The organism is Falsiroseomonas sp., from assembly GCF_041690465.1.
Lineage (GTDB): Bacteria > Pseudomonadota > Alphaproteobacteria > Acetobacterales > Acetobacteraceae > Falsiroseomonas.
Window position 1 is genome coordinate 56725 of record NZ_JAWLHG010000014.1, and the last position, 53343, is coordinate 110067.

Genomic DNA, 53343 nt, shown 5'->3' on the forward strand with positions numbered 1-53343 from the left:
CGGAGGAGGCGCCGTCCGCGCCCCTGCTTGCTCCCCTGCCGCCCTTCGGCAGCGCGGCCGAGGCGCTGGGCGGCCTCTATGTGGCGGAGGGCTCGACACTCGGCGGCCGGCACCTGGCGCGCGCGCTGGACGCGATCCTGCCGCCTGGGCCGGAGGGCCGCCGTTTCCTGCTCGGCCATGGCGCCCGCCATGGCGAGATGTGGCGCGCCTGCTGTGCCGCGATCGAGCGCTGCGGCACCGCGCCCGAGGGCCGCGCCGGCATGATCCGCGGCGCCACCGCGACCTTCGCCGCCTTCGAGGAATGGTTCACCTTCCCTGCCTCCCCCGCGGTTGCGGGGGCGCGCGGCGCTGCCGCGACGCCGGAGGCCGGCCGGGGCGGTGGCAGCCTGTCGACGGCCCGCTACGCCGCAGCGTCCAGCGCTGTCCCGCCGTAGAGCCAGGCCAGCGTCTCCCGCCACTGCTCCTGCGTCTTCGCCCGCATGATGGCGTCCCGCAGCGCGGCATGTGCGCCGGCCGGGTGGTACACATGCTCGCCGACCGCCCGCGACATCAGCTGCACCCGCGCCGTGCGCAGCACCCGCCGCGCATTGTAGGCGGCCAGCGCCGCCTCCACCGCGCCCGGCCGCGCCGCCAGCTCATGCGCCAGGCAGACCGCGTCCTCCATCGCCATGCAGGCGCCCTGCGCCATGTATTGCAGCATCGGATGCGCGGCATCGCCGAGCAGCGCGACGCGGCCATCCACCCAGGTCTCCACCGGCTCGCGGTCGCACAACACCCAGAGCCGCCACTCCGTGCCGTGGCGGATGATCTGCTGCGCCTTGGGGTGCACGTGCCCGAAGCCGCGCATCACCTCCTCGACGGCGGCGGGCTGGCCGGCCACCGGCTCCGGCGCGTCATTGTGGTAGGTGACGACCAGGTTGAAGGTCTTCCAGCCCTGCAACGGGTAATGGACGATGTGGCATTTCGGCCCGGCCCACAGCGTTGCCGCGTTCCAGCGAAGATCCTCCGGCATCCGCTCGGTCGGGATCACGCTGCGATAGGTGGTGTGGCCGGAGACACGCGGGCGCCCGTCGCCGACCAGCTGCCTTCGCACGTTCGACCATAGCCCGTCCGCGCCGATGAGCGCCGCGCCGCGCACCGCCTGGCCATCCGCCAGGATCGCGGTGACGCCTGGACCGTCCTGTTCGTAGCGCGCCACCTCCGCGCTGGTGCGCAGCGCGACGAGCGGATGCTCGCGGCAGGCCCGGAGGAAGACGCCGTGCAGGTCGCCGCGATGGATCACCGCATAGGGATTGCGGAAGCGCGCGCGGAACTCCGCGCCGAGGTCGATGTGGCAGATCTCCTCGGCGCTCAGCGCATCCATCAGCCTGAGCCGGTCTACCTGGATCGCCATGGCGCGCGCGGTGTCGCCGACGCCGAGCCAGTCGAAGGCGTGGAATGCATTCGGCCCGAGCTGGATCCCCGCGCCGACCTCGCCGAGTTGCGCCGCCTTTTCCAGCACCTGCACGCGGAAGCCCTGGCGGGCCAGTCCGAGCGCAGTCGCCAGGCCGCCGATGCCGCCGCCGGCGACCAGGATGGGAAGGGTGCTGCTCACTCGCCCGAGGATCGCCAACCGCCCCCTCCTGTCAATCGCCGCCGCCGTGCTAGAGCGCGGCCATGGATCAGCAGACCGAGCTTGCGAAGGTGAAGGCGCGCATCCGGGCGCTGGCCGCGCGCACCGTGGAGCGCGGCTGCTCCGAGGCCGAGGCGATGGCCGCCGCCGCCAAGGTGGGCGAACTGCTGGAGATCTATGGCCTCTCCATGTCCGAGGTGGAGCTGCGCGAGGAAGCCTGCATCCAGCGCACCCTGGTCTTCGACGATCCGCGCCGCCAGGCGATGGGCTGGCTGTTCCCGGCGCTGCTGCGCTTCACCGAGTGCCGCGGCTGGACGGTGGGGCGGGCGGACTACGTGATCTTCGGCCTGGAGCCGGATGTGCAGATGGCCGAGTATCTGATGCAGGTCATCGCCACCGCGCTGAGCTACGAGGAGGTGCGCTTCCGCAACAGCGCCGACTACCTGCGCAGCCGCGCCGCGCCGCAATCGGTGCTGCGCAGCTTCCGGATCGGCTTCGCCGATCGCATCGCCGCGCGGCTGGAGGAACTCGGCACCCATCGCCGCGCCACCGAACAGGCGGCGCAGGAGGAGGCGGTGCGCAACGGCTCCGCGGGCACCGCGCTGGTGCTGATCAAGCAGCGCAAGATCGAGGATGGCTTCAAGGCCCTCGGCGTGCGGCTGCGCACCGTCACCCGCAGCGCGGTGGTGCGCGACAAGGGCGCCTATGGCCGGGGGCGAGAGGCCGGCGGGCGCGTCGGGCTGGATCGCCCGGTCGGCGCCGGCCCCGCCGCGGGGCGCCTGCCAAGGAAATGAGCCGCCGGGATCCGCATGCAAGCAGGCTCTACGCCTGGGAGGATGCGGTGGTCGCCCCGTGCGACCGGTCGCTGGTGCCCTTCGCCCGGCTGCAGCCGCTGGTGGATCATGTCTGGGCCGAGGAGGGCTTGCGCTGGCCGCCGCGGGTGCGCCCGCTGCCGAGGCAGGCCCGCCGGACCGTCGCCCGCGCCACCCGCCTGGCAATCGAGGCGCCGGCCGAACTGCCGAGCTGGGTGCTGCTGCACGAGATCGCTCATGCGCTGACCGCCGATGTGGAGGGAAACCACGCCGGTCACGGCCCGGATTTCGTCGCCGCCTACCTGCGCCTCCTGGTCCGCCACGCCCGGCTGGACCGGGCGATGCTGGAGGCGACACTCACGGCGGCGGGGATCGGCTGGACCCGGAGCGGCGGGGCCGCTCCGCCACGAGCCTGACAGGCAGGGCGCCTCAGCCGCCCTTGTTGCCCGCCTGCACGGCTTCCAGCTGCCGCTTCAGCCGTTCCACCTCGGCCTGCAACGCGGCGATGCGGGCGGCGTCGCCGCCGTGCTCGGGCGGCTCCTGTCCGGCGCGGAACGGCGCGAACAGGGTCATGGCACGCTCCATCATCGCCATGTTCTGCTTGCCCACCTCCTCCAGCCCGCCGAACGGCATGAAGCCGCCCATGGTCTGTTCCACCGCGCGCCGCATCTGGTCCTGCTGGCGGGAGAAGGCGCCCATCACGGTCTCCAGGTAGCGCGGCACCAGCGACTGCATGCTGTCGCCATAGAAACCGATGATCTGCCGCAGGAACGAGGTCGGCAGCAGGTTCCGCCCCTTCGCCTCCTCCTCGACGATGATCTGGGTGAGCACGGAACGGGTGATGTCCTCGCCCGACTTCGCGTCATAGACCACGAACATCCGGCCCTGCCGGACCATCTGGGCGAGATCATCGAGCGTCACGTAGGAGGAAGATTCGGTGTTGTAGAGACGCCGGTTCGCGTATTTCTTCACCACGACGGGCGGGCTGGCCGGCGTCTCGGTCGCGACGTCCGGTGGATGGCCCGGTGGATGTATAGTGTCCTGTGACATGCTGTCGCCTTCCTTGCGGCCGACCCGCCGCCTGCAATGATGTTAACATGCTCCATGATGCGGTGCGAAACACCAGTTATCGGACGGCGTATCGGATCGCCCGGCCGCCGTGGATCCGACGTGGCGGTTTCCGCCCCGCCGCTCGCGGGGTAGTGGTGAGCCATGGACGGCCCCCGCCCCACGCCGGACGAAACCGAGATCGAGCGCCTGGCCGAGGACTGGATCACGCTGTGGCAGAGCGAGATCGCCGCGCTGGCAGCCGACCGCGAGGCTGCCGAAACCTGGGCGGCCGGGACCGCGGCCTGGGCGGCGCTCGGCGCGGCCTGGCTGCGCGCCGCTGCCGCACATCCCTTCGGCCGGGCGGCGCCGCCCCGGCCTGCCGGCCCCGCGCCACATGACGGCGCCGCTCCGCCGCCGCGGCCCGCGCCCGCTGCCGCTCCACCTGATGCTGGGGGCGGGGCGGGGGTGGCTGGCGCTGGCGGCGACCCTGCCCTCGGCGCCCGGCTGGCCGAGTTGGAGCGACGCCTGGCCGATCTCGAAGCCGGGCCAGGCCGAGCTGCGCCGGATCCGCGCCCGCCTCGCCGAAGGAAGCCACGCGCCTGAGGCGTTCCGCGCCGCGGTGCTGAAGCGCCTCCTGCGGGAGGACCGGGCGCTGCTCGCCGGCCTCGCCGCCTATCGCCGCCACCCCTATGAGCGCCGTCTGCCCGACCCGCCGGCGGTCTGGGTCGAGGGCAGCTCCCGCCTGCTGGACTATGCGCTGCCGGGCGCCGAGGGGCCGCCGGTCGTCTTCGTCCCGTCGCTGGTCAACCGCGCCCAGGTGCTCGACCTGGCCGAGGGCAATTCGCTGCTGCGTTTCCTGGCCGGGCAGGGGGTGCGGCCGCTGCTGCTGGACTGGGGCTGGCCGGGCGAAGCGGAGCGGCAATTCACCCTGACGGACTATGTCGCCGGGCGCCTCGAACGTGCGCTGATGGCGCTGCCCGGCCCGGCGGTGCTGGTCGGCTACTGCATGGGCGGGCTGCTGGCGCTCGCTGCCGCGCTTCGCCGTTCCGACCGCGTGGCGGCGCTCGGCCTGCTGGCCACGCCCTGGGATTTCCACGCCACCGCCGAGGAGGCCGAGCGCGCCCGCGCCGCCGCCGCCCTGTTGCCGGGGCTGGAGCCGCTGATGCAGGCCACCGGCACGCTGCCGGTGGATGTGATCCAGACCCTCTTCGCCGGGCTCGACCCCTGGGGCATCCCGCGGAAGTTCCGCGCCTTCGCCCGGCTGGACCAGGCCTCGCCGCGCGCCGCGCTGTTCGTGGCGCTGGAGGATTGGCTGAACGACGGCGTGCCGCTGGCCGCCCCGGTGGCGCGGGAGACGCTGGGCGGCTGGTACGGCGCCAACACCCCGGCACGCCTGGCCTGGCGGATCGCCGGCGCGGTGGTGGACCCGGCGGCGGCGCGGCTGCCGACCTTCCTCGCGATCCCGCACCGCGACCGGATCGTGCCGCCCGCCTCCGCCCGCACGCTGGCTGCCCGCCTGCCGCCTGGGGCGGTGGTGCACGAGGCCGCGGCGGGCCATATCGGCATGGCGGCCGGCAGCGGCGCCGAGGCCGCGCTGTGGCGACCCCTGCTGTCCTGGATTCGCGGGTTGTAGCCGCCGCTGCGCCGCAGCAGACTGCCGGGAACGCCAGTTTTCCTCGTGGAAGGGAAGAACCCATGACCGAGATCGTCATCGCCTCCGCCGCGCGCACCCCGGTCGGGTCGTTCAACGGCGCCTTCGCCTCTCTGCCGGCGCATGCGCTCGGCACCATCGCCATCAGGGCGGCGATGGAGCGCGCGGGGGTGAAGGCGGAGGAGGTGGACGAGGTGATCCTCGGCCAGATCCTCACCGCCAATGCCGGCCAGAACCCGGCCCGCCAAGCCGCAGTGGCCGCCGGCATCCCGGTGGAGCGCACGGCCTTCGGTATCAACCAGCTCTGCGGCTCCGGCCTGCGCGCGGTTGCCTTGGCGGCCCAGCAGATCGCCACCGGCGACGCCGCCATCGTGGTCGCCGGCGGGCAGGAGAGCATGACCCAGGCGCCGCACGCCGCGAACCTGCGCGCCGGCCAGAAGATGGGCGACTTGGCCATGGTGGACACCATGATCAAGGACGGGCTGTGGGATGCCTTCCACGGCTACCACATGGGCAACACCGCCGAGAACGTGGCGCAGAAGTACCAGCTGACCCGCGACGAGCAGGACCGCTTCGCCGCCGAGAGCCAGCGCAAGGCCGGCGAGGCGATGAATGCCGGCCGTTTCAAGGACGAGATCGCGCCCGTCACCGTCAAGGGCCGCAAGGGCGACACCGTGGTGGAGAACGACGAATACCCGAAGCCCGAGACCAGCTACGAGGTCCTGGCCAAGCTGCGCCCGGCCTTCGCCAAGGACGGCACGGTGACCGCCGGCAATGCCTCCGGCATCAATGACGGCGCCGCCGCGGCGGTGGTGATGAGCGCGGCCGAGGCCGCGAAGCGCGGCATCACGCCGCTGGCGCGCATCGTCAGCTGGGCGACCGCCGGCGTGGATCCCTCGATCATGGGCACGGGTCCGATCCCGGCCAGCCGCAAGGCACTGCAGAAGGCGGGCTGGAGCCTCGACACGCTCGACCTGATCGAGGCGAACGAGGCCTTCGCGGCGCAGGCCTGCGCGGTGAACAAGGACCTGGGCTGGGATCCCTCGAAGGTGAACGTCAATGGCGGCGCCATCGCGCTCGGTCATCCGATCGGCGCCTCCGGCGCGCGCGTGCTGACGACGCTGCTGTATGAGATGCAGCGCCGCAACGCGAAGCGCGGCCTCGCCACGCTGTGCATCGGCGGCGGCATGGGCGTCGCGATGTGCGTCGAGCGGACCTAGCCTGAGGTCTCCCTCCCCCGCTTTCGCGAGGGGCGGCGCCGAGGGCGCCCGGCGCTGAAGGCGCTGGTCGGGGTGGAAGCATCCGCCTCAAACACTCAAGCTTGACTACCAGTCACAACCGCCGCGTGTGCCATCCTCCCTCCCAGAGCCCCAGCAACCCGGGCTCAGGGAGGGAACCCGTCATGACCGAAGCCCGCCTCGCGCGGCGCGGCCTGTTCGCCGCCGCCGCCGCGCTCGCCGCCACGCCCGCCATCGCGCAGCGCCAGTACGGCCCCGGCGCACCGCCCCAGCGCTACCCCGATTCCGACATCGTCGCGCTCGATCCGCAGCGCTTCACCGCACGCCTCGGCAACAGCGCCATCCGCCGGCTGCACACCGGCATGCTCTGGGCCGAGGGCCCCGCCTGGCATGCCAATGGCCGCTTCCTCGTCTGGTCCGACATCCCGAACGACGAGGCGCTGCGCCTGACCGAGGAGGACATGAAGGTCAGCCGCCGCTTCCGCAGCCCCTCCGGCTTCTCCAACGGCAACACCTTCGACCGCGAGGGCCGCCATATCGCCTTCCGGCATTTCCACCGCGACGTGGTCCGCTACGAGCCCGAAGGCGGCATGACGGTGCTCGCCGCGCGCGGCCCGGACGGCCCGTTCAACGCGCCCAATGATGGCGTGGTCCACCCCGAGGATGGCAGCCTCTGGTTCACCGATCCCGGCTACGGCGCGCTGATGAACTATGAAGGCCAGCGCGTGCCGGAAGCCGCCAACTCGCCGCGCCCCTTCATCAAGGAAGCCGTCTACCGGATCGACGCGCAGAGCGGGCAGGTGACCAAGGTGACGGACGAGCCCTTCAAGCCGAACGGCCTGTGTTTCTCGCCGGACTACCGCACCCTCTACGTCGCCGACACCGGCGCCAGCCACTACCCGCAGGCGCAGCGGATCATCTGGGCCTTCGACGTGGACGGCCCGCGCCTGCGCAACCCGCGCACCTTCGCCAGCATGGAGTTCGAGGGCCGCAGCGGCATGGCCGATGGCATCCGCGCCGACGCGCAGGGCAACATCTGGTCTTCCGCCGGGTGGGTCGGGGACGGGTACGATGGCGTGCACGTCTTCGCGCCGAACGGCGACCGCATTGGCCAGATCAAGCTGCCGGAGATCTGCTCGAATGTCTGCTTCGGTGGGGCGCGGCGGAACATCCTGTTCATGACCGCCAGCCAGTCGCTCTACGCCGTCCCGGTCGAGACGACGGGGGCGCATTTCTGTTAGGCCCTCAGGCCGGGCGCGCGAGCCTTCGCTTCGCTACGGCCGTGCGGCAGTGCCGCCAGCCGCGCGCTTGGCTTGCGCGGCGTCACGCCGGAGGCGTGCCTTCGGCACGACGCGCTGTTGCGCAGGCGGCCAGGGTGTGTTGCGTGCCGGGCCGCGTACGCGGCCCCGGGCGCAGGAGCTTCCGCGCGCCGCTACCAGTTCAACAGCGCGTCGATGTCGGATTGCCGGAGGTCCGCCGAGGCCTTCGGCGCCTGCACCGTGACCCTTGGCGTGCGCACCTCCACTGGAACCGGGCGCGGCGCGGCAGGGACGGGCCGCACCGTCTGGAGCGCACCTTCCAGCTCCTGCAGGTGCTGGATGGCGCGGCGGATGCGCTGGCCGGTGAGGTCCTGGAAGGCGCAGGCCTCGAAGATCGCATTCACCCGATCGGCGATCGCCGGCAGCGCTTCCGGGTCGCGGCCGCGCGAAATCCAGTCCTGGATCGCCTCGGCAGCCTCCAGGATGGTGTTGGCGGCGGCCTCGGTCGCCTCCACGACCGCTTCCAGCTCCACGCCGCTGTTGCGCGTGGCGGCGGAGGGTGCCGCGACCAGCTCGGCGATCTGCGCCTGAATCCGGGCGATCTCCCCGGCGAGCCGCGATTCCCCCATGTCCTGCAGCTGCGTGGCCGCGTGCAACTCGGCGCTCAGCTCCGCGATGCGGCGGTCGAGGAAGCCGCGCAACCCCTCCAGGCGCGGGTCCAGCTCGGCCCGCAGCGCCTCGTGCAGGCCGGAGGAGGGAAGCGGCAAGGCGGCAGGCAGGGCATCCATGCCGAAGCTTTCGCACGCCCTGGTGAATCGGGGATTGACGCGCTTGTATCATACCGAATCCCGCGGATCGTGACCGATCCGCCCTCGATCGCCGGCGCGCGCGTCCGCGCGCTTGGCTTCGCGGCACGTGCCGCGGCGGCCATTCGGCCGCGCGCCCGCCTCCCGGCGGGCGCAGGTTGCGGCCAGCGGGATCAGATGTCAGCCGCTGGCGGCGGCCACCACGCGGCGCCGCATCGCCACCGCCCCGGCCGGCACCGCCGCGAACAGGTCCTTCTGCGCCTCCACGATGATCACGCCGGCCAGGCGGGGGCAGAGCGCCCGGCCGCAACGCTCCAGCACCGGCGCCGCCGAGCCCAGGAACCGCAGGCCGTAGGGCGGCACGAACAGCGCCGCCTCCCGCCGTTCCGCGCGGAACAGGTGGCGGGAGAGCAGCAGCTCGATCTGGCCGCGGGAGTAGGGCTGGCCATGGCCGAAGGGCGTGCGGTCCAGATGCGCCCACATGCCCACCCGGTTCGGCACCACCAGCATCAGCCGCCCGTCGTCGCGCAGCACCCGCCAGACCTCGCGCAGCAGGCGCCGTGCGTTCTCTGCCGCTTCCAGCCCATGCACCAGCAGCACGCGGTCGAAGCTGTCATCGGGGAAGGGCAGGTACTCCTCCTCGGCCACCAGGGCGCCGCCGCCGGCCTCGGTCGGCCGCAGCCTGTGCGCGCCCGGCAGGTGGCCGGGCACCAGCGCCACGCAGCGCCGTGCCTCGCGCCACTGGCCGAGATATGGCGCCGCCCAGCCGAGGCCGAGCACCGACTGCCCGGGCAGCGAAGGCCAGAGCGCCGCCAGCCGCGCGCCGACCAGGCGCGCCGCCGTGTCGCCACCGCGTGAGCGATAGAAGGCGGCCAGGGCGTGGACCTCGGTCGTCATGGGCGTGATATAGGGAATTCCAGTGCCGGATGGCACGGCGGGTTGCAGGGCGCGGTCGAGGGAGATGCAAGATGTCGCTGCGGGTTGAGGCGGTTCCCTGCCTTGAGGATAACTACCTCTGGTTGCTGAAGGATAGTCCGACCGGAGCGGTTGCGATCTGCGACCCCGGCGAGGCCGCCCCGGCGATCGCGGCGGTCGAGGCCGCGGGCGGGGAGCTCGACTCGATCCTGCTCACCCACCACCATGGCGACCATGTGAACGGCGTGGCCGAGCTGAAGGCCCGCTTCCCGGCCGCGAAGGTGGTCGGCGCCGCGCTCGATGCGCATCGCCTGCCGCCGCTCGACGTGGTGGTGAAGGAGGGCGACATCGTCCCGCTCGGCGCCGCGCGGGCCGAGGTGCTGCACTATCCCGGGCACACCACCGGGCACATCGCCTTCCACTTCGTGGCCAACCATGTGCTGCTCTGCGGCGACGTGATCTTTGCGCTGGGCTGCGGCCGGCCGCTGGAGCCGGGGGGCATGGAGGCGCTGTGGCATTCGCTGCGCCGCCTCGCCCGCCTGCCGGGCAACACCCGGCTCTGCTGCGGCCATGAATACACCCAGTCCAACGCCCGCTTCGCCCTGCATGTGGACCCCGACAACGCCGCCCTGAAGGCCGAGGTCGAGGCCGCCGGCGCGCTGCTCGCCGCCGGCCGCCCGACCGTGCCGACCACGCTGGCGCAGGAGCTTGCCGCCAACCCCTTCCTGCGCGCCCGCGACCTGGCGGAGTTCACCGCCCGGCGCGAGGCCAAGAACCACTTCAGATGACAGGCGACCCGATTCAGACCTCCGGTGCTCGCCGCCCGTCGGGCCGAAGGCACGCCTTCGTCATGACGGCGGCTGCACCTTCCGGTCATCGGATCGCATAACCGGTGAGGACCGCCCCAGCATGATGAAGCTTCACTACAGCGCCAACAGCCCCTTCGCCCGCAAGGTGATGGCCTGTGCCGTCGCCCGCGGCATCGACGACCGGATCGAGACGGTGGGCAGCAACCCGCATGTCTCGCCCGAGCCGCTGCTGAAGGCCAACCCGCTGTCCAAGATCCCCTGCCTGGTGCTGGAGGACGGCACCGCCATCTTCGACAGCCCGGTGATCTGCGAATACCTGGACAGTGTCGGCGAGGCGAACGGGCTGTTCCCGAGTTCCGGCACGCCGCGCTGGGTGCGCATCTCGGTGATGCATGCGCTGGCCGACGGCATCGCCGATGCGCTGGTCGCGCGCCGCATGCACGGCGCGGCGCCGCAGGACGAGGCACGCGCGGCCTTCCTGGCGCGGCAGAAGGCCTCGGTGGAGCGCGGCCTGGCGATGCTGGAGGCCGACCCGCCGAGGGGACTGACGGACATCGGCGCGGTCGCGGTCGCCTGCGCGCTCGGCTACCTCGACCTGCGCTTCGCGGACGAGCCCTGGCGGGACACTCACCCGCGCCTTGCCGCCTGGCTCGCCGAGGTTTCCAAGCTGCCGCCGCTGGCGCGCACCCAGCCGCCGGGCTGAGCGAATCCGATGACCGGGGCGCGCAGCTGCCGTCAGGCCGGAGGCGTGCCTTCGGCCCGACCGGCGGCGGGCACAGGAGGTCTGAATCGGATGTTGGACCTGCGCGACCCTGCCCTGGACGCAGCGGCGGTGGTCGCCGCGCTCGGCCTCGCGCCGCATCCCGAGGGCGGCCACTACCGCGAGGTCTGGCGCGACGCGCCGCCGGAGGGCGGCCGCGGCGCCGGCACCGCGATCCACTTCCTGCTCGACGCCGCCGAGCGCAGCCACTGGCATCGCGTGGACGCCGCCGAGCTGTGGCTCTGGCAGGCGGGCGGACCAGTGCTGCTGTCTCTCTCCTCGGACGGGTCGGGGGTGGAGCGCGACATCCGGCTCGGCCCCGATCTCGGCGCCGGGGAGGCGCTGATCGGCGTGGTGCCGAAGGGCTGGTGGCAGGCGGCGCGGCCGGCGGGCGGCCGCTGGTGCCTGGTCTCCTGCACCGTCAGCCCCGCCTTCGACTTCGCCGGCTTCCAGCTGGCGCCACCGGGATGGGAGCCGGGTAAGTGAGCACGAGCCTCGCATGGGACGAACGCTTCTCCGGCGGCGGTTTCCAGTTCGGCGAGGCGCCGAACCGCTACCTCGAGGAGTTGCGCCCCTGGCTCGCGCCGGGGATGCGCGTGCTTGCGCTCGGCGATGGCGAGGGCCGCAACGGTGCCTGGCTGGCCGCGCAGGGGTTGCAGGTGACCTCGCTCGACTGGTCGCGGGTGGGCATGGCGAAGGCGGCGGGACTCGCCGCGCGGCGCGGCGTGGCAATGCGCACCGTCGTCGCCGATGCCGCCGCCTGGGAGTATCCGGAGGCCGGCTTCGACCTCGTCGCCTGGATCTACCTGCATTTGCCGCCCGCCGACCGGGCCGCCGCCGCGCGCGGCGTGCTGCGCAGCCTGGCGCCAGGCGGGATGCTGGCGCTGGAATGCTTCACCCCCGCCCAGCAGGGCCGCCGCAGCGGCGGGCCGAAGATGCCCGAGCTGCTCTGGTCCCGCGCCATCGTGGAGGAGCTGTTCGGCAGCCTGGACGTGCTGGAGTTGCTCGAAGGCACCGTGCATCTCGACGAAGGCCCGCGCCACCAGGGCTGCGCCGAGGTGGTGCGGGCGCTGCTACGGAAGCCCGGGTGAAGATTCCTGGCTCCAGCGTCCCGTCCTTGCGAAGAGCTGCAGCCATCCCTGCGCGGCTCGGCGGCATGGGGTGCGCCTATGTCGAGCGTGATTGGCGCTATGCCGGCCGGGATTTGCCTCTCGGCGCGCCGGTGGCGCCCGGGCGGCTCCAAGCCGACCTTGCCGACTGCGTTGCGAGCCGTGACCCGGCGCGCCTGCACGAATTGGCAGGTGACGGCCAGTATCGCACCGCCGGCATCGTTCTGGATGACGGCCCCCCGCTGGCGGTGTTCGCCTGCATGCGGGAGAAGCGCTGGGTTGCGATGCAGCGGACGGTTCTATTTCCGTGAGGCGAGTGGCTACCGCGCCCGCGCCGCGATGAAGCCGCCGCCGGCCACCATCAGCGTCGCCGCCGCCGCCCGCAGCGTCATCGCGCCCTCGCCGGCCGCGATCAGCAGCAGCGTGGAGGCCACCGGCACCGCATAGGCCAGCGTCCCGAGCAGCCGCGGATCACCGCGCTTCATGCCGACATCCCACAGGAAGAACGCCGCCCCCACCGGACCAAGGCCGAGGAGCGCCACCGCCAGCCACTCGCCCGGCGCCGGCGCGACGCTGCGCTCGAACACCAGGTGCAGAACGGCAGCCAGCGCCGCGGTCGCCAGGCAGAAGCCGGCCACCGCCTCGGTCGGCACGCGTCGGAGGCGGGGCAGGCCGGAGGCCACGGAATAGACCGCCCACACCACCGCACCGGCCGCCGCCGCGACGAAGCCCGGGATTGCCTCAGGCGGGAAGGAAGCGCCCGGCCCCACCAGCAGCGCGCAGCCGGCGAAGCCGAGCGCCACGCCCGCCAGCCGCGCCGGTCCGAGCCGCAGGCCGAGCACGGGCGCCGAGAGCAGCACGATCAGCAGCGGCCAGAGGTAGTTGATGAGGTTCACCTCCACCGCCGGCGCCAGCGCGAAGGCGAGGAAGTAGAGCGCGTGGTAACCGAACAGCCCGCCGACGCCATGCGCCCAGGCGACCGGCGGCTGCCGCAGCGCCGCCCCGCCGCCGCGCGCCAGCACGACGGCCAGCCCCACCGCCCCGCCGACCGCGAAGCCCATGGCGGTGAGTTGCAGTGGCGGAATGCCGGAGGCCAGCCGCGAGAGCAGCGCCAGGAAGGCCCAGAGGATCAGCGCGCCGCAGCCGGCGAGGGTGGCGGGAGTCATGCCGCGGCGTCATAGCGCGCACGCGCTCTGGCCGCGAACCCGGTCCGGTCGTTGCCCGCTGCGAAGATCGGCTGCTACGGTTGCTCGATGTTCCGACGCCGATATGTGTCGGCTGGCCTGCTAGCCCTGGCGGTGGCATCCCGACTCGCGCCAGCGCACGGACAAGGCGCAGGTGAAACGCCGGAGGCCATCGCATCCGGGTTCGTGCGGCGCCTCGGGCTGGGGCGCAATCTCGGCTCACTCGCCGTGCAGGTCGCGCTCCGCACGCAAACCTTCGCAATGGTGGCGGCAGAACTCGGCCCTGCGGAAGCGCATTCCAGGCTGCTGCGTCAGGTGGCCGAAACCGCGCCGCGCCACCAGGACGCCTGGGATCGCAATCTGGCGGCCGCGCATCTCGAGCACCTGCAGCCCGAACAGCTCGCCTCGATTGCCGAGCTTGGTCCGCGATCCCCGCACTTCCAGACGCTGCTCACCAGCCAGGATGCCATCGGCCGGAGCATGCAGGCGCGGTCGGGACAACTGCTCCAGGACATCGTCGCCGAGATCATCGGAGCCCTGTTCCGCCAGATCGTGCCGCGCTGAATGGTCCAGCGCGGGCGGCAGCGCCCGAAGCTGCGAACCGGCCCTGCGGGAAGCGCAGGACGCTGCAGGCCGGACTCGCGCCCCCGGTTGCGCCTTCAGCGGTTCGTCCGCCCCTTCTCCTTGCGCGGCAGCGCGTTGCCCTTGCCCGCATCGTTCATCACATCGCCCTCGAAGGTGTTCTCGCCCTCGATCGTGGCCGGATCGGTGCCGCGGCCGAAGGTGCCCTTGCTGGCACCGATGCCCGGATTGCGCTCGAGGTCGGAGGGCGGGCGCGGCACGTCCGCGCCGGGACCTTCGCGGCGGTCCTGTTCGTTCTTCGGATGCTTGCTGCCGGTCATCTGCCGCTCCTCCATCTGAAGAGGAGCCAACGGCCTGGCGACCCCGCGCGTTCCGTCAGCGCGGCAGCGGCTTGTAGTCCAGCGGGCGCAGCAGCGTCCCGTAGAGCGCGACCTGCCGCCAGACATCGCCGGTGACATAGGGATCCTCGGCCCAGAAGCGCTTCGCCTGCTCGTGGCTGGTGTGCCGGGTGATCGCGACCGAGCCGACCATGCGCCCCTCCGGCGCATCGAGGATCGCGCCGCCGAACAGCAGCGTGCCGTCCTCAGCCAGCGGCCGCACCCGCGCCATATGCGCCGGCCGCGCAGCCGCCCGGCGCGCCTCGGCGCCCTCGTCCAGCCCGTCCATGGCGATGGCGATGGTGTGGCTGCGGGGGCCTGGCATGGCGCTGCCGGGGCTCGGCCAGGGGGCGTAGGGCAGTGGCGCGATCCGGAAGGGATGCGTCTCGATCCGCTGCCACACGTCGTCGCACGCGAATGGCTCGGCGGCGAGGTAGGCGTCCACCCCTGCCTGGTCCGCCACGTCCAGCACCATCAGCGAGCCGAGGCTCTGGGCCTGCTCGTCATGCAGCGGCAGGCCGAGCACCAGCCGCCCGGCTTTCGCTTCGGCCGCGATGAAGGCGACATGCGCATCCCGCGCGCCAAGCCGCCGCGCTGGTGCCTCCGCATCGTCGCCATCGAAGGCGAGGATCAACCAGGCCATGTTGGCCGCCCTTCCCAGAACTTCCGCCCTCTGGTGCCCTGCCGCGGTCTTGCCGCGGCAGGATGAGCCGGAGCGCGCAGGATCAGCACCAATCCGGGCTCCCCATGAGGCCGCGCACCGGCGTCATGGGGAGATCAGTACATGTGCTGCCCGCCATTGATGGACAGCGTGGAACCGGTGATGAACTCGGCGTCGTCGGCGGTGAGGAACACCACCCCGCGGGCGATGTCCTCGGCATGGCCGAGGCGGCCGATCGGGATGCGCGCGACGATCTTCTCCAGCACCTCGGGCGGCACGGCGCGCACCATCTCGGTGTCTACATAGCCGGGCGCCACCGCGTTCACGGTGATCTTGTTGCGCGCGCCTTCCTGCGCCAGCGCCTTGGTGAAGCCGTGGATGCCGGACTTCGCGGCGGCGTAGTTCACCTGGCCGAGCTGCCCGGCTTGGCCGTTGACGCTGCCGATGTTGACGATGCGCCCGAACTTGCGGGCGTTCATGCCATCCCACACCGCCTTGCACATGTTGTAGCAGCTGCCGAGGTTGGTATCGATCACCTCGTCCCACATCTGGCGCGTCAGCTTGCGCATCATCGCATCGCGCGTGATGCCGGCATTGTTCACCAGGATCTCCACCGGGCCAGCCTCGGCCTCGATCCGCTGCACCGCGGCGATGCAGGCCTCGAAACTGCCGACGTCGAACTTGTAGCAGGGAATGCCGGTGCGCTCGGTGAAGGCCTGGGCGGCGGCGTCGTTGCCGGCATAGGAGGCGACGACCTTGCGCCCCGCAGCCTGCAGCGCCTCGCTGATCGCCGCGCCGATGCCGCGCTGTCCGCCGGTGACGAGTGCCACGCGTGCCATGCTGGTCTTCCCTCCGTGAGCCTTCTGCGGCCCGGCGCGCTCTTCGCGCCGTCCCTGCCGTTATCCTTGCAATACTGGCGGGCAAGGGCAAACACGCATCACACGCAGATCGCGAAAACGCCTCGAGGCGGATCAAGGAAAGGTGACACGGAGCCGCCTGCCCCTCTGGCCGAGCCGGGGCCGCGCAGGAAATTTCCCGGCCCCTCGACTCCGATCTGGCGCGGGCTCCGTGCCGGAGCTTCCCGTGCTTTCACGGCGAAGCACCGGCGCCGGGGCGGGCCAATCTCACCGCGGCTGCATCATTTTGCGGGACTTAACTCGTGCCGCAAGCGTCACAACCTGTGGTGGAACATCGCTGCGAGTGATTGCGCCTTCACGCCGACGTGACCAGTGTGCCACACGGATAGCGTGTTGCGCCGCTGGTGGTGCGTTTGGCTGCTCATCAAGGTTGGATTCACATGCACACCAAGACAGACCGGGACAAGGCGGCGTTGCCCTCGCGGGATCATTCGGCACTCCTGATGATGCTGGCCTATGTCGAGGCTGAATGCCGCCGGCTCGGCGCCGAGGCTGCGGCAGAGCATGCCGCCATGGCTGCCGCCCTCGTCACCCGCCCGGCCGCGGTGCTGTCGGAGGCAGCGCGGGCGATGCACTGACGCGGCGCTATCCCCGCCGCAACAGGAACAGCCCCTGCTCGCCGAACAGGTTGGCGAGCCAGGGGGAGCGCTTCCAGGGGCTGCGAAGCCCCTTGTCGTCCACCGCCAGCCAGCGCTCCACCACATAGCCGTCCATCGCGCAGAGCGCGAAGAAGTCGCGGATGGTGCAGGGGTGGATGTTCGGCGTCTCGTACCAGGGGCGGTCCCAGGTCTCGTTGTCCGGCATCCGGCCCGCGGTGAGCAGCGTCCAGCGCAGCTGCCAGTGCCCGAAATTCGGGAAGGAGACGATGGCGTAGCGTCCGATGCGCAGCATCTGGCGCAGCACCTCGCGCGGCTTCTCCACCGCCTGCAGCGTGCGGCTGAGCACCACGTAGTCGAAGGCGCCATCGGGGTAGAAGGCCAGGTCGGTGTCGGCGTCGCCATGGATCACCGGCAGGCCGGCGGCCACGGCTTCCGTCGCCTCCGCCATGTCGATCTCGATCCCGCGCGCATCGGCGCCCTTCTCGCGGGTCAGATGCTCGATCAGCGCGCCGTCGCCGCAGCCGATGTCCAGCACGCGCGCGCCGGGCGCCACCATCTCCGCGATCAGGCGAAGGTCGAGCCGCATGTTCTTGGCGACGAAGCGGATCTCCTGCGGCGCGTCGGGCATCAGACGATCCCCGCCTTCACCGCGGCCCCGCGCAGGAAGCCGCCGAGCGCGCGGTGGAACACCGGCTCGTCCAGCAGGAAGGCGTCGTGCCCCTTGTCGGAGGCGATTTCCACGAAGGAGACATTGGCCGCCGCCGCATTCAGCGCGCGCACCAGCGCGCGGCTCTCGCTGGTCGGGAACAGCCAGTCGGAGCTGAAGGACGCCACGAGGAAGCGCGTCGGGATGCCCCGGAAGGCGGCCGCCACGTCGCCGCCATGCGCCGCCGCCAGGTCGAAGAAATCCATCGCGCGCGTGATCGTCAGGTAGCTGTTGGCGTCGAAGCGGCGGACGAAGGTGCTGCCCTGGTGGCGCAGGTAGCTCTCCACCTCGAACACGTCCTCCAGGAAGGTCAGCGCCGAGGCGCCGCGCAGCCGCCGGCCGAACTTCCGACCCAGCGCGGCTTCGGAGAGATAGGTGATGTGCGCCACCATCCGCGCGACCGAGAGGCCCTTGGCCGGTATCCGCCCATCCTCCCAGTAGCGGCCGCCATTCCAGTCCGGGTCGCCATGGATGGCGGCGCGGCCGACCTCGTGGAAGGCGATGTTCTGCGCGCTGTGGTAGGTGGCCGTCGCGATCGGCGCCGCGGCGACCACCATCTCCGGATAGGTCGCCGCCCATTCCAGCACCTGCATCCCGCCCATGCTGCCGCCGACCACCGCCAGCAGCCGCGCGATGCCGAGGTGATCCACCAGGCGCTTCTGCGCGCGCACCATGTCGCGGATGGTCACCTGCGGGAAATCGGTGCCCCAGGGCCGGCCGAGACCGCGGCCCTCCGCATCGCTCATCTCCTCCGGCGGCCCGGAGGAGCCCATGCAGCCGCCGAGCACATTGGCGCAGATCACGAAATAGCGCCCGGTGTCGATCGGCAGGCCCGGGCCGACCACCGCCTCCCACCAGCCGGGCTTGCCGGTGAGGGGGTGCGGCTCCGCCACGTACTGGTCGCCGGTCAGCGCGTGGCAGACCAGCACGGCATTGCTCTTCGCTGCGTTGAGCGTGCCATAGGTGCGATAGGCCACCGCCAGCGGCGCCACCACCGCCCCGCAATCCAGCGCAAGCCCGTCCTCGAACAGGAGGCGCTGGTGCTGGAGTGGCTGGAAGGGGGCGAGGGCCTCGGTCATGCCTGCTGCGCGGGGCGCGTATCGCCCCTGATGGGCGGGTTGGCGCGCAGCAATAGGGCCCCGGCGCCCGCCCGGCAACCGCCACCCACCGCCCGGCAAGGCACCGCGCCCGCCTTGGCGCGCCGGGCGCACGGTTCTATGCATCGCGGGGGATCAGGAATCGCATGCCCGACACTGCCAAACTCGCCGCCGCAGAGGCCGGGGACGCCGCCACGCCTGGCGCCGACCTGGTGGCGTTGCGCACCGAGATCGACCGGCTGGACGATGCCCTGCACGACCTGTTGATGCGCCGCGCCGAGGTGGTCGCCCGCCTCGCCGCCAGCCGCACCAAGGGCAACGGCCCCGCGCTCCGCCCGGGGCGGGAGGCGCTGATCCTGCGCCGCCTGCTCGCCCGCCACGCCGGCCCGCTGCCGCGCGCCGCGCTGGTGCGGCTGTGGCGCGAACTGCTGGCCGCCACCACGGCGATGCAGAGCCCGCTGACCGTCGCCGCCTGCCTGCCGGAAGCCGGGATGGAGGTGCTGCGCAGCCATCTCGGCCTGGCGGCACCGGTGAAGCGCCTGGGCAGGGAGGCCGCGGCGCTGGCGGAGAGCGAGGCCGGCCGCGCCGCGCTGGTCGCCCTGCCTGCCAGCGGCCGATGGTGGCGCACGCATTACCCCTCGCGCCTGTTCGCCACCGCACGCCTGCCCTTCTTCGGCACTGCCGACTGCACCGTCTTCCTGCTCTCCCCAGCCCCGCCCGATGCCTCCGGCGACGACCGCACCCTGGTCCGCGTGCCGGTGCGCGGCGAGGCCGGCTTGGCCGCCGCCGGCCTGCCCCCCGCCGTGCTGACGCGCGAGGACGATCTCGCGCTGGTCGAACTGCCTGGGATGATCGCCCTGGGCGATCCCCGCCTCGCTTCGCTCGGCGCCACCGTGCTCGGCGCCTACGCCACCCCCGTCGCCGCCTGACGCCCCACACCTGCCCTCAGGGTTGAACGCCGCCATGACCGTGATGCCGCGCCCCTCCATCCTCTCGGTCGAGCCCTATGTCGGCGGCGAATCGAAGGTCCCGGGGGTGAACCGGGTGATCAAGCTCTCCTCCAACGAGGGCGCCTTCGGCCCGCCGCCCTCCGCCATTGCCGCCATCGCCGAGGCGGCGAAGGAGGCACACCGCTACCCCGATGGCGGTGCGACCGCGCTGCGCGAGGCGATCGGCGCGCGCCACGGCCTCGACCCCGCGCGGATCGTCTGCGGCAATGGCTCGGACGAACTGCTGACCATGCTGATCCTCGCCTATGGCGGGGAGGGGACCGAGCTGATCATGTCCGCCCATGGCTTCATGATGTACGACTTGGCCGGCCGCTGGGCCGGCTGCCGCGTCATCAAGGTGCCGGAGAAGAACCTGACGGCCGATGTGGACGGCATGCTCGCCGCGGTCGGGCCGCGCACGCGGCTGATGTTCCTCGCCAACCCCAACAACCCCACCGGCAGCATCCTGCCGCAGGCCGAGGTGGACCGCCTGCGCCGCGAGCTGCGCGAGGACGTGCTGCTGGTTCTGGACAGCGCCTATGCCGAATACGTCTCGCGCCCGGACTACGATCCCGGCGTGAAGCTGGTGGACGCCACCTCCAACACCGTGATGTGCCGCACCTTCTCCAAGATCTACGGGCTGGGCGGCATGCGCGTGGGGTGGTGCTACGCGCCGCCGGCGATCGTGGACGTGCTGGGGTGCGTGCGCGGACCGTTCAACGTCAACGCCGCCGCCATGTCGGCGGCCATCGCCGCGCTGGCCGAGCCCGGCTGGGTGGAGAAGTCGGTCGCGCACAACGCCGAATGGCGCGCGAAGGTGACGCAGGCGCTGACTTCCGCAGGCCTCAAGGTCTGGCCGAGCGAGGGCAATTTCGTGCTGGTGGATTTCGGCGACGCCGCGCGCGCGAAGACGGCCGACGCGCATCTGCGCGGCCGCGGACTGATCGTGCGCGCCATGGGCGGCTACGGCCTGCCCGCCTGCCTGCGCATCACCATCGGCACCGCCGAGGAGAACGGCATGGTCATCGAGGCGCTGACGGAATTCGCCCGTGGTCGGTGAGCCCCTCTTCGACCGGCTCTGCCTGCTCGGCATCGGCCTGATCGGCTCCTCCATCGCGCGCGTCGCGAAGCAGCGCGGCGACCTTGCGCGCACGATCGTCGCGCATGCGCGCAGCGCCGCCACGCTGGATCGCGTGCGGGAACTCGGCATCGCCGATGTGGTGGAGCCGGATGCGGCCAAGGCGGTCGAGGGCGCCGACTGCGTGATCTTCTGCGTGCCGGTCGGCGCCTATGCCGGGCTGATGAAGGTGGTGGCGCCGCACCTGGCGCCGGGCTGCATCGTCAGCGATGTCGGCTCCACCAAGGGCAGCGTGGTGCGCGACCTGCTGCCGCTGATGCCACCAGGCACGCATCTGGTGCCCGCGCACCCGATGGCCGGCACCGAGCATTCCGGCCCCGATGCCGGCTTCGCCGAGCTGTTCGACGGCCGCTACACCATGATCACGCCGATCCCCGGCGGCGACCCGGCGGCGGTGGAGAAGATCGCCGAGTTCTGGCGCCGCTGCGGCAGCATGGTGGAGACCATGGACCCGGTGACGCACGACAAGGTCGTCGCCATCGTCAGCCACCTGCCGCATCTGATCGCCTTCACCATCTGCTCCACCGCCGACGACCTGGCGGAGGAGACGAAGGAGGCGGTGCTGAAATTCGCCGCCGGCGGCTTCCGCGACTTCACCCGCATCGCCGCGAGCGATCCGACCATGTGGCGCGACGTCTTCCTCAACAACCGCGAGGCGCTGCTGGAGATGCTCGGCCGCTTCGTGGAGGACGCGCATGCGCTGGGCCGTGCGGTGCGCTGGGGCCAGGCCGAATACATCGAGGACCGCATCCAGCGGGGGCGGAAGATCAGGCGTGGGTTGATCGAGCGGCACCAGGCCTGACGCCCGCGGTTTTCGCTTGCCCCGGCCCCGTCACGCGGCGCCAACTTCGCCGGTGGTCGCAGGAGACGGCGCATGGTCGAGGCGGGCAATGCCGGCGCGGCCGATACCGCGCGCCTCTGGGCAGCCGGTGAGGCTTATGAGCCCTATGTCGGCCGCTGGAGCCGGATGATGGCGCCCAGCTTCCTGGCCGGTCTCGGCGTGGCCGCGGGCGGCCGCTGGCTCGATGTCGGCTGCGGCACCGGCGCGCTGACCGGCGCCATCCTCGCCGGCCACGGTCCCGCCGCTGTCACAGGCGTGGACCCGTCGGAGGCCTTCCTGACCTTTGCGCGGTCCCGCGTCATTGATCCGCGTGCCGAGTTCCGCCAGGGCGACGCCCGCGCCTTGCCGGTGGAGGATGGCGGCTTCGATGCCGTGGTCAGCGGCCTGGTGCTGAACTTCGTCCCCGACCCGGCGCAGGCTGCGCGCGAGATGCGCCGCGCCGCACGCCCCGGGGCGCGGGTCGCGGCCTATGTCTGGGACTATGCCGAGGGCATGCAGATGATGCGCCGCTTCTGGGATGCGGCGGCCGCGCTCGATCCGGAGGGCGCCGGCGGCCGCGACGAGGCGCTGCGCTTCCCGCTCTGCCGGCCCGAGGCGCTGCGCGCCCTGTTTGCGGAGGCAGGCCTGGCGGAGGTGGAGGTGGCGGCGATCGACATGCCGACCGTCTTCCGCGACTTCGACGACTTCTGGCGCCCCTTCCTCGCCGGCGGCGCGCCGGCGCCGGCCTATTGCATGGCGCTCGACGAGGAGCGCCGGGCGGCCCTGCGGGAGCATCTGCGCGCCAGCCTGCCGACCGGGCCGGATGGTTCCATCGCCCTCTCGGCCCGCGCCTGGGCGGTGCGCGGCACGGCCTGAAGCAGCGGGGGACGGCGCGGCCCTACTGGGACGCCAGCCGCGCCACGCACCACAGCGCCAGCGCGCCGCATCCTGCCGCACCGAGCGCCAGCGCACCGACTCCGGTCCAATAGGCCGCCGGGTTCCTCGCCCGCGTATCCACGCCGGTCCTGTGTGGCAGCTCGCCCGTCCGCAGCGCCTCCGCCACCTGCCAACCGGCCAGCGCCGCGAGCGGTGCTGCCAGCACCAGGCCGAACAGGACCTGCGCCCCCGGCGTCTCCGCCACCCAGGCCGTCACCGCCAGCAGCAGCGCCGCCAGCACGGCGACCAGCGCCGCCGTGCGCGCCAGTTGCCGCAGCGCCTCGCCGAGCGGCATGCGCTCAGGCGGTGGCGGGGTCGATCGGCGTCGCCGGCACGCCCGCCGCCTCGATCACGGCGCCGGCTTCAAGCAGCAGGTCCTCGCGATACCGCCCCGCGAGCAACTGCACCCCGACCGGCACGCGGCCGACCAGGCCCGTCGTCACCACCAGCCCCGGCAGCCCCATCAGCGGCAGGCCGACCTGGGTCAGCTGCGCATCGATGATGCGGCTGAAGCTCTCCGGGCTCTCGACGTCGCTCTGGTCGCGGAAAGGCAGCTCCGCCGAGACCGGCGAGATCGCCACCGGATAGCGCTCGAAGAACAGCATCCATTCGCGCAGGAAGGTCGCACGCTTCTGCAGCCCGTCCATGAAGCCGAACAGGTCCGGCTCCGGGCAAAGCGCCTCCATCTGCGCATAGACGAAATTCGCGTCCGGATCGTCCTCCTGCGCGAAGGCCTTGTTGAGCCCGCGCCGGCTTTCGGCGAGCCACAGCATCGCCTGGATCTTCGCTGGCCCGCGCAGCGGCGGCAGCGGCACTTCCTCCACCGTCCAGCCAGCTGCTTCCAGCCGCTTCGCCGCGTCGCGCAGCGCCGCTTCCACCGCCGGCGCGGTAGGCATGCCTTCCGGCTTCACGCAGAGTGCCGCGCGCTTCGGCGCGGGCGGCCCCTGCATCGGCGCATCCACCCACCAGGGCTCGCGCACGTCGCGTGCGCACATCGCCTCGAAGGATAGCTTCACGTCGCCGATGGTGCGCGCGATCGGCCCGCTGACGGCCATCAGCTGCCCGCCGATGTGTCGGTCTGCGAAGGAAAGGTTGATCGCCGGGATGCGCCCCAGCGTCGGCCGCAGCCCGTGCACGCCGCAGGCGTAAGCCGGATAGCGGATGGAGCCGCCGATATCCGTGCCATGCCCCATCGCGCCGATCCCCGCCGCCGTCGCTGCCGCGGCGCCCCCGGAGGAGCCGCCCGGCGTGATGCGCGGATCCCACGGGTTCTTCGTATGCCCATGCAGCCCGTTGCGGCAGAACCAGCGCAGCGAGAAGGCCGGCGTGTTGGTCCGCCCGAGGATCACCGCGCCGGCCCTGCGCAGATTGGCGACGACAGGATTGTCCGCCGTCGCGACATGATCCTTCTGGATGCGCAGCCCGTTGGTCGTGGCCCAGCCCTTCTGGTCCACGTTGACCTTGATGGTGATCGGCACGCCGGCCATCGGCCCGGCATCCTCGCCGCGCGCGATGGCGGCATCCACGCGCGCGGCCTCGGCCAGCGTCTCCTCAGGCCGATGGTCCACCACTGCGTTGATCGCCGGGTTCGCCGCGTCAAGCCGCGCCAGCGCGTCCTTCGCCACCTCCGTCGCGCTGGTCCGCTTCTCGCGGATCAGGGCGGCGATCTCGGTTGCGGGAAGGCGCCAGAACTCGGTCATCGCGTCACGCTCCACTCTGCACGGGACGGATGCTCCGCCGCATGCGCCGGCGCGTCAACGCTGGCCGAACTGGGGCTCCCGCTTCGCCAGGAAGGCTGCCTTGCCCTCGGTGTGGTCGGTGCTGACGAAGCAGGCCGCCTGGAACTGCCGCTCATCCTCCAGCGCGCGCTCCAGCCCTTCGGCCAGGATGCGCTTGGTCAGCGCGATCGGCAGCGAGGCCTGCGCGGCGAGGAAGCGGCCCATCTCCGCCGCCACCTCCAGCGCGCTGCCCTTCGGCACCACGCGGTCCACCAGCCCCATCTCCTCGGCGTGCCGCGCATTGATCTGCGTGCCGTAGAGCAGGATCTGCCGCGCCCGCCCAACGCCCACCCGCGCCGGCAGGGTGAAGGGCAGGCCGAGATCGGCCATCAGCCCGACCTTGCCGAAGCCGGCCATGAACCGCGCATCCTCGGCCGCCACGATGGTGTCGCAGGCGCAAGCCAGCGAGAGGCCCGCGCCGACGCACCACCCCTCCACCGCGGCCACGATCGGCAGGCGCCCGGCCACCATCAGCCGGATGATGCGGTGCGTCCGCCGCATCCGCTCCAGCCCCGCTTCCAGCTCCGTCACGTTCATGCCGGAGATGTCGCCGCCGGAGCAGAAGGTGCCGCCCGCGCCGGTCAGCACGATGGCGCGCACCGCCTCGTCGCCGCTGGCGGCATCGAGGATGTCGTGCAGCTGCTCCCGCAGGCCGAGCGCGAGCGCGTTGCGCCGTTCCGGATAGTCGAGCGTCAGCGTCAGCACGCCGCCGTCGCGCGCCTCATGGATGCGCATGTCAGGAATCCGTGTGCAGCGTGGCGCTGGTCTTCGCCTGCAGCTCCGCCAGCGACATGCCGGGCACGATCTCCTTCACCACGAAGCCGCGCCCCGGCACCACATCCACCACGGCCAGGTTCGTGTACACCCGCTGCACGGCACCCTTCGCCGTCAGCGGATAGCCGCAGCTCTCCACCAGCTTCGGCCGCCCATCCTTGGTGGTGTGCTCCATCACCACCCAGAGCCGCTTGGCCCCCGCCGCCAAATCCATCGCGCCGCCGACGGCCGGCGCCGTGTCGTTCTCGCTGGTCGCCCAGTTCGCGATGTCGCCGTTCTCCGCCACCTCGAAGGCGCCGAGCACGCAGAGGTCGATATGCCCGCCGCGGATCATCCCGAAGCTGTCGGCGTGGTGGAAGAAGCTGCCGCCCTTGCGCAGCGTGACCGGCTGCTTGCCCGCATTCACCAGCCAGGCATTGACCTTGTCCGGCGCCGGCGCGGGGCCCATGCCGAGAATGCCGTTCTCGGAATGCAGGATCACCTCGCGCTCCTCCGGCACATGGTCGGCGACCATGGTGGGGATGCCGATGCCGAGATTGACGAACCAGCCTTCGGGGATGTCCTGCGCGACGCGCGCGGCCATCTGCTGACGGTTCCACATGCTCGCGTCTCCTCTCACACCCAAGGCGCGCCGCGCACCACCTGCACGACGCGGTTGACGAAGATGCCGGGCGTATGGACGTGGTCCGGTGCGATATCGCCGAGCTCGCGCAGGTGATGCACCTGCGCGATGGTGAGGTCCGCCGCGCTCGCCATTACCGGGTTGAAGTTCCGCCCGCTCTCCCGATAGGTCAGATTGCCCCAGCGGTCGCCCTCCCAGGCTTCCACCAGCGCGACATCGCCCTTCAGCGCGTATTCCATGACGTGCTCGCGCCCGTTGAAGTCCCGCGTCTCCTTGCCCTGCGCGAGCTTCGTGCCGGCGCCGGTCGGCGTCCAGAAGGCGGCGATGCCGGCGCCGGCGGCGCGCATCCGCTCAGCCAGCGTGCCCTGCGGCACGATCTCCAGCTCCAGCCTGCCGGCGCGGTACAGCTCCTCGAACACGGTGGAGCCGGCCGAGCGCGGGAAGGAGCAGATGATCTTCCGGACACGCCCTTCCATCATCAGCTTCGCAAGCCCCACCTTGCCCGCGCCCGCATTGTTGGCGACGACGGTGAGGTCCTTGGCACCCTGTTCCAGCAGCCCCTCGATCAGCTCGTCCGGCTGCCCGACGGCGCCAAAGCCGCCCATCAGCACGGTCGAGCCGTCCTTCACGCCCTGCAGGGCCTCGGCGAGGGACTGGACGATCTTGTTGATCATGCGGCGATGGTCCTCCGGCCGAGGGGTCTAGCCATCGGCGCCCTCCTTGTCCAACGCGCCGAGGCGGAAGCGCCCATTCCCCACGACCACGACATCCCGCTCCACAACCCTGGCGCGGAAGGCCGCGCCATCGGCATCGGGCCAGATCTCCGTCCGGATCGTCTCGCCCGGAAACACCGGGGCGGAGAAGCGGCATTCCACCCGGCCGAAACGCTCCGGATCATTGCCGCACACCGCCTTCAGCAGCGCACGGCCGACGATGCCGAAGGTCGCCAGCCCATGCAGGATCGGCCGCGGGAAGCCGGCCTTCGCCGCCACCGCCGGGTCGCTGTGCAGCGGGTTGTGGTCGCCGTTGAGGCGATAGAGCAGCGCGATCTCCGGCCGCGTCGGCAGGTCCAGCACGATGCTCGGCGCGCCCTCCGGCTCCGGCGCCGGCTTCTTCACCGGCCCGGCAGGGCCGCCGAAGCCGCCATCGCCGCGCAGGAAGGTGGTCTGTTCCAGCGTTGCTAGCTTCGCGCCCGTGGCGGCATCCAGGATCACCCGCTCGGAATAGAGCAGCGCGCCCTTGCCTTCGCCGCGGTCCACCAGGCCGGTCACGCGCGACCGCCCGATCACCTCGCCTTCCACCGGCAGGGTGCCATGCAGCTCCACCGCCTGCTCCCCATGCACCAGCCGCAGCGCGTCCACGCCGGTCGCCGGGTCGCGCAGCCAGAAGCCGGGATAGCCGAGCACCACCGCCATGCTCGGCAAAGCCCGCATCGCCGGGCCCTCGGTGACGAAGCGCAGCTCGCCTTCGTCCATCGGGTCCTGCCCGGCGCCGAGGCTCAGCGCATACAGCGCCGTGTCCTGCCAGCGCAGGCGCTGGCGGATCTCCGGGATGGGGAAGTTCAGGAGCTTCTCGTACTCGATCGGCATGCGCGCTATTCCAGTTCGATCACGGCATCGGCCGCGAAGGCGCCCTGGCCTTCGGGCAGCACCAGCAACGGGTTGACCTCCGCCGAGCGCAGCCGCGGCCCGGCGGCGACGGCGAAGCGCGACAGGGCGGAGACCGCCGAGGCCAGCGCCGCCACATCCGCCTTCGGCCGCCCGCGCGCGCCATCCAGCAGCGGGAAGCCGCGCAGCGAGCGGATCATGTCCATCGCATCCGCTTCGCTCACCGGGCAGCGGCGGAAGGCGACGTCCTTGAACACTTCCACGAAGACACCGCCGAGCCCGACCATCGCCACCGGCCCGAAGACCGGGTCGCGCACCGTGCCGACCACCATCTCCACGCCGCCGCTCACCTGCTTCGCCACCAGCACGCCCTCGATGCGCGCATCCGGCGCATGCTGCGCCGCGCGCTGCATCAGCGTGGCGAAGCCTTCGCGCACCGCATCCGCGTCCGCCAGGTCCAGCAGCACGCCGCCGATCTCGCTCTTGTGCAGGATGTCGGGCGACAGGATCTTCGCCACCACCGGGAAGCCGATCCGCCGCGCGGCCGCCACGGCGCCCTCCGCCGTCGCGGAGGCTTCCTCGGGCACCATCGGCACGCCCGAAGCGGCGAGGATGCGCTTGGCCTCCGCCTCGTTCGGCTCGGCTTCGGGCAGCGCGGCCTGGCCGATCTCGGGTGGCGGCGGTGCGACCCGTGCAAATGCCTCGCCGAAGCGGCCCATGGCGGCCAGCGCGACCACGGCGTGGGAGGGGTCCTGCATCACCAGGAAGCCATCCGCCTCCCATTCGCGCCGCCGCTCCGGCGAGGCGAGGATGGAGAGCACGAACAGCCGGTCGGGATGCCGCTCCAGCACCGGCTTCAGTTCCGCGCGCAGGCGCGGCGCGATGGCGGGGCTGCCACCCCACTGCGTGAAGAAGGCGATCAGGCTGGGATAGCCGCCATCCGCCGCCATGCTCTCCGCGAAGGCGCCGATCACCGCCATGTCGTTGAAGGCCTGCGCCGTGCAGTCAACCGGGTTGCGCGGGGAGGAGAAGGGCACCAGCCCCAGCAGCTTCGCCTGCGCATCCTCCGGCATCGCCGGCATCGGCAGCCCGACGGCTTCCGCCGCATCCGCCATCATCACGCCCGCGCCGCCCGAGATGGTCACGACGCCCAGCGCGTTGCGGACGGGGTAGATCCGCTTCTGCGCGACGTAGCAGACATCCAGCAGTTCCTCCGTGGTGCGCGCGCGATGCACGCCGAACTCGGAGAACACCGCATCCATCACCCGGTCGTCGCCGGCGATGGAGGCGGTGTGGGAGCGTGCGGCCGCCTCGCCCAGCGCGCTGCGGCCAACCTTCATCAGCACCACCGGCTTGCGCGCCGCGCGCGCCGCCTCCAGCGCCTGCACGAAGCGCGCACCGTCGCGGATGCCCTCCGCATAGGCGGCGATCACCTCCACCTCCTCGCTGGCCGCCATCCATTCGATGAAATCGGCCAGGTGCAGGTCGGCCTCGTTGCCGGTGGTGACCAGCACCGGCGTGCCGAGCCCGCGGTCGCGCGCCAGGCCGAAGAGGTGTGCGCCATAGGCACCCGACTGGCTGGCGATGCCGACCCGCCCCGGCAGCGGCCAGCCATTGTCGAAGGCGGCCGAGAAGGTGGGGAAGTAGCCGAGTGCCGCGTTGAACAGGCCGAGGCAGTTCGGCCCCACCAGCCGCATCCCGTGCCGGCACGCCGCTGCAACCAGCCGATCCTGCATCGCCTGGCCGGCCTCGCCCACCTCGGCGAAGCCCGCGGTGAACACGATCCCCGCCTTGCAGCCGCGCGCGCCGAGTGCCTCCACCGCCGCGATGGCGCCCTCGCCGGGGATGGCGATGATCGCCGCTTCCGGCGCCTCCGGCAGGTCGGCGACGGAGGCGACGGCCGGCAGCCCCTGCACCGTCGCGCGGTTCGGGTTCACCGGCAGGATCGCGCCCTGGAAGCCGCGCGCCTTGAGGTAGGCCAGCGGCCGCCCGCCGATCCGCGTGGGGTCGTCGGAGGCGCCGATGATCGCGATGGACCGGGGCCGTAGCAGGGCATCGAGCGGGTGGGTGGTCAGCGTCGCCTCCTGGCTTCCGGTCGCGGCGAGGGTGCAGAGTGGCGCGGCGCGCGCAAGCCCCCGGCGGCGGATCAGAGCGGCCTGGCCGGCACCCCGCCGACGCGCGCATGCGGCGGCACGTCCTTCGCGACCGCCGCGCCCGGCGCGACCACGGCGTCGGCGCCGATCTCGACCTCCGGCCGCACCACCGCGCCGGCACCCACCAGCGCGCGCGGCCCGATCCGCACGAAACCGCAGAGCACGGCGCCCGGGCCGACATGCGGCGCCTCGCCGAGCAGGCAGTCATGCTCGACGATTGCGCCGGTGTTCACGAGCGTGAGCGCGCCGAGCGCCGCCGAGGCGCCGACCGCCGCGCGTGCCATCACCTGCACGCCCGGGCCGACCAGCGCGCTCGGCGAGACCAGGGCGGCGGGGTGGATCACCGACGGCATGGCGATGCCGAGCATCCGGCAGGTGGCACCCAGCCTGGCGCGCGTGGCATTGTCGCCGATGGCAACCACCGCCTGGTCGAGCCCCTCGGCCCGCAGCCGCGGCAGGTCGGCCATGGTGCCGATCCGCGGCAGGCCGAGCACCGGCCCGCCGGGCGCATCGTCCAGCAGCCCGGCGATCCCGATCCCGCTGGCGCGCAGCGCCTCGATCACCGGCTTGGCATGGCCGCCGGCGCCGAGGATGAGGAGGCCCGTCAAACCCCCGGCGCGACGATCATGCAGGCGCCGCGGCTGCGCAGCCGGTCGCAGGCCTGGTCGGCGGCGGCGCGGCTCGACAGGCCGACCACCCGCGCGCGGTAGAGCGTGCCGCGCCCCTGGCGCACCGGCTCCACCACCACCTGCGTGCCGCGCGCGCCGACCAGGCCGCGCGCCCGGTCGGCCGCGGCGCGCGCTAGGTTGGCGGAGGCGAAGGCGCCCACCTGCACGCCCCAGGCGCCGCCGCCTGCGGGTGCGGCGGTCGCAGCCCGCATCGGCACCGGCAGCGTGCCGGCCTGCGCGCTGGGGATCAGCGAGAAGCCGCGCGAAGGGCGCGCCGCCGGCGGCGGGGCGAGCGACTCGGCCACCAGCGTGCCGGGGTCGCCCGGGCTGGAGATCGGCTCCATGCGCCGCTGGAAATCGCCCGGGCTCGCGACCGGTGCCATCGCCAGCACCGGCGCGCCGGCCGAGGCCAGCTGCACCGGCGCCGGCGTGGTGGTGCCGTCGGGGATCGGGTCCATGCGCACCACCGGGCCGGGCGGCAGCTGCGCCACGCGGATGCCGGGATCCATCGCGTTGCGCTGGTCGCGCAGCGCCAGCATGGTCGCGGTGTCGCCACGGCGCGGGCCGGCCGGGATGTTCAGCGGGATCTCGGCCGCCGCGTAGATCTCCGGCGCCGCGCGGCGGTTCGGATGGGTTCCGGCGATGCGCGGCCCGATGCGGGCGACGTAGTTGCGCGTCTCGGCCGGCAGCCCGCGGCCCGCCCAGAGATAGTCCTCCAGCCGGCGAGGGCCGGCATTGTAGGCCGCCAGGAAGCCCGGCGCGCCGTAGAGCTCGTACATCTCGCGCAGATAGGCGGTGCCGGCCATGATGTTGTCCCACGGATGGTAGGGGTCGCCCCCCAGCCCGTAGCGGCGGGACAGCTCGGCATAGGTCCCCGGCATGACCTGCATCAGCCCCATCGCCCCGGCATGCGAGGTGACGCTCTGCCGTCCGCCGGATTCCTGGCGCATCACCTCGCGGATCCAGCGCTCCGGCACGTCGAAGCGGCGTGCGGCCTGCTGGATGTAGGGGCCCCAGGGATCGCTGGACGGCCCGGGCCGGTCGTAGCCCTCCGGCCGTGGCCATTCGCTGGAGATGGCGGGGGCCTGCACCGCGGCGCGCTGGGGCGAGCCGCCGCAGGCCGCCAGGGTGCCGACCAGCAGGCACGCCAGGATTGGCCGGGTGCTCCGCGTGGGTCGGGACCGGGTCATGCTCGTACTCCGTCGGTTGCCGGGTGCCGGTCTCCGAAGCCCGCCCCCCCTGGTGCGCCGCCGCCCCCTGCGGCCCTGCGCACCCCGGGCCAACCCCGACGTCCGTCCCGTCGTTCAAGCAAGTGATCTACGGTCCCGCTGGCAGGCGCATGCACGCCGAGCCTTCAGGCCCCAAGGCAAGTCCAAGGCCTAAACCCCTAGCGCGGCTAGGCCTTCACAGGCAACAACCCGATGATGGCAGAACCGTGGCAAGCATCGCCGTTCGCCTTCGCCGCTCACGGGCGCCGCCGTTCACATGTCGGGGTGAATGGGTGCAGAATGGTACCCCTGTGACGCTGTCCGTGCCTGCCCATATCCCGCGCACGGCGTTGCCCTGACGATGCTGGCGGCGCCCTGCGCCGACCCGGCTGCTGACCGGAGGATTCCCTGACGATGCGCACTTCCCGCCCCCTGCTTCCCCTGATGGCGGCCCTTGCCCTGGTGGCGACCGTGCCGGCCTGTGCGCCGGCGAATACCGGCAGCACCGTCTCCGCGCGCGGACTGGGCGGCGCGGCGAGCGTTTCCTACGGCACCATCGTCGGCAGCCGGCCCGTGCAGGTGCAGGGCGGCGGCACCGGGATCGGCACGGTGGGCGGCGCCGTCGCGGGCGGCCTGGCCGGCAGCTTCATCGGTGGCGATTGGCGTTCCAACGCGCTGGCCGGCCTGGGCGGCGCGCTGCTCGGCGGCATCGCCGGATCCGCCGTGGACCGTGGCGTGACCAGCGGCACCGCGATCGAGTTCGTCGTGCGCGAGGACCGCGGCGGCGACATCGCCGTGGTGCAGACCAATGAGGAAGCGCTGCAGGTCGGTGACCGCGTGGTGATCACCCGTGGCGACCGGGTGCGGCTCTCCCGCGCCGCTGGCGCGCCGCCCCCCGGCTATGCGCCGGCGCCGGGCGTGGCGCCGCAATCCGGCTACGTGCCGCAGGCCGGCGCCGTCGTCTCGCCGGTCGGTGGCCCCGCGAAGTAGCGACGGTTTCCGGCGTGCCTCGGTGCAGCCGCACGGAGGCACGCTGGCTCGGCACACGCCAGCGGCCCGCCCATGACGGCGACTCCCGGGTCTACGAGCCCGTTCCGCGGGTCCGCGCGTCGAGAACGGTCGAAGTCAGGCCGGCTGCGGCGATGCCGGCCGCGGTGGAATCCGGAGGGCTCCACGAAGTCAACCGCACCTTCACGAACCTGCCGTGCTGGATGGTCACGCAGACGCTGTCACCCGTGGTCGCGCCGTCCTGTTGCACGATGCGGAAATTCGCGCAGCGGATGGGCCCCACGTCCATGCCGGTATCAAAGGCAACCGAGCGATAGCGGCCCATGCGCGCCACCGCATTGAGTTCGGCGGCGGCCGCGCGCAGTTCCTGCAGCACATCGGGGCTGTCACCACCTTCCGGCTGCCGGAATTGCCCGCGGTCGTAGAGGTAGACTGTCGCGATCATCCGCTCGCCGTTCGCGGGGACGTAGCGCACAGAGACGCCCAGCCCTGCGCCGCCCGGAAGGCGCTCGGCATTCATCACCTCGCCGCTGCGCCGGAACGGCCCCAGTTCCGATGGAAGGGACTCGACGGCACGTGCCGCGTCTGACGCACCAGATGGGCCAGCCGTGGCCCTTGTCCCTGGAGCATCCGGCGCAGCGCACCCCGCCAGGAGCAGGAGCGCGACGAGAACCGCACGCATGACGCTTCCTCGATTCGGATCGGGAATATCGTGCGACGACCCGCGCCGCCCGTCCATCCGGCTGCATTGCCCCGGCCGACTGTCACGCCTCCGGCCGCACCCGGACACGCATCAGCCGCACCGCCCGGTCGCCCAGGCCGGGCGGCAGCAGCGCCAGCAGCCGCAGCAGCCAGCCGAGCGGTGCCGGGAACACCACCCGCGCGCGACCTTGCAGCAGCGCCCGATGCACCCGCTCCGCCGCCGCCTCCAGCCCCATTCGCAGCGGCTTCGGGCCGAGATAGCGATCGCCCATCGCGCTGTCGAAGAAGCCCGGGCAGATGACGCTGACCCGGATTCCCTCCGGCCCATGCGCGGCGCGAAGCGCCTCGCCCCAGGCGAACAGCCCGGCCTTGCTGGCGCAGTAGCCCGGCGTGTCCGGCAGGCCGCGGAAGGCGGCGAGCGAGGCGACCAGGCCGATCGCCCCGTGCCCGCGCGCCCGCATCCCCGGCAGCAGCGGCCCGACCAGGTGCATCGCCCCGAGCAGGTTCACCGCCACCTGTGCCGCCGCCGCGGCGGTATCTTCCGGCGCGCCATCCGGGCTGGTCCCGGCCGAGGTGCCGGCATTGGCGATGGCGAGCTCCACCGGCCCTTCCACCTCGAACGCCGCGAGCGCTGCGGCGAGCGCCGCCGCGTCCCGCACATCGAGCGCCGCGATGCGCACCCGCGCGCCGCGCGCCGTGCACTCCGCGGCCACCGCCTCGAGCGCGGCGCGGGAGCGCGCCACCAGCAGCAGCCGCACCCCCGGTGCCGCGAAGCGCCGCGCCAGCGCCGCGCCCAATCCGCGCGAGGCGCCGGTGATCGCCACCGCGCCGAAGGCCGTCACCGCCACCCCCTCAGCCGCGCCACCGCACGGGTAACGAAGCCCTGCACCGCCCGGATGCCCGCGAGCCGCCCCGGCGGAAACAGCTCCGGCCGGTCCATCCGCTCCAGCAGGAGCTCGGGCGGGCAGGGGAGTTCGGTCAGCGGGTCCACGCAGCTTGGGTAGAGGATCAGCGCGCCGGCGACCAGTTCGTCGAGCGTCAGCCGCCGCCGCGGGCGGGGGAGGGCCGTGCGGTCCTCGGTCAGCCCCCAACCGGCATAGAAGGGGCTTCCCCAGCAGGTGACCGGGAGCCCGCGCAGCAGCGCCTCGAAGCCGGTCAGCGAGGTGATGGTGTGCACCGCCGCCACCTGGCCGAGCACCGCCGCCATCGGCGCCCGTTCCAGCACCTGGTCGGCCAGCCCTGCCAAGTCGGCGGCGGCGATGCGGCCGCGGCGGAAGCCGGCCTCGATGTCGGGATGCGGCTTGTAGATGAGGAAGGCATCGGGCTCGGCGGCGCGGACGGCGCGCAGCAGCTCGAGGTTGCCGCGGATGGCGCCGCCGCCTTGCCGCACCGAGGCATCGTCCTCCACCTGGCCCGGCACCAGGATGCACCGACGCCCCGGCGGCGGCGCGACGACCGGTGCCTCGCCGCCCAGGTTGTACTTGGTCACCCCGCGCGCCACGATCGCCGCCCGCAGCGCCGCCGCGCGGGCGAGCAGGGCCGGGGTGAAGGCGGCGGTGCCCAGCAGCACCTCCAGGTCGCTCGCCTGCGCCGGGTCGTAGTACGGCCCGCGCCCATCCACCGCGAAGGAGGCACCCGGCCGGAACGCTGCGCCGAGCCCGGCGGAGCGGATGAAGCCGTCCTCCAGCCACAGCAGCTCCACCCCCGCCGCCGCCGCGCGCCGGCGGAGATCCGCCGGCGCCGAGGCGCTCCAGGCCAGCAGCGCGCCGCCGCGCGCCCTGGCCGCGGCGAGCGCCGCGCCCGGCCGGGTGCGGAAGACAGGCGCCGGCCCCGCCGAGGCCAGCAGCGCCGCCACCCGGCGGCGCTTGTAGGGATGCACGCCGAGGCAGGCCGCGACTCGCCGCCCCTCGGCCGCCCGCGTCTTCCAGAGCGCCAGGATGTCGAGTGCGTCCAGGATGCCGCAGGGCCGCTTGCGGAACGGGTCGGCACAGCGCGTCGCCGCCAGCAGCGCCGCCCACGTGGCGCGTGGGTCCGCCCCCGCCAGCGTTCCGTCCGCCAACGGGACACCGGCAGCCAGCGCGAGCAGCGCAAGGTCGCGCGAGGCGCCGCGCAGTTCCGCCGCGGCGTCGAGCAACGTCCAGGGATCGAGCGCCGGCAACCCGCCCTGCAGCACCGGGGCGCCGGCGGCGAAGGGGTCGCGTGCCAGCACCATCGGCCGGCCCTCCGCCCGCGCCTGGGCCCGCGCTGCCGCCAGCCGCGCCGCGGCTTCCTCCCGCCGGGCGGAGTCGCAGGGGTCGAGCACCACCAGCGCCGCCCGCCGCGCCAGGCCGAGCGCCGCCACGCCCGGATCGGGCAGTCCCGGCGGCCCGCCGAGTCGCGCCGCCGCCAGCCGCGCCAGCACCTCGGGCAGTTCGGCCGGCGTCGCCGCTGGCCTGGCGAGCGCATCGCCGACCGGATCGGGCGGCGCGCCGAGCACCAGGGCGACCGGCACCTCCCGTCCGGCGAAACATGGCGGGCGGAAGGGTCCGGGGGAGAAGGGCAGTGGCGACCCGTCCTCGCCCGGCGCCACGCGCTGCTCCGGCCAGAAGGCCGGCAGGTGCGGCCAGGCGGCCAGCAACCGTCGAGGGAACAGGAGCGGTGGGAGCGCGCGCGGCGGCGTGGCTTCGGGCACCGGCACATGCTAGACGGAAGCCGGCCCAGGTGCATGCGCCGGGGGCGACGGGCGTGCCCCGGACCTTCCCCGCCGTTGCCGCCGGGCGACAGGTTAAGGACAACCATGGCGCGCGGGCCGGTTCGGAGCGTTATACCGTTTTGCTTCGTCCGGCTGGTTCCGTTAGTCTGCAACGCGATGAATCAATACACTTTCCCGCGCGCCTGGCGGCTGCCCGGCGCGATCCGCCGTGCCGCCGGCCCGCAGTTGGCCCTGTTCGGGGCGCTTTTGCTCGCCGGTTGTGCGGGGGGCGGGGGGCTGTTCGGCGGCGCCGGCCAGCCGGCCACGCAGCCCACTGCGGCCCCCGCCGTGCAGGACCCGCTCGCCGCCTTCGCCGCCCAGGCCGCGCCCGGCGCCCAGGCCCGCGTCACCTTGGCGGACGGCCAGCCGGCCACGGTTCGCCTGGCGCGCAGCTACGCCGCGGCCAGCGGACGGGAATGCCGCGAAGTGCTGGTGGGCGCGGGAATGGCGCAGCGTTCGCAACTGGTCTGCCGCACCGAGGCCGGCAGCTGGGAACAGGCGCGGCCGCTGCTGCGCGGCGCCGGACCGATGCGACGATGAGCGCCACCAGCTGGGCCGACCGCGGCGCCGAGAAGGCGCCCGGCCGGCCCGGCAACACCCTCGCCGGCCTGCGCGTCCAGCTGCGGGTGATCCATGCGCTGCTGCTGCGTGAGATGCAGACCCGGTTCGGGCGCAGCCGGATCGGCATCCTCGCGCTGTTCCTGGAGCCGCTGGCCTTTGCGGGGATGATCGCGTTCATGCGCTCGTCCATCGGCATCGGGCACAGCGTGCCCGGCGTCTCCATGTTCGTCTTCGCGCTGGTCAGCTACCTGCCGTTCTTCACCTTTCGCGCCATCGTCTCGCGTGCGCCGGGCACCGTGCGGTCCAACGTGACGCTGCTCTACCACGCGCCGATCCGCCTGCTGGACGTGGTGCTGGCGCGGCATGCGCTGGAGGCGGCGGCGGTGTTCAGCGTCATGGCCTTCGTCGTCATCGCGCTCGCCATCTGGGCCGACGCGCCGCCGCATTCGATCCCGGCGCTGGCGCTCGGCCTGCTGCTGCTGTTCCTCTACTCGCACGGTCTCGGGCTGTGCGCCGCCGCGGCCGCGGCGGTCTCGCGCATCGCCGCGGCGCTGATCCACCCGCTGCTGTTCCTGTCGCTGCCGCTGTCGGGCGTCCTGATCGCGGTGCACATGCTCGATCCGGCGATCCAGGAAGTGCTGCTGTGGAACCCGCAGGTCCACATCCATGAACTGGTGCGTGAGGGCTTCTTCGGCGACAAGGTGCCCTGCTACTTCGATATCGGCTATCTCGCCTTTTGGGTCGGGGTGTTCAACCTGCTCGGCCTCGCCGCGCTCCGCGTCGTCCGTCCCCGGCTCGAACTGTGAGGCGGCGCGGATGATCCTGCTCGAGGGAGTGTCGAAATTCTATCGGACGCGCGGCGTCGGCAAGCGCTGGATCCTGCGCGACACCACGGCGGTGATCCGCCGGGGCGACCGGCTCGGAATCCTCGGCCGCAACGGCTCGGGCAAGTCCACGCTGGTGCGCATGCTCGGCGGGGTGGAATTCCCGAACTCCGGCCGCATCGAGCGGCGGATGACGGTCTCCTGGCCGCTGGCGCGGCGGATGGGCGTGCATCCGCAGCTCAGCGGCGCCGACAATGCCCGCTTCATCGCCCGCATCTATGGCAAGCCCATCGAGGAGATGGTCCGCGCCGTGGACAGATTCGCCGAGCTCGGCAACTACATGGACATGCCGATCTCCACCTACTCGGCCGGCATGATGTCCCGCCTGCAGCTCGGCCTGTCGCTGGCAATGGATTTCGACTGCTACCTGATCGACGAAGCCACGAGTGCCGGCGACCAGCGCTTCATCGAGCGTGCCCGCCAGGCGATGGAGTCACGATTCCATAAACGTTCGCTGGTCATCGTCAGCCACCAGACCACGCATATCCGCACCTTCTGCCGCACCGCCGCGATCCTGAACGACGGCCGGCTGACCTTCTTCGAGGACCTCGATGAAGCTATCGCCACCTACGAGGCCCTCTGAGCCTCTCGCCGCCAGCGGCATCTCGCCGCAGGCGGCCACCCGCCCGGACCGGCCGAAGCCCGGCCGCCGCCGCCGCCGCATCGGCGCGCGCTGGTGGTTCGTGCTGCTCGTCGTGCTGCCGACGCTGTTGACCGCCGGCTACTATGCCGGCTTTGCCGCCAACATCTATGAATCCGAGGCCCGCTTCCAGGTGCGCAACCGCTCCGGCGGCAGTGGCGGTGCGATGGATATGGGCGGAGGGCGGATCGCGGCCATGGCCAGCGCGCTGGGTGGCGTCAGCGCCCGGCCTTCCAGTGAGGAATCCCAGGCTGTCTCCGCCTGGATCGACAGCCACGCCGCGATCACGGCCCTGCAACGCGAGATCGACCTGGTTGAGCTGTGGCGCCGCCCGGAGGCCGACCCGATCGCCCGCCTGTGGTGGGAGGAGCCGCAGCTCGAATGGCTGCTGTGGTATTTTCGGCGTCGCGTCGAGGTCGTCTTCGACGCCGAGACCGGCGTGATGACGCTGCGCGCCCATGCCTTCCGCCCGGACGACGCGCAGATGCTGGCGCAGCAGGTGCTACGCCTGTCTGAGGAACTGGTGAACACCCTCTCCGCCCGCACCGTCGGCGACGCCGTGCGCGTCGCGCAGGAGGACGTGGCCAAGGCCGAGCGCCGGGTGATCGCCGCGCGCGAGGCGCTGATCGCCTTCCGCGAACGCGAGCAGGCCTTCGACCCGACGCGCAGCGCCACCGGCGCGGTGGACAATATCGGCCGGCTGGAATCGCTGCTGGCGCAGACCCGCGCCGAGCTGCAGGAGCGTCGCGCCTTCATGCGCGCCGACAACCCGCAGGTGCAGGTGCTGGCGAACCGCATCGCCGCCCTGCAGGAGCAGATCGCCACCGAGCGCGGCCGCATGACCCGCGGCAGCGAGGCGGTGACCCAGCAGGTCGCCGGCTTCGAGCGGCTGGAGCTGGAACGCCAGCTGGCCGATCGCGAGCTTGCCTCCACCACCGCCTCGCTCGAGGCGGCGCGCACCGACGCGCTGCGCCAGCAGGTCTTCATCCTCCGGGTCGCCGATCCGCAATTGCCGGAATGGGCGCTCTACCCCCGGGCCACCTTCAACACGCTGACCGTCTTCGTCAGCCTCTCGGTGCTGTTCGGCGTCGGCTGGCTGCTGATCGTCAGCGCGCGCGAGCATGCGAACTGACATGACCTTCCGACGCATCCCTGCCTTGCTGTTCGGCGCAGCGCTGCTGCATGCCGCCCCCGTCGCGGCCCAGCTTCTGCCGCCCGGCCTGTTCGGCCGCGGCGCTGCGCCCACCGCGCCGATGCAGGCGGCTCCCCCTGCCGCCGCGCCCGCGCCCGGCATTGGCGCCGCGCCGGGCATCGACGCCCTGCTGAACCGCAACGACCCGATCACCACGCTGCGCCAGGGCGCGGCCACCGCCGCCGAGGCCGGGCCAACCGCCATCGGCCCGCTCGGCGATCCGGCGCGGATGCCCGGCCCGGCCACCGCGGTGTTCGGCGCGACGCTGTTCAACCGCGCGCCCCCGAGCCCGGCGGACACGCCGAACCCGAACTACCGCCTCGGCCCGGGTGATCGCGTCTCGATCACCCTCTGGGGCTTCGTCGAGGGCGCCGTACAGGCGGTGATCGACAACGAGGGCAACGTCTTCATCCCGCAGGTCGGGCCCGTGCGGCTCGGCGGCACCCGCGCCGGCGACATCCAGCGCGTGGTGGAGGGCGAGGTGCGCCGCGTCTACGCCCAGCAGGTGCAGGTCTATGCAACGGTGCTGAACACCGGTTCGCTCGGCGTCTTCGTCACCGGCTTCGTGCGCGGCCCCGGCCGCCATCTCGGCGCCGCGTCCGAGAGCGTCCTGGACTACCTGGCGCGCGCCGGCGGCGTGGATCCCGGCCGCGGATCCTACCGCGCCATCTCGCTCCAGCGCGGCGGCCGGACGGTCGCGCGGGTGGACCTCTACAGTTTCCTGCTGACCGGCAGCCTGCCCGATCTCAACCTGCAGCAGGGCGACACCATCGTGGTCGCGCCGCAGGGTGCGGTCGTCGGCGCCGATGGCGCGGTGCGCAACAACTTCCTGTTCGAGGTCTCAGGCCGCACCATGCCGGGCTCCGAGCTGGTGCGCCTCGCTGCGCCGCTGCCCTCGGCCACCAATGCGGTGATCCGCGGCACCCGCAACGGCCAGCCCTTCGCGCGCTACGTGACGGTGCGCGAGCTGGCCAGCGTGCAGCTGCGCGACCAGGATACCGTCAGCTTCATCACCGATGCGCCCGCGCCGACCGTGCGGGTAATGGTGGAGGGCAGCCGGGTCGGTCCCTCGGTGCTGATCGCCGACCGCGACACCTCGCTCTGCACGCTGCTCGACCATGTCGAGGTGGACCCGCGCCTGGCCAACACGCGCGGCGTCTTCCTGCTGCGCCCGGGCCTGGCCGCGCAGCAGATGCGCACCATCAACGAGGCGATGGACCGGCTGGAGCGCCAGCTCTTCCTCTCCATCTCGCCGACGACCGGTGTCGCGGAGGTGCGCGCCTCGGAGGCCAACCTTGTCGCCAGCTACATCCAGCGCGCCCGCCGCACCCAGCCGGAGGGCCGCCTGGTGGTGATGGACCGCGGCGGGCGTTGCGCCGATGTGCGCCTGCAGGACGGCGACACCATCGTCATCCCCGAGCGCGTGCAGACGGTGCTGGTTTCGGGTGAGGTGCGCGCGCCGCAGGGCGTGGTGTGGCGGCCGAACATGTCGATCGCCGATTATGTCAATGCGGCCGGGGGCTTCGCCGAGCGCGGCGCCGAGAACCAGCTGATGATCCGCAAGGCGTCCGGCGAGCTGATCCTCGAGCCGACCGAGGGGCCCGAGCCCGGCGACGAGCTGATCGCCCTGCCACGTCTGGATCCCAAGAACTTCCAGCTGACGCGCGACCTGCTGAACCTGATCTTCCAGTCCGCGCTGTCTGCGCGGGTGTTCATGAACTGAGGGGCAAGGCGCGGCGGGCTAGGCCTGCCGCGCCTATCTCTTCTCCACCCGCCCCTCGTAGCGCCCGCCCTCGTCGTACAGCCGCACCGTCCCCCCGCTCCTGGCCGCGCGCCCGCTGCTCCGTCCGCCGGCGTCGTAGTCCCGCCGCGTGTCGCCGCGGAATTCGCTCCGCCCCTGGTAGCGGCCGCCGGAATCGTAGCGGCGCAGCGTGTCCCCGCGCTGCTCCTCCCGCCCCTGGTAGCGACCACCCGAGTCGTAGAAGCGGGTCGTGTCGCCGCGCGCCTCGGCACGGCCCATGTAGCGGCCTCGGGCGTCGTAGAATCGCGTGGTGTCGCCGCTGGTCTCCGCTCGGCCGATGCTGCGGCCCTGCGCGTCGTAGCGGCGTTCGGTCTGCGCCGCGGCGGGCAGGGCGAGCAGCAACAGGAGCAGGGCGGCAATCGGGCGCATCGGCGGAACCTCCACGCCGGTGATGGTATGGGAAGGGTTGCGGCGGGGGTGCGGCGCGATCAGGGCAGCAGGCGGTAGATCACCACCTCGCGCAGCGTCCGGTCCTCCAGCTCCAGCGAGGTCGGCACCGCATGCCGCGCCACCGGCTCCAGCCCGCTGCCCGGCAGGTACGCCCGGCCCGGATCGGCCACCCACACCTCGCATTCCGCCGCCATCCGCCGCAGCCAGGGCAGGATATGTGCGGTCATCGGCGCCTCGTAGCAGACGTCGCCGGCCAGGATGATGTCCCAGCGGCAGGCGGTGCCGACGACATCTGCGCCCGTTGCTGCCACCGCCACGCCGTTCAGCGCCGCGTTCAGTTTGATGGCCGCGACCGCCAGCGGATCGATCTCCGCCGCCTCTACCACCGCCCCGCAGCGTGCCGCGGCGATGGCGGCAATGCCGCAGCCCGCGGCGAAGTCCAGCACGCGCTTGCCTGCAACCCGCGCGGGTTCATCCAGCAGCAGCCGTGCGGTGGCCTGCCCGCCGGGCCAGGCGAAGGCCCAGAAGGGCGGCTCGATGTTGCGCGCCTTCAGCCACTCCTCGCTGGCCTGCCAGATCGGGGTGATCTCGGTGGCCAGGTGCAGCGCGATCTCCGGCACCAACGGTGCGCGGGCGACCGTGGTATGCGCCGTGATGAAGCCTTCCGGACTCAAAGGCGCCCGATCAGGAAGGCCAGCGCGATCGTCAGCCCGACCTCCCGGTTCGACTTGAACAGGCGAAGGCACCCCGCCGGATCGTGGATGTCGAGCGTCCGTGCCTGCCGTGTCAGCATCCAGGCCGGCAGCAGCAGCGCGAGGAAGAACCAGATCGAGGCCCCGGCGAGCCCTCCCGCCACGCCCAGCAGCGCGACCGTCGCCGCATAGCAGCCGGCGACGAACAGCGGCGATTCAGCCTCGAACTTCCGCGCGGTGGAGCGGATGCCGACCATCGCATCGTCCTCCCGGTCCTGATGGGCGTAGATCGTGTCGTAGCCCAGGATCCAGAAGAACCCCGCCGCCCAGAGCGCGAAGGCCGCCGGATCGAGCCCGCCCGTCGCCGCCGCCCAGCCCGTCGGCGCCGCCCAGGAGAAGACGAGGCCCAGCACCGCCTGCGGCCAGTCCGTCACGCGCTTGGCCAGCGGATAGAGCCCGATCAGCACCAGCGAGCCGAGCCCGACGCCGATGGCTGCCCAGGGAAGCTGGAACAGCACGGCCGCGCCGATGGCGCAGAGCCCCGCCAGGAACCACAGCGCCTGCATCGGCGTGACCGCGCCCGAGGCCAGCGGCCGCCCCCGCGTGCGCTCCACCTGCCTATCGAGGTCGCGGTCCCAGAGGTCGTTCACGACGCACCCCGCCGCCCGCATGGCAAAGGCGCCGACCAGGAAAAGCAGCGTCAGCCGGATGCCCTCGGCCCAGGACGGCGCGGCCGCGGCGAAGGCCCAGAAGCCCGGAAGCACCAGCAGCCAGGCGCCGATCGGCCGGTCGAACCGCGCCAGCAGGGCGTAGGGGCGCCAGGCGGCGGGCAGCCGGGCCACCCAGCCATGCGCGCGGATATCGGTGAAGCCGCTCATGCGATGGTCAATACAGCATGGCGGACAGGATGGCGCGCCCCGCTGCGCGCCGCGATCTCAGCGCCTGCGGGCGAGTGCGGCACCGATGGTGGGCATATGGGCGAGGGTGCTGCCGACGAGGGTGGGGCGGAAGCGCGAGGTGTTTGCGGGTCCGGCGGTGATGGTGCGGGTGGCGGCGCCTATGGCGAGTTCTCCCTCGCCCTCGGCTTCCAGGCCGCGGATCCACTCGGGCGTCCAGGGCTCTCCGTCGGGGCCGCGGATGATCCAGTTGCGCTGCTCCGGCGTGTCGAGCGGGGTGGTGCCCTCGGGCCAGTTGGAGCCTTCGCCGATCCCGCCCGAGGCGGAGCGCAGGGTGCCGTCTGGGAGCGGGGTGACGCCGGCGCGGGCCATGACCGCGGCGAGGGTGAGGGGGATGGTGCGGCCCGCGGCAGATGCAGGAGGTTCCGGGGCGAGTCCAGGAAGGTCGCGGCGGTCGTGCCCAGCCTCAGCTCAGTTAGCGCCCTGAACAGGTCGTGGCCAAGCCACTGGTTCGGGATCAGGTGGTGCGCTTGGGTGGGCGTCAGCGTCGACATCACATGCGTCCCTGGAAGCGCGCCGGACGAAGGGTCAGCGTGTGCCAGTAGCCGTCACCCCAATGGAAATCGGCGCCGTAGATGCCGCGCGCGATCATGGCCTCACGCACCGCCTCCGACACCCAGATCGGTCCGCCTCTGAAAAAGCGGCGGTCGCGGAAGAGATGCACGCTCTCGGGCAGCGCCTCGTCGCGCAGGATGTAGATCGGAATATTCGGCTCGTCGGGGTTCGTCGGCCTTGGCCGAATCAGAACAAGCGGTCCCCCCTTCCACCCCGGCTCCCAGCGCCAGCCGCTTGCCGCCAAGTCCACCGCCGGGATGTCGCGCGTGACGTCGAACAGGTGGTAGCTGCCCTGCGGCAGGACCTCGCCGGTGGCGAGCGTGATCTCGACCGGATAGGTATCCATCGCCTCAGCGTCGAACTCTCGCAGCAGCGCCGCCGCCCGGTCGGAGACGAGGATCAGCGTGCCGAAGAGATCGGGGCGGTGGAAATCAAGGATATGGCTCGCCTTGCGCGCGCGGGAGCGGAAGCGGATCGGCGCGGCCATGGCTTCGGGCGTGCGGAGCCGGTCCCAGCCGAGCCCGCCACCCCATCCATGCTGCTGCACGTTGGCGCCCAGCGGTGGGTGCGCCGGATTGGCAGGGCCGAGATACTCAAGGATGGACTTCTCGCCACGCAGCCAAGGCGAATTACTCGTGGCGCCCAGCTGGGAGTAGCGGCGCATCGCCGTGCCCGCGTAGCGCGCATCGGCCGCGCGCGCCTTGGGTGACCGCGAGTCGCCGATCACGCCCTCGCCGGTGCTTCCGGACGGTGTCTCGGTCATCGCTTGCCCTCCGCCGGACGGCCGGCATCCAAACCCTCGACGGTCAGGCGATACGCCTCGCCTTCCAGGCCCTGCCAGGGGCCGATGCGCACGCGCTTGGCCAGCGGATACAGCCCGATCAGCACCAGCGACCCCAGCCCCGCCAGGAACCACAGCGCCTGCATCGGCGTCACCGCGCCCGAGGCCAGCGGCCGCCCGCGCGTGCGTTCCACCTGCCGGTCGAGGTCGCGGTCCCGGAGGTCGTTCACCACGCACCCCGCCGCCCGCATCGCAAAGGCGCCGACCAGGAACAGCAGGGTCAGCCTGATCCCCTCGGCCCAGGAGGGCGCGGCCGCGGCGAAGGCCCAGAACCCCGGCAGCACCAGCAGCCAGGCGCCGATCGGCCGGTCGAAGCGCGCCAGCAGGGCGTAGGGGCGCCAGGCGGCGGGAAGGCGGGCCACCCGGCCATGCGCGCGGATATCGGTGAAGCCGCTCATGCGGCATACCTGTCCGGGGAGAGCCCGCATGTCCATCCCACGCCTCCATCTCGATGACACGCTGGCCGAGGGCGCGGAATTGGAAGCCGCGCCCGGCCAGGCGCATCACGTCGGCACAGTGCTGCGGCGTGGCGTGGGCGATCCGGTGCGGGTGTTCAACGCCCGCGAGGGCGAGTTCGCCGCGACCATCGCCCATCTGCGCAAGGACCGCGCGCGCTTCGTCCTCGGCGCCCGCCTCCGCCCGCCGGCGCCCGAGCCGGAGCTCCGCCTGCTCATCGCCGCCCTGAAGCGCGACGCCATGGACTGGCTGGTCGAGAAGGCGACCGAGCTCGGCGCCACCCGCATCCAGCCCGTCACCACCCGCCGCAGCGTGGCCGAACGCGCCAACACCCAGCGCCTCTCCGCCATCGCCCGCGCGGCCGCCGAGCAATGCGAGCGGCTCGGCGTGCCGGAGATCGCGGAGATCACTCCGCTGCACCGGGTGCTGGATGGCTGGGACGGCGCGAAGCTGGTGGTGGCGATGGAACGCAGCGCCGCGCCACCCATCCGGCTCGCCGCCACGGGCCTGTCATACCCGATGTGCCTGCTGGTCGGGCCGGAAGGGGGCTTCGAGGGGGCGGAGCTTGACGATCTGCGCCGGCGTGCCTTTGTTGTGCCGGCCGCGCTCGGGCCCCGCATCCTGCGGGCCGAGACTGCCGCGGTGGCCGGCCTGGCGGCGCTTCAGGCGCTCGCCGGGGACTGGACCGAATCCTCCGCCGGGTGACCCCAGCCCGGGCGGCAGCACGCGGGTAGAGACGCCAACACGATGTCCAATCCGGGCGAGGCCGACCTCACGCCGATCACCTCGGCCCGCCAATTGGCGGAATGGTTCGCGGCCGGCAGCAAGCCGCGTACGGCCTGGCGGATCGGCACCGAGCACGAGAAGTTCGGCTTCCGCCGTTCCGACCTCGCGCCCCCGCCCTACGAGCCCGCCGGCATCCGCGCCATGCTGGAAGGCATCGCGGCGAAAGGCTGGGAGCCGATCCCCGACAACGGCAAGCCGATCGGGCTGAAGCGCGGCATGGCCTCGGTCAGCCTGGAACCCGGCGGCCAGTTCGAGCTGTCCGGCGCGCCGATGGCGGACCTGCACGAGACGCGCGCGGAACTTGCCGCGCATCTGCGGGAGGTGCATGAGGTGGCCGGCCCGCTCGGCCTCGGCTTCGCGCCGCTCGGCTTCCACCCGCTGGCGGAGCGGGACGACATGCCCTGGATGCCGAAGGGCCGCTACGCGATCATGCGCAACTACATGCCGCGCGTCGGCGGCATGGGGCTCGACATGATGCTCCGCACCTGCACGGTGCAGGTGAACCTCGATTTCGGCGACGAGGCGGACATGGTGGAGAAGCTGCGCGTCTCCCTCGCGCTGCAGCCGCTGGCCACCGCGCTGTTCGCGAATTCGCCCTTCATGGAGGGCAAGCCCTCCGGCTGGCTTTCGCTGCGCGGCCGCGTCTGGACCGACACCGACCCCGACCGCACCGGCATCCCCGCCGTCGCCTTCGAGGACGGCTTCGGCTTCGAGCGCTTCGCCGATTTCGTGCTCGACGTGCCGATGTATTTCATCATGCGCGAGGGCCAGTACATCGACGCAGCCGGCGTGCCGTTCCGCGCCTTTCTCGAAGGCCGCGCGGAGAAGCTGGCCGGCCACACCGCGACGATGGGCGACTTCGCCGACCATGTGACGACGGTGTTCACCGATGTGCGCCTGAAGCGCTTCCTCGAGATGCGCGGCGCGGATGCGGGGAATGTCGGGATGCTGATGGCCCAGCCTGCCTTCTGGACCGGCCTGCTCTATGACGACGCGGCGCAGAAGGCCGCCGCCGCGCTGGTGCGCGGCTGGAGCGTGCAGGAGCTGCGCGCGCTGCGGATGGAGGTGCCGAAGCGCGCGCTGCACGCCAGCATCGGCGGCCGGGCACTGCGCGACATCGCGCGCGAGGCGGTGGCGATCTCGCGCGACGGGCTGAAGGCGCGCGGCCTCGGCGAGGAGGTGTTCCTCGCCCCGCTCGAGGAGATCGCCGCAAGCGGCATGACCCAGGCGGAGCGCTGGCTTCAGCGGCACGAGCGCGCCTGGGGCGGCGACGTGTCGCGCATCTTCGCCGAGGCGGAGGTCTGATCCTGCTTCTCTCCCTCCCCCGGTCAGCGCCGTCGCCTTCCTCGCCTCGCGCGTGCGGCATCCGGCTGGACTGAGCCGGAACTTCGCCGCCGGCCCGCGCCTTGTGCGATCGCGGCCGCCGCACCGGCGCGCCGCGAGACACAGCCGAGGCGCCATGCCCCTTCCGCGCGACGGCGCCCTGGACAGCACGCTCGCCATGCTGTCCGAGGGCTACGCCTTCATCCCCAACCGCTGCCGCCGGCTGGACACCGACATCTTCGCCACGCGGCTGATGCTGCGGCCGGCCATCTGCATGAGCGGCGAGGAGGCGGCGCGGATCTTCTACCATCCCGGCCGCTTCACCCGCCGCGGTGCCCTGCCGCCGACCGTGCTGCGGCTGCTGCAGGACAAGGGCAGCGTCGCCACGTTGGACGGCGGGGCACATCTGCACCGCAAGCGCATGTTCATGTCGCTGATGACGCCGGACTCCATCGCCCGCTTGGCCGCGGCGATGGAAGCCGCCTGGCGCGCGTGCCTGCCGGATTGGCAGCGGCGTGAGCGCATCGTGCTGCTGGACGAGGCGCACGCCATCCTGTGCCGCGCCGCCTGCGATTGGGCCGGTATCAGGCTTGCCGACTCCGAGGCGGAGGCACGCACGCGCGAACTTGCGGCGATGTACCAGGGGGCCGGCGCCGTTGGGCCGCGTCTCCTGCGCGGGCTGCTGCTGCGCCGGCGCACGGAGCGTTGGGCGCGCGACCTCGTCAAGGGCGTGCGCGCGCGCAACGACGCGACGCCGCCCGGCAGTCCGCTCGACATCGTCGCACGTCATCTCGACCCGGATGGCAAGCCGCTGGACAGTCGCATCGCCGCGGTGGAACTGCTGAACCTGCTGCGCCCCACCGTCGCCGTCGCACTCTACATCACCTTCGCCGCGCTCGCCCTGCACGAGCACCCGGCCGAGCGCGACGCGCTGCGCAGCGGCGACGAGGCGGCGCTGGACGCCTTCGTGCAGGAGGTCCGGCGCCTCTCGCCGTTCTTCCCCGCCGTCGCCGGACGCGTGCAGGAGCCGTTCGACTGGCGCGGCCATCGTTTCGCGCGCGGCGACTGGGTGCTGCTCGACATCTACGGCAGCAACCGCGATCCGCGCAGCTGGACGGATCCCGAGGCGTTCCGCCCGGCGCGCTTCCACGGCCGCAGCGACAACGCCTTCGCGCCGATCCCGCAAGGGGGCGGCGACCATCTGGCGGGTCATCGCTGCGCCGGCGAATGGGCCACCATCGCCCTGATGCGCCGCGCAGTGCGGCTTCTCACCGGCGCCATGCGCTACGACGTGCCGGAGCAGGATCTCCGCGTGGACCTGGCACGCATGCCGGCCCAGCCGGCCAGCGGCTTCGTCATCCGCGGCGTGCAGCCGCTCGACTGAGTCCGGAACCCAGCCGCTTCCACCGTGTTCCGCCCGCACAGGCACGGAGACGGCGCATGCGGGCACTCTGCTGGCACGGCAAGGAGGACATCCGCTGCGAGAGCGTGCCCGATCCGAAGATCGAGCACCCGCGCGACGCGATCATCAAGGTGACGGCCTGCGCCATCTGCGGCAGCGACCTGCACCTCTACGACAACATGATCCCCGCCATGAAATCGGGCGACGTGATGGGCCACGAGACCATGGGCGAGGTGATCGAGGTCGGCTCCGAGATGCGCGGCAAGCTGAAGGTCGGCGACCGCATCGTGGTGCCCTTCACCATCACCTGCGGCGAGTGCTGGCAGTGCCGCCGCGGCAACTTCTCGCTCTGCGAGACCACGAACCGCAACGCCGCCATGCAGGAGAAGATCTTCGGCCGCCGCGCCGCCGGGCTGTTCGGCTACACCCATCTGACCGGCGGTTATCCCGGCGGCCAGGCGGAATACCTGCGCATCCCCTATGCCGACGAGACGCACATCAAGGTGCCCTCCACGCTGACCGACGAACAGGTTCTCTTCCTCTCCGACATCTTCCCCACGGGCTGGCAGGGTGCCGTCCAATGCGACGTCCAGCCGGAGGACACGGTGGCGATCTGGGGCTGCGGCCCGGTCGGGCAGATGTGCATCCGCTCCGCCGTGCTGCTCGGCGCGAAGCAGGTGATCGCGATAGACCGCGTGCCGGAACGGCTCGCCATGGCGCGCGCGGGCGGCGCCATCACCATCGACTTCGACGAGGAGAGCGTGATGGAACGCATCGACCAGCTCACCGACCGCAAGGGTCCGGAGAAGCTGATCGATGCCGTGGGGATGGAGGCGCATGCCACCGCCAGCCTCGATTCGGTGTATGACCGCGTGAAGCAGGCGGTGATGCTGACCAGCGACCGTGCCCATGTGCTGCGCGAGATGATCTACCTCGCGCGCCCCGGCGCCGTGCTGTCGGTGCCCGGCGTCTATGGCGGGCTGGTGGACAAGTTCCCGATGGGCCTGGTGATGAACAAGGGGCTCACCATCCGCACCGGTCAGACGCATGTGCGCCGCTGGACCGACGACCTGCTGCGCCGGATCGAGGAGGGACAGATAGACCCCTCCTTCGTCATCACCCACACCGTATCGCTAGAGGAAGGTCCTGCGATGTACAAGACCTTCCGCGACAAGCGGGATGGCTGCGTGAAGGTGGTGCTGAAGCCATGACTCGTCGCGCGCATCGTGGCTCGGCGGGGCGGCTCGCGGGCGGGCTCGGCTGGTTCTCTATCGGTCTCGGGCTGCTCGAGGTTGCGGCACCCCGTACTTTGGGCCGTGGCCTCGGCATGCGCGGGCAGGAAGGGCTGATCCAGGCCTACGGCCTGCGCGAGATGGCGACCGGCGTCGGCCTGCTGCTCGCCGCCGATCGCCGCCCCTGGATCCTCGGCCGGCTTGCCGGCGATGCGCTGGATGTCGCGACGCTCGCGGCGAATGCGCGGCACAACCGGCACCCGCTCGGGCTTGCGGTCGCGATGGCCGCGGTGCTCGGCGTCACCGTGTTGGACCTGCTCTGCGCCGAGGCGCTGCGCAGCGAGGAGGCGGACCGGGAGGTGCAGGCGAAGGCCGTACGCGCCTATGCGATGCGCAGTGGCTTCCCGCGCGGCGCGCAGGCCGCGCAGGGTGTCGCCCGCGATTTCGAGCCGCCGCGCGATTTCCGCATCCCCGACCCGCTGCGCCCCTGGCACCCGGCGTGAGCTAAGGCCCGTTAGACAAGGCTGGTGGCTGAGGGCTGGCGAGGGATTTTTCGTTCTGGGCAGGAAGGTGGCGCAGCCGATGGTGGTTCCATCGGCAAGCCGCCTGACGCACCCAGGGCGAAAAAGACCCGCCAGACCGATCCACTTCGGCCTTGTCTAGACCCGTGCCCGGACTGTGTCCGGGCAACTCGGGTCCAGCCCTTTCGAGCCGGCGATTCACGCCCTGGCGTGCCCGCCTGCGGCGTGCACACCCAGGGCGATCGCAGGCTAACGGGCCTTAGACCCGCTTCGCTGCCACGACCGCCGCCGCCGAGCCGCTGCCGACGATCCGACCCCACAGCCGCAGCAGCGCGCCCGGCGGCCCGCCGGCCAGTTCGCGCGCCTCGTCACGATGCTCCACCTCCTCCGCCTGGCAGATCGCGAGCAGCGCGCGGATCTCCGGATGGATGCCCTCCGCGTCCAGCCGGTCCAGCTGCTGCTGGTAGTGGTGGTCCACGAAGCTTTCGACGGCATCGATCGTCACATGCACCGCGCGCGGCCCGAACAGTGCGGGCAGCGCGCCTGTCAGGAATCCCGCCACCTTCCAGATCGGCAGCAGCCGGGAGCGCTGCGCTGGCGGCAGCAGTTGGTCGAGCAGCTCAAGGTGCCCCTGTTCCGTCGCGCGGTGCCGCGCCGCGAAGTCGCGCACGCCGGCATCGCGTGAGACGGCCAGGATCCCGCGATAGATCATCACCGCGCCGGTCTCCCCCGCATGGTCGCTGCGCAACTCCCGCACCAGCCAGTCCGGGATGGGCGGCAGCGAGGCCAGCGGCGGGGCAATCAGCGGCTTGCGGTCGTGTGTCATGGCGCCGCCGATGTGGCGTGGCGGCGCCATCCGGCAAGCCTGGCCCGCTACACCAAGTCGAAGTCTCCGGTCAGCCGGAAGCCGCGACCCTCGCCGAAGAACGGCACGTCGCCGGTGCCGATCGCCAGAAGCCGCAGGATGTCCGTGCTGTCCACCGTGGCGTTGTGGTCGCGGTCCTCGAAATAGTAGACGCCGAAGCGCGTGTTGCTGGCGCCCCCGATCACCAGGATGGTCTTCTCGAACACCAGCGGGTCGTTGTTGGTCAGCCGCGACCCCACCGCGTTGCGCACGGCGGTGAGCGAGCCGAAATCGTCGCCGGCGATTTCGTATTCCGTCGGCAGCACGGAGGCGGAGTGGCCCAGGCTGATGGTCTGCCCGTTGCCGATGAAGAAGGTGGTGGAGCCGGCCAGGCCGAAGGCGATGCTGTCCACCATGATGAAGTTGTCGTCGAACTGCGTGCCGTCCACGCTGTCCGCGCCCGCCGTGCTGACGGTGCTGTTTATATCCGCCGTCCCGTCGGACACCGAGCGGATCAGCGCCACGTTCCGGTCTGCCGTGCTGCCGAGGAAGATGCGGTCGCCGGCGAACCCGCCGACCAGCGTGTCGTTGCCGCCATTGCCGACCAGCGTGTCGGCGCCGCTGCCGCCGAACAGCACGTCGTCGAAGCCGCCGCCGTTGATGCGGATGGCCGAGGCGAGAGCGCGGCCATCCACCACCATCGCCTCGTTCACCACATTCACACTCACGCTCGCTTGGCCGCTCTGCGTGACCAGGGTGCCCGGCAGGCGCGCAGCGGAATTCGCCCCACCGTCGAAGTTGAAGACATCGAAGCCCGAGACGCCGGCGAAGACGCCCTGCGCCAGCGTCTGCCCTGCGGCGATGCCCACGACCAGCGTGTCGAACGCAGTCGCGGTGCTGGCGGTGACGATATCGAGGGCGGAAAGCTCGCCCGCCCCGAAGGTCACGCGGTTCACGCCGCCTGCGACATGGAGCTCGTCCACCCCGGTGCCGGCGAAGACGGTGTCGTTGCCGGCGCCGCCGAACAGCATGTCGTTGCCGTTGCCGAGTTCGACAGTCACGCGCTTGCCGCTGGCGAAGGCGCTGACATCCACCAGGTCATCGCCATCGCCGCCGCGGATGGTGGACATGGTGAAGCCGAGCTCATCGGCGAAGGCGCCGGGCAGCGTCACTTCCTGCCCGCCCGCCGCGAGTTCGACGATCTCGATGCCCGACACGCCAGCGAAGCTGCCCGCAGCCAGCGAGCCGTTGCCCAACAGCCGCAGCGTGTCGGTGCCGGCCTCGCCGTTCAGCGTATCCGCGGCGGTGAGGTTGTCCGAGAGTACGAGGAACACATCGTTTCCGATCCCACCGAACGCCCGGTCGTCGCCTGTGCCGGCGGCAAGCGTGTCCGCCCCGCGTCCGCCGATCAGCGAGTCGGCACCGTCACCGCCGTCGAGCAGAAAGTCCAGCGGCCTCGTCAGCCGCGCCACCTGCGAGACGAGCAGCAGGTCGTTGCCTGCCCCGCCCGAGACGGTCACCTCATCGGCCCCGGCGCTGTCACCGATCGCGTTGGTCGGCAGGAAGATGTCGTTGCCGGAGCCGAGCAGGAACCGCTCGATCCCCTGGATGCGCCCGGCGAGCGAGCCGCTGATGCTGATGCCGGTGAAGGTCAGGGTCGTGGAGTTGAACACGTCCAGCACTTCGAGCGTATCGGCCGCGCCGTCCTCGTCGGCGATCAGGTCGGACGAGGTGAGGTCGCCGGCCAGGGCGCGGTAACGGTCGTTGCCGATGCCGCCATCGGTGCGGTCGATGCCGGAGCCGAGGTCGATGGTATCCGCGCCGGCGCCGCCGAGCAGCGTGTCGTTGCCGGCGCCGCCGATCAGCAGGTCATTGCCGGCATCGCCGAGCAGCCTGTCGTGCCCGTCGCCGCCATCCAGCACGTCGTTGCCCGCCAAGCCGCGCAGGATGTCGTTGTCCGCGCCGCCGGCCAGCGTGTCGGCGAAGGCACCGCCGGTCAGGCGATCGTTGCCGGCCTCGCCGATCAGCGCCAGCGCAATGGTCGCATGGGTGCCGTTCAGCGTGTCGTCGCCGGCGGTTCCGAGCACGGTCAGCGCTGCGCCGCTCGTCGTCAGCCCGGCGCCGATGTTCAGCGCCAGGGGCAGCGCGCTGCCTGCGGCGGCCTGGATCTGCTCGATGCCCCTGATCGCGCTGGACATCGCCTGCGAAACCACGCCGCCGTCGTTCAGCACCAGCACGTCTTCATTGCCGGCCCCGCCATCGAGCCAGTCATTGGCGCCGAGATCGGCGATGGCGATCTCGACCGTGTCGGCGCCCGCGCCGCCGAGCACGGTGTCGGCACCCCAGCCGGGGCGGAGGAGGTCGTTGCCGCCGCCACCCTGCAACAGGTCGTTCCCGCCGTAGCCCTCCATTACCATGGGTGTCGCCAGCACGCCGCCGCCGAACACCGTGTCACCGCCGGATCCGCCGAGCACCAGGAAATCCGGCCGGTCCGTGCTGGCGACCATGGCGTCGTCGAGTGTGATGCTTGCACCGTTGGCGGCCGAGATGAACAACCTCTCGATGCCGCGGACGTTGGTGAAGGCCGCGGCCGTGAGGGTCATCGTCACGCTGATCCGCAGCAGGTCGGAATAGACGCCGGCGCCGCCCTGCACCGTGTCCGTGCCGACGAGGCGATTCGCACCGTTCACGACGAAGATGTCCACCTGATCGTCCGTGCCGATCAGCGAATCCGTGGCCCTTGCCGTCAGTTGGAATGTCGCCATGGCCGTGTCTCCCGCGTGCTTCGTTGCGATAATGCGCAGTGCAGCACTGCTGCGCAACCGCATCGGTTCATCAACGCTGGCGAGTTGTCGCGTGTCGCGTGATAGTCTGCGCGCAATGACGGAATCCTCGCCTCTCGCCACAGCCCTTGCGCGCACCGGCGCGCCGCGCATCGCCTCCTTCATCGTCACGGTCTGGGGCGATGCGGTGGCGCCGCGCGGCGGCT

At 72.2% G+C, this 53343-nt stretch carries 59 protein-coding genes (2 of these 59 cut by a window edge); 29 read left to right on the plus strand and 30 right to left on the minus strand.

Translation table 11 applies throughout. The features are described 5' to 3' along the window. A protein-coding gene (locus ACESM1_RS15345) for a biliverdin-producing heme oxygenase (RefSeq protein ID WP_372621451.1) crosses the window boundary here: on the plus strand, nucleotides 1–434 show its 3' portion. 301 nt of this gene lie to the left of the window's left edge; the window shows 434 of its 735 coding nt (coding positions 302–735); its start codon lies beyond the left edge, outside the window; the stop codon is at nucleotides 432–434. Here the strand turns inward: ACESM1_RS15345 and ACESM1_RS15350 are convergent. Then, nucleotides 401–1594, minus strand: a complete 1194-nt coding sequence (locus ACESM1_RS15350; RefSeq protein WP_372621453.1) for a 3-hydroxybenzoate 6-monooxygenase — start codon at nucleotides 1592–1594, stop codon at nucleotides 401–403. The genes ACESM1_RS15345 and ACESM1_RS15350 overlap by 34 nt on opposite strands. Nucleotides 1595–1656: 62 nt before the next feature. Here ACESM1_RS15350 and ACESM1_RS15355 point away from each other — a divergent pair, with 62 nt between their 5' ends. Together ACESM1_RS15355 and ACESM1_RS15360 are read left to right on the plus strand one after the other, a co-directional pair. Further along, a complete protein-coding gene (locus ACESM1_RS15355; RefSeq protein WP_372621454.1) occupies nucleotides 1657–2406 on the plus strand; it encodes a DUF2786 domain-containing protein in 750 nt (249 codons plus the stop codon). After that, complete coding sequence (locus ACESM1_RS15360; RefSeq protein WP_372621455.1) at nucleotides 2403–2840, plus strand: hypothetical protein; 438 nt, start codon at nucleotides 2403–2405, stop codon at nucleotides 2838–2840. Before ACESM1_RS15355 ends, ACESM1_RS15360 begins: the two co-directional genes overlap by 4 nt. Before the next feature lie 13 nt (nucleotides 2841–2853). Here ACESM1_RS15360 and phaR read toward each other — a convergent pair whose 3' ends face one another. Further along, nucleotides 2854–3474, minus strand: a complete 621-nt coding sequence (gene phaR / locus ACESM1_RS15365) for a polyhydroxyalkanoate synthesis repressor PhaR (protein ID WP_372621457.1) — start codon at nucleotides 3472–3474, stop codon at nucleotides 2854–2856. A gap of 394 nt (nucleotides 3475–3868) precedes the next feature. On the opposite strand from phaR, the gene ACESM1_RS15370 reads away from it, so the two are divergent. From ACESM1_RS15370 to ACESM1_RS15380, 3 genes are all read left to right on the plus strand, one after another. Then, a complete protein-coding gene (locus ACESM1_RS15370) occupies nucleotides 3869–5107 on the plus strand; it encodes an alpha/beta fold hydrolase (protein ID WP_372621459.1) in 1239 nt (412 codons plus the stop codon). 62 nt (nucleotides 5108–5169) lie between these two features. Next, nucleotides 5170–6345, plus strand: a complete 1176-nt coding sequence (locus tag ACESM1_RS15375; RefSeq protein WP_372621461.1) for an acetyl-CoA C-acetyltransferase — start codon at nucleotides 5170–5172, stop codon at nucleotides 6343–6345. 182 nt (nucleotides 6346–6527) lie between these two features. Then, on the plus strand, nucleotides 6528–7604 hold the full coding sequence (locus tag ACESM1_RS15380; RefSeq protein WP_372621463.1) for an SMP-30/gluconolactonase/LRE family protein: 1077 nt from the start codon (nucleotides 6528–6530) through the stop codon (nucleotides 7602–7604). Nucleotides 7605–7795: 191 nt separating this feature from the next. On the opposite strand, the gene ACESM1_RS15385 is transcribed toward ACESM1_RS15380, so the two are convergent. Then, the gene (locus ACESM1_RS15385) at nucleotides 7796–8410 is read right to left on the minus strand and encodes a hypothetical protein (protein ID WP_372621465.1); all 615 of its coding nucleotides are present in this window, start codon (nucleotides 8408–8410) and stop codon (nucleotides 7796–7798) included. Nucleotides 8411–8608: 198 nt separating this feature from the next. After that, a complete protein-coding gene (locus ACESM1_RS15390; RefSeq protein ID WP_372621467.1) occupies nucleotides 8609–9325 on the minus strand; it encodes a class I SAM-dependent methyltransferase in 717 nt (238 codons plus the stop codon). A gap of 71 nt (nucleotides 9326–9396) precedes the next feature. On the opposite strand from ACESM1_RS15390, the gene gloB reads away from it, so the two are divergent. The 5 genes from gloB (at nucleotide 9397) to ACESM1_RS15415 (ending at nucleotide 12332) form a co-directional block, all read left to right on the plus strand. Beyond that, nucleotides 9397–10131, plus strand: a complete 735-nt coding sequence (gloB, locus tag ACESM1_RS15395) for a hydroxyacylglutathione hydrolase (RefSeq protein ID WP_372621469.1) — start codon at nucleotides 9397–9399, stop codon at nucleotides 10129–10131. A gap of 121 nt (nucleotides 10132–10252) precedes the next feature. Further along, a complete protein-coding gene (locus ACESM1_RS15400) occupies nucleotides 10253–10855 on the plus strand; it encodes a glutathione S-transferase (protein ID WP_372621470.1) in 603 nt (200 codons plus the stop codon). 90 nt (nucleotides 10856–10945) lie between these two features. Next, nucleotides 10946–11398 (plus strand): cupin domain-containing protein, encoded by a 453-nt coding sequence (locus ACESM1_RS15405; RefSeq protein WP_372621472.1) that lies wholly within the window; start codon nucleotides 10946–10948, stop codon nucleotides 11396–11398. Next, nucleotides 11395–12003, plus strand: coding sequence for a class I SAM-dependent methyltransferase (locus ACESM1_RS15410; protein ID WP_372621474.1), 609 nt, complete (start codon nucleotides 11395–11397; stop codon nucleotides 12001–12003). Before ACESM1_RS15405 ends, ACESM1_RS15410 begins: the two co-directional genes overlap by 4 nt. Next, on the plus strand, nucleotides 12000–12332 hold the full coding sequence (locus tag ACESM1_RS15415; RefSeq protein WP_372621476.1) for a hypothetical protein: 333 nt from the start codon (nucleotides 12000–12002) through the stop codon (nucleotides 12330–12332). Before ACESM1_RS15410 ends, ACESM1_RS15415 begins: the two co-directional genes overlap by 4 nt. Nucleotides 12333–12341: 9 nt before the next feature. Here the strand turns inward: ACESM1_RS15415 and ACESM1_RS15420 are convergent, their stop codons facing one another. After that, entirely contained in the window at nucleotides 12342–13187 is an 846-nt protein-coding gene (locus tag ACESM1_RS15420; RefSeq protein WP_372621478.1) for a DMT family transporter, read from the minus strand. A gap of 246 nt (nucleotides 13188–13433) precedes the next feature. On the opposite strand from ACESM1_RS15420, the gene ACESM1_RS15425 reads away from it, so the two are divergent. Next, entirely contained in the window at nucleotides 13434–13769 is a 336-nt protein-coding gene (locus ACESM1_RS15425; RefSeq protein WP_372621480.1) for a hypothetical protein, read from the plus strand. A 95-nt stretch (nucleotides 13770–13864) separates the two neighbouring features. Here ACESM1_RS15425 and ACESM1_RS15430 read toward each other — a convergent pair whose 3' ends face one another. From ACESM1_RS15430 to phbB, 3 genes are all read right to left on the minus strand, one after another. Next, the gene (locus ACESM1_RS15430; protein WP_372621481.1) at nucleotides 13865–14107 is read right to left on the minus strand and encodes a hypothetical protein; all 243 of its coding nucleotides are present in this window, start codon (nucleotides 14105–14107) and stop codon (nucleotides 13865–13867) included. A gap of 55 nt (nucleotides 14108–14162) precedes the next feature. After that, nucleotides 14163–14807 carry a YciI family protein gene (locus ACESM1_RS15435; protein WP_372621483.1) on the minus strand — a complete coding sequence of 215 codons (645 nt, stop codon included), beginning with the start codon at nucleotides 14805–14807 and terminating at the stop codon, nucleotides 14163–14165. A 134-nt stretch (nucleotides 14808–14941) separates the two neighbouring features. Continuing rightward, the gene (gene phbB, locus ACESM1_RS15440; RefSeq protein ID WP_372621485.1) at nucleotides 14942–15664 is read right to left on the minus strand and encodes an acetoacetyl-CoA reductase; all 723 of its coding nucleotides are present in this window, start codon (nucleotides 15662–15664) and stop codon (nucleotides 14942–14944) included. A gap of 458 nt (nucleotides 15665–16122) precedes the next feature. Here phbB and ACESM1_RS15445 point away from each other — a divergent pair, with 458 nt between their 5' ends. Then, nucleotides 16123–16320, plus strand: a complete 198-nt coding sequence (locus ACESM1_RS15445; RefSeq protein WP_372621487.1) for a hypothetical protein — start codon at nucleotides 16123–16125, stop codon at nucleotides 16318–16320. A gap of 7 nt (nucleotides 16321–16327) precedes the next feature. On the opposite strand, the gene metW is transcribed toward ACESM1_RS15445, so the two are convergent. Continuing rightward, the gene (metW, locus tag ACESM1_RS15450) at nucleotides 16328–16927 is read right to left on the minus strand and encodes a methionine biosynthesis protein MetW (RefSeq protein WP_372621590.1); all 600 of its coding nucleotides are present in this window, start codon (nucleotides 16925–16927) and stop codon (nucleotides 16328–16330) included. Nucleotides 16928–16968: 41 nt separating this feature from the next. Continuing rightward, nucleotides 16969–18126: a homoserine O-acetyltransferase MetX gene (locus ACESM1_RS15455; RefSeq protein ID WP_372621489.1), complete on the minus strand. Its 1158-nt coding sequence runs from the start codon at nucleotides 18124–18126 to the stop codon at nucleotides 16969–16971. Nucleotides 18127–18290: 164 nt separating this feature from the next. On the opposite strand from ACESM1_RS15455, the gene ACESM1_RS15460 reads away from it, so the two are divergent. The 4 genes from ACESM1_RS15460 to ACESM1_RS15475 all read left to right on the plus strand — a co-directional run bounded on the left by ACESM1_RS15460 (nucleotide 18291) and on the right by ACESM1_RS15475 (nucleotide 21967). Continuing rightward, nucleotides 18291–19073: a chorismate mutase gene (locus ACESM1_RS15460; RefSeq protein WP_372621491.1), complete on the plus strand. Its 783-nt coding sequence runs from the start codon at nucleotides 18291–18293 to the stop codon at nucleotides 19071–19073. Between the two features lie 34 nt (nucleotides 19074–19107). Next, nucleotides 19108–20193, plus strand: coding sequence for a histidinol-phosphate transaminase (gene hisC / locus ACESM1_RS15465; protein WP_372621493.1), 1086 nt, complete (start codon nucleotides 19108–19110; stop codon nucleotides 20191–20193). Continuing rightward, nucleotides 20183–21073, plus strand: coding sequence for a prephenate/arogenate dehydrogenase family protein (locus tag ACESM1_RS15470; RefSeq protein WP_372621495.1), 891 nt, complete (start codon nucleotides 20183–20185; stop codon nucleotides 21071–21073). The genes hisC and ACESM1_RS15470 overlap by 11 nt, the downstream gene beginning before the upstream one ends. 72 nt (nucleotides 21074–21145) lie before the next feature. Next, entirely contained in the window at nucleotides 21146–21967 is an 822-nt protein-coding gene (locus ACESM1_RS15475; RefSeq protein WP_372621496.1) for a class I SAM-dependent methyltransferase, read from the plus strand. Nucleotides 21968–21989: 22 nt separating this feature from the next. Here the strand turns inward: ACESM1_RS15475 and ACESM1_RS15480 are convergent, their stop codons facing one another. The 9 genes from ACESM1_RS15480 to ACESM1_RS15520 form a co-directional block, all read right to left on the minus strand. After that, the gene (locus ACESM1_RS15480) at nucleotides 21990–22322 is read right to left on the minus strand and encodes a hypothetical protein (RefSeq protein WP_372621497.1); all 333 of its coding nucleotides are present in this window, start codon (nucleotides 22320–22322) and stop codon (nucleotides 21990–21992) included. A 4-nt stretch (nucleotides 22323–22326) separates the two neighbouring features. Beyond that, nucleotides 22327–23727 (minus strand): amidase family protein, encoded by a 1401-nt coding sequence (locus tag ACESM1_RS15485; protein WP_372621499.1) that lies wholly within the window; start codon nucleotides 23725–23727, stop codon nucleotides 22327–22329. Nucleotides 23728–23781: 54 nt separating this feature from the next. Continuing rightward, entirely contained in the window at nucleotides 23782–24540 is a 759-nt protein-coding gene (locus ACESM1_RS15490; RefSeq protein ID WP_372621501.1) for an enoyl-CoA hydratase/isomerase family protein, read from the minus strand. Nucleotide 24541: 1 nt separating this feature from the next. Beyond that, entirely contained in the window at nucleotides 24542–25180 is a 639-nt protein-coding gene (locus tag ACESM1_RS15495; RefSeq protein ID WP_372621503.1) for a 3-oxoacid CoA-transferase subunit B, read from the minus strand. A 14-nt stretch (nucleotides 25181–25194) separates the two neighbouring features. Then, a complete protein-coding gene (locus ACESM1_RS15500) occupies nucleotides 25195–25875 on the minus strand; it encodes a 3-oxoacid CoA-transferase subunit A (RefSeq protein WP_372621505.1) in 681 nt (226 codons plus the stop codon). Between the two features lie 27 nt (nucleotides 25876–25902). Beyond that, the gene (locus ACESM1_RS15505; protein WP_372621506.1) at nucleotides 25903–26790 is read right to left on the minus strand and encodes a MaoC/PaaZ C-terminal domain-containing protein; all 888 of its coding nucleotides are present in this window, start codon (nucleotides 26788–26790) and stop codon (nucleotides 25903–25905) included. Nucleotides 26791–26795: 5 nt separating this feature from the next. Continuing rightward, nucleotides 26796–28883, minus strand: coding sequence for an acetate--CoA ligase family protein (locus ACESM1_RS15510; RefSeq protein WP_372621591.1), 2088 nt, complete (start codon nucleotides 28881–28883; stop codon nucleotides 26796–26798). Between the two features lie 71 nt (nucleotides 28884–28954). Beyond that, nucleotides 28955–29569 carry a NeuD/PglB/VioB family sugar acetyltransferase gene (locus ACESM1_RS15515; protein WP_372621507.1) on the minus strand — a complete coding sequence of 205 codons (615 nt, stop codon included), beginning with the start codon at nucleotides 29567–29569 and terminating at the stop codon, nucleotides 28955–28957. Beyond that, on the minus strand, nucleotides 29566–30819 hold the full coding sequence (locus tag ACESM1_RS15520; RefSeq protein ID WP_372621509.1) for a transglycosylase SLT domain-containing protein: 1254 nt from the start codon (nucleotides 30817–30819) through the stop codon (nucleotides 29566–29568). Before ACESM1_RS15520 ends, ACESM1_RS15515 begins: the two co-directional genes overlap by 4 nt. A gap of 432 nt (nucleotides 30820–31251) precedes the next feature. On the opposite strand from ACESM1_RS15520, the gene ACESM1_RS15525 reads away from it, so the two are divergent. Continuing rightward, nucleotides 31252–31827: a glycine zipper 2TM domain-containing protein gene (locus ACESM1_RS15525; protein WP_372621511.1), complete on the plus strand. Its 576-nt coding sequence runs from the start codon at nucleotides 31252–31254 to the stop codon at nucleotides 31825–31827. A 91-nt stretch (nucleotides 31828–31918) separates the two neighbouring features. On the opposite strand, the gene ACESM1_RS15530 is transcribed toward ACESM1_RS15525, so the two are convergent. The 3 genes from ACESM1_RS15530 to ACESM1_RS15540 all read right to left on the minus strand — a co-directional run bounded on the left by ACESM1_RS15530 (nucleotide 31919) and on the right by ACESM1_RS15540 (nucleotide 35218). Next, nucleotides 31919–32365 carry a hypothetical protein gene (locus ACESM1_RS15530; protein ID WP_372621513.1) on the minus strand — a complete coding sequence of 149 codons (447 nt, stop codon included), beginning with the start codon at nucleotides 32363–32365 and terminating at the stop codon, nucleotides 31919–31921. A gap of 244 nt (nucleotides 32366–32609) precedes the next feature. Continuing rightward, nucleotides 32610–33389, minus strand: a complete 780-nt coding sequence (locus ACESM1_RS15535; protein ID WP_372621514.1) for an SDR family NAD(P)-dependent oxidoreductase — start codon at nucleotides 33387–33389, stop codon at nucleotides 32610–32612. After that, nucleotides 33386–35218 (minus strand): hypothetical protein, encoded by a 1833-nt coding sequence (locus ACESM1_RS15540; protein ID WP_372621516.1) that lies wholly within the window; start codon nucleotides 35216–35218, stop codon nucleotides 33386–33388. The genes ACESM1_RS15535 and ACESM1_RS15540 overlap by 4 nt, the downstream gene beginning before the upstream one ends. 105 nt (nucleotides 35219–35323) lie before the next feature. Between ACESM1_RS15540 and ACESM1_RS15545 the strand changes: the two genes are divergently transcribed. From ACESM1_RS15545 to ACESM1_RS15565, 5 genes are read left to right on the plus strand one after another with little or no spacing between them, the layout of a single operon-like run. Then, nucleotides 35324–35818, plus strand: a complete 495-nt coding sequence (locus ACESM1_RS15545; RefSeq protein WP_372621517.1) for a DVU3141 family protein — start codon at nucleotides 35324–35326, stop codon at nucleotides 35816–35818. After that, a complete protein-coding gene (locus ACESM1_RS15550; protein WP_372621519.1) occupies nucleotides 35815–36645 on the plus strand; it encodes an ABC transporter permease in 831 nt (276 codons plus the stop codon). The genes ACESM1_RS15545 and ACESM1_RS15550 overlap by 4 nt, the downstream gene beginning before the upstream one ends. A 10-nt stretch (nucleotides 36646–36655) precedes the next feature. Beyond that, the gene (locus tag ACESM1_RS15555; RefSeq protein ID WP_372621521.1) at nucleotides 36656–37306 is read left to right on the plus strand and encodes an ABC transporter ATP-binding protein; all 651 of its coding nucleotides are present in this window, start codon (nucleotides 36656–36658) and stop codon (nucleotides 37304–37306) included. Then, complete coding sequence (locus ACESM1_RS15560) at nucleotides 37275–38495, plus strand: capsule biosynthesis protein (RefSeq protein WP_372621523.1); 1221 nt, start codon at nucleotides 37275–37277, stop codon at nucleotides 38493–38495. The genes ACESM1_RS15555 and ACESM1_RS15560 overlap by 32 nt, the downstream gene beginning before the upstream one ends. Before the next feature lies 1 nt (nucleotide 38496). Further along, on the plus strand, nucleotides 38497–40278 hold the full coding sequence (locus ACESM1_RS15565) for a polysaccharide biosynthesis/export family protein (RefSeq protein WP_372621524.1): 1782 nt from the start codon (nucleotides 38497–38499) through the stop codon (nucleotides 40276–40278). Nucleotides 40279–40311: 33 nt separating this feature from the next. Here the strand turns inward: ACESM1_RS15565 and ACESM1_RS15570 are convergent, their stop codons facing one another. The 6 genes from ACESM1_RS15570 to ACESM1_RS15595 all read right to left on the minus strand — a co-directional run bounded on the left by ACESM1_RS15570 (nucleotide 40312) and on the right by ACESM1_RS15595 (nucleotide 44188). Continuing rightward, a complete protein-coding gene (locus ACESM1_RS15570; protein ID WP_372621526.1) occupies nucleotides 40312–40725 on the minus strand; it encodes a type IV secretion protein Rhs in 414 nt (137 codons plus the stop codon). Between the two features lie 59 nt (nucleotides 40726–40784). Then, complete coding sequence (locus ACESM1_RS15575; protein WP_372621527.1) at nucleotides 40785–41420, minus strand: class I SAM-dependent methyltransferase; 636 nt, start codon at nucleotides 41418–41420, stop codon at nucleotides 40785–40787. Then, nucleotides 41417–42316, minus strand: a complete 900-nt coding sequence (gene ubiA, locus ACESM1_RS15580) for a 4-hydroxybenzoate octaprenyltransferase (RefSeq protein ID WP_372621529.1) — start codon at nucleotides 42314–42316, stop codon at nucleotides 41417–41419. The genes ACESM1_RS15575 and ubiA overlap by 4 nt, the downstream gene beginning before the upstream one ends. 57 nt (nucleotides 42317–42373) lie before the next feature. Next, nucleotides 42374–42706: a hypothetical protein gene (locus ACESM1_RS15585; RefSeq protein WP_372621531.1), complete on the minus strand. Its 333-nt coding sequence runs from the start codon at nucleotides 42704–42706 to the stop codon at nucleotides 42374–42376. A gap of 181 nt (nucleotides 42707–42887) precedes the next feature. Beyond that, complete coding sequence (locus tag ACESM1_RS15590; protein WP_372621533.1) at nucleotides 42888–43712, minus strand: imm11 family protein; 825 nt, start codon at nucleotides 43710–43712, stop codon at nucleotides 42888–42890. Next, complete coding sequence (locus tag ACESM1_RS15595) at nucleotides 43709–44188, minus strand: UbiA family prenyltransferase (protein WP_372621535.1); 480 nt, start codon at nucleotides 44186–44188, stop codon at nucleotides 43709–43711. The genes ACESM1_RS15590 and ACESM1_RS15595 overlap by 4 nt, the downstream gene beginning before the upstream one ends. A gap of 28 nt (nucleotides 44189–44216) precedes the next feature. Here ACESM1_RS15595 and ACESM1_RS15600 point away from each other — a divergent pair, with 28 nt between their 5' ends. The 5 genes from ACESM1_RS15600 (at nucleotide 44217) to ACESM1_RS15620 (ending at nucleotide 49492) form a co-directional block, all read left to right on the plus strand. Further along, complete coding sequence (locus tag ACESM1_RS15600) at nucleotides 44217–44951, plus strand: 16S rRNA (uracil(1498)-N(3))-methyltransferase (RefSeq protein WP_372621537.1); 735 nt, start codon at nucleotides 44217–44219, stop codon at nucleotides 44949–44951. A 42-nt stretch (nucleotides 44952–44993) separates the two neighbouring features. Next, complete coding sequence (locus ACESM1_RS15605) at nucleotides 44994–46337, plus strand: glutamate--cysteine ligase (RefSeq protein ID WP_372621539.1); 1344 nt, start codon at nucleotides 44994–44996, stop codon at nucleotides 46335–46337. A gap of 154 nt (nucleotides 46338–46491) precedes the next feature. After that, the gene (locus tag ACESM1_RS15610) at nucleotides 46492–47739 is read left to right on the plus strand and encodes a cytochrome P450 (RefSeq protein WP_372621541.1); all 1248 of its coding nucleotides are present in this window, start codon (nucleotides 46492–46494) and stop codon (nucleotides 47737–47739) included. Between the two features lie 56 nt (nucleotides 47740–47795). Further along, nucleotides 47796–48968: a zinc-dependent alcohol dehydrogenase gene (locus tag ACESM1_RS15615; RefSeq protein ID WP_372621542.1), complete on the plus strand. Its 1173-nt coding sequence runs from the start codon at nucleotides 47796–47798 to the stop codon at nucleotides 48966–48968. After that, entirely contained in the window at nucleotides 48965–49492 is a 528-nt protein-coding gene (locus tag ACESM1_RS15620; protein WP_372621544.1) for a cyclase dehydrase, read from the plus strand. The genes ACESM1_RS15615 and ACESM1_RS15620 overlap by 4 nt, the downstream gene beginning before the upstream one ends. Nucleotides 49493–49769: 277 nt before the next feature. Here the strand turns inward: ACESM1_RS15620 and ACESM1_RS15625 are convergent, their stop codons facing one another. Next, nucleotides 49770–50336, minus strand: coding sequence for a demethoxyubiquinone hydroxylase family protein (locus ACESM1_RS15625; protein ID WP_372621545.1), 567 nt, complete (start codon nucleotides 50334–50336; stop codon nucleotides 49770–49772). A gap of 47 nt (nucleotides 50337–50383) precedes the next feature. Then, on the minus strand, nucleotides 50384–53119 hold the full coding sequence (locus ACESM1_RS15630; protein WP_372621547.1) for a hypothetical protein: 2736 nt from the start codon (nucleotides 53117–53119) through the stop codon (nucleotides 50384–50386). 115 nt (nucleotides 53120–53234) lie between these two features. Between ACESM1_RS15630 and ACESM1_RS15635 the strand changes: the two genes are divergently transcribed. Continuing rightward, a protein-coding gene (locus ACESM1_RS15635; RefSeq protein WP_372621549.1) for a PaaX family transcriptional regulator C-terminal domain-containing protein crosses the window boundary here: on the plus strand, nucleotides 53235–53343 show its beginning. 728 nt of this gene lie beyond the right edge of the window; only the first 109 of its 837 coding nucleotides appear in the window; it begins with the start codon at nucleotides 53235–53237; the stop codon falls past the right edge of the window.

What these genes read in the sequence shown, in the direction of transcription:
- ACESM1_RS15355 (WP_372621454.1), top strand. Translation starts at nt 1,657, where the DNA reads ATGGATCAGCAGACCGAGCTTGCGAAGGTGAAGGCGCGCATCCGGGCG.
- ACESM1_RS15360 (WP_372621455.1), top strand. Translation starts at nt 2,403, where the DNA reads ATGAGCCGCCGGGATCCGCATGCAAGCAGGCTCTACGCCTGGGAGGAT.
- phaR (WP_372621457.1), bottom strand. Translation starts at nt 3,474, where the DNA reads ATGTCACAGGACACTATACATCCACCGGGCCATCCACCGGACGTCGCG.
- ACESM1_RS15370 (WP_372621459.1), top strand. Translation starts at nt 3,869, where the DNA reads ATGACGGCGCCGCTCCGCCGCCGCGGCCCGCGCCCGCTGCCGCTCCAC.
- ACESM1_RS15375 (WP_372621461.1), top strand. Translation starts at nt 5,170, where the DNA reads ATGACCGAGATCGTCATCGCCTCCGCCGCGCGCACCCCGGTCGGGTCG.
- ACESM1_RS15380 (WP_372621463.1), top strand. Translation starts at nt 6,528, where the DNA reads ATGACCGAAGCCCGCCTCGCGCGGCGCGGCCTGTTCGCCGCCGCCGCC.
- ACESM1_RS15385 (WP_372621465.1), bottom strand. Translation starts at nt 8,410, where the DNA reads ATGGATGCCCTGCCTGCCGCCTTGCCGCTTCCCTCCTCCGGCCTGCAC.
- ACESM1_RS15390 (WP_372621467.1), bottom strand. Translation starts at nt 9,325, where the DNA reads ATGACGACCGAGGTCCACGCCCTGGCCGCCTTCTATCGCTCACGCGGT.
- gloB (WP_372621469.1), top strand. Translation starts at nt 9,397, where the DNA reads ATGTCGCTGCGGGTTGAGGCGGTTCCCTGCCTTGAGGATAACTACCTC.
- ACESM1_RS15400 (WP_372621470.1), top strand. Translation starts at nt 10,253, where the DNA reads ATGATGAAGCTTCACTACAGCGCCAACAGCCCCTTCGCCCGCAAGGTG.
- ACESM1_RS15405 (WP_372621472.1), top strand. Translation starts at nt 10,946, where the DNA reads ATGTTGGACCTGCGCGACCCTGCCCTGGACGCAGCGGCGGTGGTCGCC.
- ACESM1_RS15420 (WP_372621478.1), bottom strand. Translation starts at nt 13,187, where the DNA reads ATGACTCCCGCCACCCTCGCCGGCTGCGGCGCGCTGATCCTCTGGGCC.
- ACESM1_RS15430 (WP_372621481.1), bottom strand. Translation starts at nt 14,107, where the DNA reads ATGACCGGCAGCAAGCATCCGAAGAACGAACAGGACCGCCGCGAAGGT.
- ACESM1_RS15435 (WP_372621483.1), bottom strand. Translation starts at nt 14,807, where the DNA reads ATGGCCTGGTTGATCCTCGCCTTCGATGGCGACGATGCGGAGGCACCA.
- phbB (WP_372621485.1), bottom strand. Translation starts at nt 15,664, where the DNA reads ATGGCACGCGTGGCACTCGTCACCGGCGGACAGCGCGGCATCGGCGCG.
- ACESM1_RS15445 (WP_372621487.1), top strand. Translation starts at nt 16,123, where the DNA reads ATGCACACCAAGACAGACCGGGACAAGGCGGCGTTGCCCTCGCGGGAT.
- metW (WP_372621590.1), bottom strand. Translation starts at nt 16,927, where the DNA reads ATGCGGCTCGACCTTCGCCTGATCGCGGAGATGGTGGCGCCCGGCGCG.
- ACESM1_RS15455 (WP_372621489.1), bottom strand. Translation starts at nt 18,126, where the DNA reads ATGACCGAGGCCCTCGCCCCCTTCCAGCCACTCCAGCACCAGCGCCTC.
- ACESM1_RS15460 (WP_372621491.1), top strand. Translation starts at nt 18,291, where the DNA reads ATGCCCGACACTGCCAAACTCGCCGCCGCAGAGGCCGGGGACGCCGCC.
- hisC (WP_372621493.1), top strand. Translation starts at nt 19,108, where the DNA reads ATGACCGTGATGCCGCGCCCCTCCATCCTCTCGGTCGAGCCCTATGTC.
- ACESM1_RS15475 (WP_372621496.1), top strand. Translation starts at nt 21,146, where the DNA reads ATGGTCGAGGCGGGCAATGCCGGCGCGGCCGATACCGCGCGCCTCTGG.
- ACESM1_RS15480 (WP_372621497.1), bottom strand. Translation starts at nt 22,322, where the DNA reads ATGCCGCTCGGCGAGGCGCTGCGGCAACTGGCGCGCACGGCGGCGCTG.
- ACESM1_RS15485 (WP_372621499.1), bottom strand. Translation starts at nt 23,727, where the DNA reads ATGACCGAGTTCTGGCGCCTTCCCGCAACCGAGATCGCCGCCCTGATC.
- ACESM1_RS15490 (WP_372621501.1), bottom strand. Translation starts at nt 24,540, where the DNA reads ATGCGCATCCATGAGGCGCGCGACGGCGGCGTGCTGACGCTGACGCTC.
- ACESM1_RS15495 (WP_372621503.1), bottom strand. Translation starts at nt 25,180, where the DNA reads ATGTGGAACCGTCAGCAGATGGCCGCGCGCGTCGCGCAGGACATCCCC.
- ACESM1_RS15500 (WP_372621505.1), bottom strand. Translation starts at nt 25,875, where the DNA reads ATGATCAACAAGATCGTCCAGTCCCTCGCCGAGGCCCTGCAGGGCGTG.
- ACESM1_RS15505 (WP_372621506.1), bottom strand. Translation starts at nt 26,790, where the DNA reads ATGCCGATCGAGTACGAGAAGCTCCTGAACTTCCCCATCCCGGAGATC.
- ACESM1_RS15520 (WP_372621509.1), bottom strand. Translation starts at nt 30,819, where the DNA reads ATGACCCGGTCCCGACCCACGCGGAGCACCCGGCCAATCCTGGCGTGC.
- ACESM1_RS15525 (WP_372621511.1), top strand. Translation starts at nt 31,252, where the DNA reads ATGCGCACTTCCCGCCCCCTGCTTCCCCTGATGGCGGCCCTTGCCCTG.
- ACESM1_RS15530 (WP_372621513.1), bottom strand. Translation starts at nt 32,365, where the DNA reads ATGAATGCCGAGCGCCTTCCGGGCGGCGCAGGGCTGGGCGTCTCTGTG.
- ACESM1_RS15545 (WP_372621517.1), top strand. Translation starts at nt 35,324, where the DNA reads ATGGCGCGCGGGCCGGTTCGGAGCGTTATACCGTTTTGCTTCGTCCGG.
- ACESM1_RS15550 (WP_372621519.1), top strand. Translation starts at nt 35,815, where the DNA reads ATGAGCGCCACCAGCTGGGCCGACCGCGGCGCCGAGAAGGCGCCCGGC.
- ACESM1_RS15555 (WP_372621521.1), top strand. Translation starts at nt 36,656, where the DNA reads ATGATCCTGCTCGAGGGAGTGTCGAAATTCTATCGGACGCGCGGCGTC.
- ACESM1_RS15560 (WP_372621523.1), top strand. Translation starts at nt 37,275, where the DNA reads ATGAAGCTATCGCCACCTACGAGGCCCTCTGAGCCTCTCGCCGCCAGC.
- ACESM1_RS15565 (WP_372621524.1), top strand. Translation starts at nt 38,497, where the DNA reads ATGACCTTCCGACGCATCCCTGCCTTGCTGTTCGGCGCAGCGCTGCTG.
- ACESM1_RS15570 (WP_372621526.1), bottom strand. Translation starts at nt 40,725, where the DNA reads ATGCGCCCGATTGCCGCCCTGCTCCTGTTGCTGCTCGCCCTGCCCGCC.
- ubiA (WP_372621529.1), bottom strand. Translation starts at nt 42,316, where the DNA reads ATGAGCGGCTTCACCGATATCCGCGCGCATGGCTGGGTGGCCCGGCTG.
- ACESM1_RS15585 (WP_372621531.1), bottom strand. Translation starts at nt 42,706, where the DNA reads ATGGCCCGCGCCGGCGTCACCCCGCTCCCAGACGGCACCCTGCGCTCC.
- ACESM1_RS15590 (WP_372621533.1), bottom strand. Translation starts at nt 43,712, where the DNA reads ATGACCGAGACACCGTCCGGAAGCACCGGCGAGGGCGTGATCGGCGAC.
- ACESM1_RS15595 (WP_372621535.1), bottom strand. Translation starts at nt 44,188, where the DNA reads ATGAGCGGCTTCACCGATATCCGCGCGCATGGCCGGGTGGCCCGCCTT.
- ACESM1_RS15600 (WP_372621537.1), top strand. Translation starts at nt 44,217, where the DNA reads ATGTCCATCCCACGCCTCCATCTCGATGACACGCTGGCCGAGGGCGCG.
- ACESM1_RS15605 (WP_372621539.1), top strand. Translation starts at nt 44,994, where the DNA reads ATGTCCAATCCGGGCGAGGCCGACCTCACGCCGATCACCTCGGCCCGC.
- ACESM1_RS15610 (WP_372621541.1), top strand. Translation starts at nt 46,492, where the DNA reads ATGCCCCTTCCGCGCGACGGCGCCCTGGACAGCACGCTCGCCATGCTG.
- ACESM1_RS15615 (WP_372621542.1), top strand. Translation starts at nt 47,796, where the DNA reads ATGCGGGCACTCTGCTGGCACGGCAAGGAGGACATCCGCTGCGAGAGC.
- ACESM1_RS15620 (WP_372621544.1), top strand. Translation starts at nt 48,965, where the DNA reads ATGACTCGTCGCGCGCATCGTGGCTCGGCGGGGCGGCTCGCGGGCGGG.
- ACESM1_RS15625 (WP_372621545.1), bottom strand. Translation starts at nt 50,336, where the DNA reads ATGACACACGACCGCAAGCCGCTGATTGCCCCGCCGCTGGCCTCGCTG.
- ACESM1_RS15630 (WP_372621547.1), bottom strand. Translation starts at nt 53,119, where the DNA reads ATGGCGACATTCCAACTGACGGCAAGGGCCACGGATTCGCTGATCGGC.